Annotated in this window: 54 protein-coding genes and 1 tRNA gene (2 of these 55 cut by a window edge); 17 read left to right on the top strand and 38 right to left on the bottom strand. The window is 70.2% G+C overall.

The window, feature by feature from the left end; genetic code table 11:
* A protein-coding gene (locus ACY34M_RS29820) for an LLM class flavin-dependent oxidoreductase (RefSeq protein ID WP_462721427.1) crosses the window boundary here: on the top strand, positions 1 to 885 show its 3' portion. Its footprint begins 162 nt before the window's first position; 885 of the gene's 1,047 nt are visible here — the last part of the coding sequence; the start codon falls outside the window, past its left edge; its stop codon occupies positions 883 to 885.
* A 92-nt stretch (positions 886 to 977) separates the two neighbouring features.
* Here ACY34M_RS29820 and ACY34M_RS29815 read toward each other — a convergent pair whose 3' ends face one another.
* A complete protein-coding gene (locus ACY34M_RS29815) occupies positions 978 to 1,370 on the bottom strand; it encodes an SCO5389 family protein (RefSeq protein WP_462721426.1) in 393 nt (130 codons plus the stop codon).
* Between the two features lie 242 nt (positions 1,371 to 1,612).
* Between ACY34M_RS29815 and nucS the strand changes: the two genes are divergently transcribed.
* Entirely contained in the window at positions 1,613 to 2,284 is a 672-nt protein-coding gene (gene nucS, locus ACY34M_RS29810; protein ID WP_462721425.1) for an endonuclease NucS, read from the top strand.
* 95 nt (positions 2,285 to 2,379) lie between these two features.
* On the opposite strand, the gene ACY34M_RS29805 is transcribed toward nucS, so the two are convergent.
* From ACY34M_RS29805 to ACY34M_RS29790, 4 genes are all read right to left on the bottom strand, one after another.
* Positions 2,380 to 4,899, bottom strand: coding sequence for an ATP-binding protein (locus ACY34M_RS29805; protein WP_462721424.1), 2,520 nt, complete (start codon positions 4,897 to 4,899; stop codon positions 2,380 to 2,382).
* A 229-nt stretch (positions 4,900 to 5,128) separates the two neighbouring features.
* Complete coding sequence (locus ACY34M_RS29800) at positions 5,129 to 5,452, bottom strand: STAS domain-containing protein (RefSeq protein ID WP_266714147.1); 324 nt, start codon at positions 5,450 to 5,452, stop codon at positions 5,129 to 5,131.
* A gap of 206 nt (positions 5,453 to 5,658) precedes the next feature.
* Positions 5,659 to 6,510, bottom strand: coding sequence for a 3-hydroxyacyl-CoA dehydrogenase family protein (locus ACY34M_RS29795; RefSeq protein WP_462721423.1), 852 nt, complete (start codon positions 6,508 to 6,510; stop codon positions 5,659 to 5,661).
* 171 nt (positions 6,511 to 6,681) lie between these two features.
* Complete coding sequence (locus tag ACY34M_RS29790; RefSeq protein ID WP_462721422.1) at positions 6,682 to 7,320, bottom strand: TetR/AcrR family transcriptional regulator; 639 nt, start codon at positions 7,318 to 7,320, stop codon at positions 6,682 to 6,684.
* A gap of 82 nt (positions 7,321 to 7,402) precedes the next feature.
* On the opposite strand from ACY34M_RS29790, the gene ACY34M_RS29785 reads away from it, so the two are divergent.
* Genes ACY34M_RS29785 through ACY34M_RS29775 form a run of 3 tightly spaced genes read left to right on the top strand, consistent with a single transcriptional unit; the run spans position 7,403 to position 9,532 of the window.
* Positions 7,403 to 8,185, top strand: coding sequence for an ABC transporter ATP-binding protein (locus ACY34M_RS29785; RefSeq protein ID WP_462721421.1), 783 nt, complete (start codon positions 7,403 to 7,405; stop codon positions 8,183 to 8,185).
* 5 nt (positions 8,186 to 8,190) lie between these two features.
* A complete protein-coding gene (locus tag ACY34M_RS29780) occupies positions 8,191 to 8,946 on the top strand; it encodes an ABC transporter permease (RefSeq protein WP_462721475.1) in 756 nt (251 codons plus the stop codon).
* Positions 8,947 to 8,959: 13 nt separating this feature from the next.
* The gene (locus ACY34M_RS29775; protein ID WP_462721420.1) at positions 8,960 to 9,532 is read left to right on the top strand and encodes a cob(I)yrinic acid a,c-diamide adenosyltransferase; all 573 of its coding nucleotides are present in this window, start codon (positions 8,960 to 8,962) and stop codon (positions 9,530 to 9,532) included.
* Here ACY34M_RS29775 and ACY34M_RS29770 read toward each other — a convergent pair.
* Together ACY34M_RS29770 and ACY34M_RS29765 are read right to left on the bottom strand one after the other, a co-directional pair.
* Positions 9,529 to 11,013 carry a M4 family metallopeptidase gene (locus tag ACY34M_RS29770; RefSeq protein ID WP_462721419.1) on the bottom strand — a complete coding sequence of 495 codons (1,485 nt, stop codon included), beginning with the start codon at positions 11,011 to 11,013 and terminating at the stop codon, positions 9,529 to 9,531. The genes ACY34M_RS29775 and ACY34M_RS29770 overlap by 4 nt on opposite strands.
* Positions 11,014 to 11,066: 53 nt before the next feature.
* Positions 11,067 to 11,621: a hypothetical protein gene (locus ACY34M_RS29765; RefSeq protein WP_462721418.1), complete on the bottom strand. Its 555-nt coding sequence runs from the start codon at positions 11,619 to 11,621 to the stop codon at positions 11,067 to 11,069.
* 163 nt (positions 11,622 to 11,784) lie between these two features.
* Here ACY34M_RS29765 and ACY34M_RS29760 point away from each other — a divergent pair, with 163 nt between their 5' ends.
* The 3 genes from ACY34M_RS29760 (at position 11,785) to ACY34M_RS29750 (ending at position 15,620) form a co-directional block, all read left to right on the top strand.
* Entirely contained in the window at positions 11,785 to 12,960 is a 1,176-nt protein-coding gene (locus tag ACY34M_RS29760) for a sensor histidine kinase (RefSeq protein WP_462721417.1), read from the top strand.
* Positions 12,957 to 13,592 (top strand): response regulator, encoded by a 636-nt coding sequence (locus ACY34M_RS29755; RefSeq protein WP_462721416.1) that lies wholly within the window; start codon positions 12,957 to 12,959, stop codon positions 13,590 to 13,592. The genes ACY34M_RS29760 and ACY34M_RS29755 overlap by 4 nt, the downstream gene beginning before the upstream one ends.
* A gap of 168 nt (positions 13,593 to 13,760) precedes the next feature.
* The gene (locus tag ACY34M_RS29750) at positions 13,761 to 15,620 is read left to right on the top strand and encodes a glycosyl hydrolase family 18 protein (RefSeq protein ID WP_462721415.1); all 1,860 of its coding nucleotides are present in this window, start codon (positions 13,761 to 13,763) and stop codon (positions 15,618 to 15,620) included.
* A gap of 63 nt (positions 15,621 to 15,683) precedes the next feature.
* On the opposite strand, the gene ACY34M_RS29745 is transcribed toward ACY34M_RS29750, so the two are convergent.
* The 25 genes from ACY34M_RS29745 to ACY34M_RS29625 form a co-directional block, all read right to left on the bottom strand.
* Positions 15,684 to 16,139: a DUF2550 domain-containing protein gene (locus tag ACY34M_RS29745; RefSeq protein ID WP_462721414.1), complete on the bottom strand. Its 456-nt coding sequence runs from the start codon at positions 16,137 to 16,139 to the stop codon at positions 15,684 to 15,686.
* Positions 16,140 to 16,299: 160 nt separating this feature from the next.
* Positions 16,300 to 16,674, bottom strand: coding sequence for a F0F1 ATP synthase subunit epsilon (locus ACY34M_RS29740; RefSeq protein ID WP_462721413.1), 375 nt, complete (start codon positions 16,672 to 16,674; stop codon positions 16,300 to 16,302).
* A 116-nt stretch (positions 16,675 to 16,790) separates the two neighbouring features.
* Entirely contained in the window at positions 16,791 to 18,227 is a 1,437-nt protein-coding gene (gene atpD / locus ACY34M_RS29735) for a F0F1 ATP synthase subunit beta (protein WP_450815379.1), read from the bottom strand.
* Entirely contained in the window at positions 18,227 to 19,153 is a 927-nt protein-coding gene (locus ACY34M_RS29730; RefSeq protein WP_462721412.1) for a F0F1 ATP synthase subunit gamma, read from the bottom strand. Before ACY34M_RS29730 ends, atpD begins: the two co-directional genes overlap by 1 nt.
* A 20-nt stretch (positions 19,154 to 19,173) precedes the next feature.
* Complete coding sequence (gene atpA, locus ACY34M_RS29725) at positions 19,174 to 20,766, bottom strand: F0F1 ATP synthase subunit alpha (RefSeq protein WP_462721411.1); 1,593 nt, start codon at positions 20,764 to 20,766, stop codon at positions 19,174 to 19,176.
* 120 nt (positions 20,767 to 20,886) lie between these two features.
* Positions 20,887 to 21,708, bottom strand: a complete 822-nt coding sequence (locus tag ACY34M_RS29720) for a F0F1 ATP synthase subunit delta (protein ID WP_462721410.1) — start codon at positions 21,706 to 21,708, stop codon at positions 20,887 to 20,889.
* Positions 21,705 to 22,253, bottom strand: coding sequence for a F0F1 ATP synthase subunit B (locus ACY34M_RS29715; RefSeq protein ID WP_462721409.1), 549 nt, complete (start codon positions 22,251 to 22,253; stop codon positions 21,705 to 21,707). Before ACY34M_RS29715 ends, ACY34M_RS29720 begins: the two co-directional genes overlap by 4 nt.
* A gap of 41 nt (positions 22,254 to 22,294) precedes the next feature.
* Positions 22,295 to 22,534, bottom strand: coding sequence for an ATP synthase F0 subunit C (atpE, locus tag ACY34M_RS29710; RefSeq protein WP_385762526.1), 240 nt, complete (start codon positions 22,532 to 22,534; stop codon positions 22,295 to 22,297).
* A gap of 76 nt (positions 22,535 to 22,610) precedes the next feature.
* Positions 22,611 to 23,381: a F0F1 ATP synthase subunit A gene (gene atpB, locus ACY34M_RS29705; protein WP_462721408.1), complete on the bottom strand. Its 771-nt coding sequence runs from the start codon at positions 23,379 to 23,381 to the stop codon at positions 22,611 to 22,613.
* 273 nt (positions 23,382 to 23,654) lie between these two features.
* Positions 23,655 to 24,113 (bottom strand): hypothetical protein, encoded by a 459-nt coding sequence (locus ACY34M_RS29700; protein WP_462721407.1) that lies wholly within the window; start codon positions 24,111 to 24,113, stop codon positions 23,655 to 23,657.
* Positions 24,114 to 24,385: 272 nt separating this feature from the next.
* Positions 24,386 to 25,723 (bottom strand): MraY family glycosyltransferase, encoded by a 1,338-nt coding sequence (locus ACY34M_RS29695; RefSeq protein WP_462721406.1) that lies wholly within the window; start codon positions 25,721 to 25,723, stop codon positions 24,386 to 24,388.
* A 161-nt stretch (positions 25,724 to 25,884) separates the two neighbouring features.
* Positions 25,885 to 27,150 carry a serine hydroxymethyltransferase gene (locus ACY34M_RS29690; protein WP_462721405.1) on the bottom strand — a complete coding sequence of 422 codons (1,266 nt, stop codon included), beginning with the start codon at positions 27,148 to 27,150 and terminating at the stop codon, positions 25,885 to 25,887.
* A gap of 126 nt (positions 27,151 to 27,276) precedes the next feature.
* Entirely contained in the window at positions 27,277 to 27,939 is a 663-nt protein-coding gene (locus ACY34M_RS29685) for an arsenate reductase/protein-tyrosine-phosphatase family protein (RefSeq protein ID WP_462721404.1), read from the bottom strand.
* Positions 27,936 to 28,583, bottom strand: coding sequence for an L-threonylcarbamoyladenylate synthase (locus ACY34M_RS29680; RefSeq protein WP_462721403.1), 648 nt, complete (start codon positions 28,581 to 28,583; stop codon positions 27,936 to 27,938). Before ACY34M_RS29680 ends, ACY34M_RS29685 begins: the two co-directional genes overlap by 4 nt.
* 62 nt (positions 28,584 to 28,645) lie before the next feature.
* Positions 28,646 to 29,485 carry a peptide chain release factor N(5)-glutamine methyltransferase gene (gene prmC / locus ACY34M_RS29675; protein WP_462721402.1) on the bottom strand — a complete coding sequence of 280 codons (840 nt, stop codon included), beginning with the start codon at positions 29,483 to 29,485 and terminating at the stop codon, positions 28,646 to 28,648.
* Between the two features lie 86 nt (positions 29,486 to 29,571).
* Positions 29,572 to 30,648, bottom strand: coding sequence for a peptide chain release factor 1 (prfA, locus tag ACY34M_RS29670; protein ID WP_462721401.1), 1,077 nt, complete (start codon positions 30,646 to 30,648; stop codon positions 29,572 to 29,574).
* 106 nt (positions 30,649 to 30,754) lie between these two features.
* Positions 30,755 to 30,976 (bottom strand): 50S ribosomal protein L31, encoded by a 222-nt coding sequence (rpmE, locus tag ACY34M_RS29665; protein WP_010984345.1) that lies wholly within the window; start codon positions 30,974 to 30,976, stop codon positions 30,755 to 30,757.
* Between the two features lie 153 nt (positions 30,977 to 31,129).
* Positions 31,130 to 32,233, bottom strand: a complete 1,104-nt coding sequence (locus ACY34M_RS29660) for an LCP family protein (protein WP_462721400.1) — start codon at positions 32,231 to 32,233, stop codon at positions 31,130 to 31,132.
* 331 nt (positions 32,234 to 32,564) lie between these two features.
* Entirely contained in the window at positions 32,565 to 34,673 is a 2,109-nt protein-coding gene (rho, locus tag ACY34M_RS29655; protein WP_462721399.1) for a transcription termination factor Rho, read from the bottom strand.
* A gap of 400 nt (positions 34,674 to 35,073) precedes the next feature.
* A complete protein-coding gene (gene thrB / locus ACY34M_RS29650) occupies positions 35,074 to 35,991 on the bottom strand; it encodes a homoserine kinase (protein ID WP_462721398.1) in 918 nt (305 codons plus the stop codon).
* Between the two features lie 271 nt (positions 35,992 to 36,262).
* Positions 36,263 to 37,321, bottom strand: coding sequence for a threonine synthase (gene thrC, locus ACY34M_RS29645; RefSeq protein WP_462721474.1), 1,059 nt, complete (start codon positions 37,319 to 37,321; stop codon positions 36,263 to 36,265).
* A 14-nt stretch (positions 37,322 to 37,335) separates the two neighbouring features.
* Entirely contained in the window at positions 37,336 to 38,628 is a 1,293-nt protein-coding gene (locus ACY34M_RS29640; protein WP_462721397.1) for a homoserine dehydrogenase, read from the bottom strand.
* 131 nt (positions 38,629 to 38,759) lie between these two features.
* Positions 38,760 to 40,154 carry a diaminopimelate decarboxylase gene (lysA, locus tag ACY34M_RS29635; protein ID WP_462721396.1) on the bottom strand — a complete coding sequence of 465 codons (1,395 nt, stop codon included), beginning with the start codon at positions 40,152 to 40,154 and terminating at the stop codon, positions 38,760 to 38,762.
* Between the two features lie 32 nt (positions 40,155 to 40,186).
* Positions 40,187 to 41,275, bottom strand: coding sequence for an ArgS-related anticodon-binding protein NrtL (gene nrtL / locus ACY34M_RS29630; protein ID WP_462721395.1), 1,089 nt, complete (start codon positions 41,273 to 41,275; stop codon positions 40,187 to 40,189).
* A 140-nt stretch (positions 41,276 to 41,415) separates the two neighbouring features.
* Positions 41,416 to 41,949: a response regulator gene (locus tag ACY34M_RS29625; RefSeq protein WP_462721394.1), complete on the bottom strand. Its 534-nt coding sequence runs from the start codon at positions 41,947 to 41,949 to the stop codon at positions 41,416 to 41,418.
* A 114-nt stretch (positions 41,950 to 42,063) separates the two neighbouring features.
* Between ACY34M_RS29625 and ACY34M_RS29620 the strand changes: the two genes are divergently transcribed.
* Positions 42,064 to 42,135 (top strand) — tRNA-Arg (locus tag ACY34M_RS29620).
* A gap of 72 nt (positions 42,136 to 42,207) precedes the next feature.
* Here ACY34M_RS29620 and ACY34M_RS29615 read toward each other — a convergent pair.
* The 4 genes from ACY34M_RS29615 to ACY34M_RS29600 are packed head-to-tail and all read right to left on the bottom strand — an operon-like array spanning position 42,208 to position 46,010.
* On the bottom strand, positions 42,208 to 42,672 hold the full coding sequence (locus tag ACY34M_RS29615) for a MaoC family dehydratase (protein ID WP_462721393.1): 465 nt from the start codon (positions 42,670 to 42,672) through the stop codon (positions 42,208 to 42,210).
* A gap of 5 nt (positions 42,673 to 42,677) precedes the next feature.
* Complete coding sequence (locus tag ACY34M_RS29610; protein WP_462721392.1) at positions 42,678 to 44,180, bottom strand: acyl-CoA synthetase; 1,503 nt, start codon at positions 44,178 to 44,180, stop codon at positions 42,678 to 42,680.
* 11 nt (positions 44,181 to 44,191) lie between these two features.
* Positions 44,192 to 45,067 carry an amidohydrolase family protein gene (locus tag ACY34M_RS29605; protein ID WP_462721473.1) on the bottom strand — a complete coding sequence of 292 codons (876 nt, stop codon included), beginning with the start codon at positions 45,065 to 45,067 and terminating at the stop codon, positions 44,192 to 44,194.
* Between the two features lie 28 nt (positions 45,068 to 45,095).
* Positions 45,096 to 46,010 carry an SDR family NAD(P)-dependent oxidoreductase gene (locus tag ACY34M_RS29600; RefSeq protein WP_462721391.1) on the bottom strand — a complete coding sequence of 305 codons (915 nt, stop codon included), beginning with the start codon at positions 46,008 to 46,010 and terminating at the stop codon, positions 45,096 to 45,098.
* A gap of 159 nt (positions 46,011 to 46,169) precedes the next feature.
* On the opposite strand from ACY34M_RS29600, the gene ACY34M_RS29595 reads away from it, so the two are divergent.
* Together ACY34M_RS29595 and ACY34M_RS29590 are read left to right on the top strand one after the other, a co-directional pair.
* Positions 46,170 to 46,631: a MarR family winged helix-turn-helix transcriptional regulator gene (locus ACY34M_RS29595; protein ID WP_462721390.1), complete on the top strand. Its 462-nt coding sequence runs from the start codon at positions 46,170 to 46,172 to the stop codon at positions 46,629 to 46,631.
* Positions 46,632 to 46,859: 228 nt separating this feature from the next.
* On the top strand, positions 46,860 to 48,014 hold the full coding sequence (locus ACY34M_RS29590; protein ID WP_462721389.1) for an acyltransferase family protein: 1,155 nt from the start codon (positions 46,860 to 46,862) through the stop codon (positions 48,012 to 48,014).
* Positions 48,015 to 48,101: 87 nt separating this feature from the next.
* Here the strand turns inward: ACY34M_RS29590 and ku are convergent, their stop codons facing one another.
* Entirely contained in the window at positions 48,102 to 49,109 is a 1,008-nt protein-coding gene (ku, locus tag ACY34M_RS29585) for a non-homologous end joining protein Ku (protein ID WP_462721388.1), read from the bottom strand.
* Between the two features lie 72 nt (positions 49,110 to 49,181).
* Between ku and ligD the strand changes: the two genes are divergently transcribed.
* On the top strand, positions 49,182 to 50,063 hold the full coding sequence (ligD, locus tag ACY34M_RS29580) for a non-homologous end-joining DNA ligase (RefSeq protein ID WP_462721387.1): 882 nt from the start codon (positions 49,182 to 49,184) through the stop codon (positions 50,061 to 50,063).
* A gap of 252 nt (positions 50,064 to 50,315) precedes the next feature.
* Here ligD and ACY34M_RS29575 read toward each other — a convergent pair whose 3' ends face one another.
* Positions 50,316 to 51,119 (bottom strand): nuclease-related domain-containing protein, encoded by an 804-nt coding sequence (locus tag ACY34M_RS29575; RefSeq protein WP_462721386.1) that lies wholly within the window; start codon positions 51,117 to 51,119, stop codon positions 50,316 to 50,318.
* A 115-nt stretch (positions 51,120 to 51,234) separates the two neighbouring features.
* Between ACY34M_RS29575 and ACY34M_RS29570 the strand changes: the two genes are divergently transcribed.
* From ACY34M_RS29570 to ACY34M_RS29550, 5 genes are all read left to right on the top strand, one after another.
* The gene (locus tag ACY34M_RS29570; protein WP_462721385.1) at positions 51,235 to 51,915 is read left to right on the top strand and encodes a hypothetical protein; all 681 of its coding nucleotides are present in this window, start codon (positions 51,235 to 51,237) and stop codon (positions 51,913 to 51,915) included.
* Positions 51,912 to 53,195: an ATP-binding protein gene (locus ACY34M_RS29565; protein ID WP_462721384.1), complete on the top strand. Its 1,284-nt coding sequence runs from the start codon at positions 51,912 to 51,914 to the stop codon at positions 53,193 to 53,195. Before ACY34M_RS29570 ends, ACY34M_RS29565 begins: the two co-directional genes overlap by 4 nt.
* 101 nt (positions 53,196 to 53,296) lie before the next feature.
* Positions 53,297 to 53,647 (top strand): SH3 domain-containing protein, encoded by a 351-nt coding sequence (locus ACY34M_RS29560; RefSeq protein WP_462721383.1) that lies wholly within the window; start codon positions 53,297 to 53,299, stop codon positions 53,645 to 53,647.
* A 40-nt stretch (positions 53,648 to 53,687) separates the two neighbouring features.
* The gene (locus ACY34M_RS29555; protein WP_462721382.1) at positions 53,688 to 55,109 is read left to right on the top strand and encodes an FtsW/RodA/SpoVE family cell cycle protein; all 1,422 of its coding nucleotides are present in this window, start codon (positions 53,688 to 53,690) and stop codon (positions 55,107 to 55,109) included.
* Positions 55,106 to 56,012, top strand: the 5' portion of a protein-coding gene (locus ACY34M_RS29550) for a peptidoglycan D,D-transpeptidase FtsI family protein (protein ID WP_462721381.1). 566 nt of this gene lie beyond the right edge of the window; the window shows 907 of its 1,473 coding nt (coding positions 1-907); the start codon lies at positions 55,106 to 55,108; its stop codon lies beyond the right edge, outside the window. The genes ACY34M_RS29555 and ACY34M_RS29550 overlap by 4 nt, the downstream gene beginning before the upstream one ends.

The following is a 56,012-nucleotide window of genomic DNA, read 5'->3' as shown; positions in this document are numbered from 1 at the left end:
GCCGTCACGCTGGCCGCGCTGCTGCTCGGCCGCACGAACACGCTGCGGGTCGGCACGGCGGTCAGTGTGCTGCCGACCGCGCACCCGGTGGCCCTCGGCGAGCAGGCGGCGCTGCTGCACGTCACGTCGGGCGGCCGGTTCTCGCTCGGCGTCGGCAGGGGCGGCCCCTGGGTGGACCTGGAGGTCTTCGGGGCGGGCCTGGAGTCGTACGAGGAGGGGTTCCCGGAATCCCTCGACCTGCTGCTGCGATGGCTGCGGGACGAGCGTGTCGGGGGCACCGGCGAGCGGTTCGCCTTCCGGGAGGTACCGGTCGTACCGCGCCCGGCGGAGGCCCTCGGCGGGGCGGTCGGCGAAGCGGGCCGGGAAGGGCCGGAAGTGGTCGTCGCCTGTACGTCACCGAAGACCGTGCGGCTCGCCGCCGAGCGGGGCCTGCCGATGCTGCTCGGCATGCACATCGGGGACGAGGAGAAGGCGGAGATGGTCGGCCTGTGGCGGCGCTGCGCGCGCGAGGCGGGCCGCTCGGGCGAGGAGATCCTCTCGGCGGCGCACGTGTCCGCGGGTGTCGCCCAGATCGGTGACAGCGAGTCGGAGGCCGGGGAGACACTCCTGAAGGCGATGCCGGGCTGGCTGAAGCAGGGGCTTGACGCCCATGTGACGGTCGACGGCAGAGCGCGGGCGATGCGCGACCCGCATGCTTACACGGAGTTGCTGTGCTCCCTGCACCCGGTCGGCACCCCGCAGTTGTGCGCGGACCGGCTGGCGGCCACGTCGGAGCGGACGGGGATCACCCGCTTCGCCCTGCTCGTCGAGGGCTCGGGGGACCTCACGGCCACGGAAGAGAACGTGCGGCGCCTCGGCGCCGAGGTACTGCCTCAACTGGACTGACCTCGCCACGACTTCACCTCGGCGCCCACCGCCCCGTACAGATGCACCTCCCGCATACGGGGCGGCGGGCAAGGTTGTTACACCCTCAGCCCTCAGCAGTCACGAAGTTCCGGTGACTGGTTGAGCAGCTGATTGCGGGCCGAGGTGAAGCGGGCGAGCGTCTCGTCCACCGCCGGGTCCTGCGGGAACACCGCGATCCGGTGGCAGTTCTGGAACGCAAGCCGGACACCGAAGTGCCGCTGCAGCGCGCCACGTATCGCGTCACTCGCGAGCGCACGCAGAAGCTGTCCACGTGCCTGCTCGTCCGGGGGCGGCGTCTGGTTGTCGGCGAATGCTCCGCCGTCGACCTTCAGCTGAGCCACCAGGGAGCTGATCATCTCCCATGCGTAAGGCAGGGAGGTCCGGACGCAGTCGACGAAATCCTTTTCGTCAACCTCGCCTCGCTCGGCCTGTTCCAACAGTGCCGGTGAGACGTCGAGCGACATGGGTTCTCCTCTCGCACCCCCGGGGAGCGGGGGTTGACGGACAGGGCAGAAGTCCACGGCACGCACGGGCCCATGGACACGCAGCGTGCACGCGCCGCGACCTCCTGCATCTACGGTAGGCAACGTGTCCGACCGGCAACAGGGCGTAGGGGTATTCGTTCGCACACAACCGGCCAATGGCGAACGCACGCTTACTAGGGCGAAGTGCATGGACCATTGGTGGTCGAGTAGCGTTGCCGACCATGCGTCTCGTCATCGCCCGTTGCTCCGTGGACTACGCGGGCCGGCTCACCGCCCATCTCCCGTCGGCACCCCGCCTCATCCTCGTGAAGGCGGACGGCAGCGTCTCGATCCACGCGGACGACCGTGCCTACAAGCCCCTGAACTGGATGTCGCCGCCGTGCACCCTGAAGGAGGGCACCGGCGACGAAGAAGGCAAGTGGACGGTCGTCAACAAGGCGGGCGAGAAGCTCATCATCACGATGGAGGAAATCCTCCACGACTCCTCGCACGAGCTCGGCGTGGACCCCGGCCTCATCAAGGACGGCGTCGAGGCCCACCTCCAGGAGCTGCTCGCCGACCGCATCGACACGCTCGGCGAGGGCTACTCGCTCATTCGCCGCGAGTACATGACGGCGATCGGCCCCGTCGACATCCTGTGCCGGGACGCCGACGGGGGGACCGTCGCCGTCGAGATCAAGCGCCGCGGTGAGATCGACGGAGTCGAGCAACTCACGCGCTACCTGGAGCTGTTGAACCGCGATCCGCACCTCGCCCCGGTGAAGGGCATCTTCGCGGCGCAGGAGATCAAGCCGCAGGCGCGAGTGCTTGCGACCGACCGGGGTATCGGTTGCGCCGTGCTGGACTACAACGCGCTTCGGGGCATCGAGGACGACAAGTTGCGGCTCTTCTGAGGGCTGCGGTGGTCCGGGGTTGACGTCTCGGGGCGCCGCCCCGGACCCCGCGCCTCAATCGCCGGCGGGGCTTGCACAATCCCGCCCTTACCGACTCACATGACCCCGCTCGGCGAGCCCGGTGTCGTCGTGATCGGGCCGCTCGCCGTGTCGGACGTGTCCGGAGTCGTCGTCGGGGTCGTCGGTGGCGTGGTGGTCGGGTCCGGCGGAGGCGTGGTCGTCGGCGGCCTGGTCGTCGGCGGTGTCGTGGGCGGCCTCGACGGGGACGTGGTCGGCGGCTTGCTCGGCGACTTCGTGGGCGACTTGCCCGGCGACTTCGTCGGGCCGTCCGGTGTCTTCGATCCGCTCGGTCCGTCCGACGGAGTGCCGGTGGCGCCGCTCGACGGCGTCGGGTCGTCCGCCGTGCCCGGCACGCCGTCCGCGCCGGGGTCGCTCGGCGTCGCGCTCGATCCGCCACCGCCGCCGCCCGCCTTGTCGGCGCCGAGGTCCCCGCCGCTCTCCCCCGCCGTGGCCGACGGATTCGTGTCGACCTTGTTCGACGGCGGGTCGTCGTTGCCCGACGTGGCGCCGAGCGTGACGACCGTGCCGAGGACCGCCGCGAGCAGCGCGCCCGCGCCCGCCGCCACCATGTTGCGCCGGGCGCCGCCGGCCACCGACTTGCGCGAGGGCGCCCTGCCGCCGGCGAAGGTCGGAGTGGGCGGGGCCGACGGAGAGCCCTGACGGGTCACCAAGGTGTCGTCCTCGTCCGGCTCTTCGGGCGCCTGCGCGGGGACGCCGCCGGGCGGCGAGGCCGACTCCTCGTACATCGCGTCCGGGACCTCTTCTCCGGCCGCCGTGCGCCCACCGGGCAGCACGCCGCCCGAGCGGTCGGCGACCAGGGCGAGGGCCCGGCGTCCGGCGATCGTGCCGCGCTTGTCGGCGACGGCGCCGCGCAGCGCGATGGAGGCCTCCAGCTCCACACGGGCCCGGTCGAGCTGCCCGCCGAGGAGCGCGAGGATGCCCAACTCGTGGTGGAAGTAGGCCTCTTCGGCCACCTCCCCCGTGGAGCGCGTCGCTTCGAGTCCGACCCTGAGGGCGCGCTCCCACGCGCTCCAGGCGAGTCCGGCGGCGAGGGCGGGCGCGGCGGCGCGGGCCAGTTCCCCGGCCACGAGCCCGTCGGTCCCGGCCGTCGCCGCGAGCGCTGCGAGCAGCGCGTCGGACTCGGCGGTGACCCGCTCGGGCCCCACCGACGGGTGCGCGGCCCACCAGGCGTAGTGCTGGGCGGCGGTGCGCCCGCGTCCCGCGGCGTCGCTGTCGTAGCCGGCGGACCGCAACTGCCGGAGCACGCCCGCGGCGAGGCGGTAGCGGCCGCCGACCGGGGTGACGAGCGCGCAGGAGACGAGTTCGGAGAGGGCGGCGTCGGCGTGCGTGTCGCCGACGAGGGCCGGCAGATGCGCCTGGTGCGGGATCTCGCCGCCGAGCGCGACCGCGAACTCCAGCGTGGCGCGCGCGGACGCGCCGAGCCGGGACGCGAGCAGCGCGGCGGGCGCGGCGGCCTCGGCGAGCGAGGGCAGCGGCACGTCGTGCCCGTCGGCGCCGAAGGGCGCGTCGACGGGGGCCGCGTCGGGACCCTCGTAGTAGCCGAAGGCGTCGAAGGCCGCCGGGTCGGTGCGGAGTTGGTCGCGCTGCCGGAGCAGGGCCCCGGCCTGGACGAAGCGGAGCGGCAGGCCCTCGGACTCGAACCAGAGGTCGGCGGCCCACTGCGCCTCCTCGTCGGTGAGCACCCGGCCGACGGACCGCTCGAGGAGATCCTGGGCGCCGCCGCGGCCGAGCCCGGCGAGGAAGACCTCCTCGACGTGCGAGTCCGGGGACGGCGCGGGCACGTCGGGCGTCGCGGACAGCAGGAAGGCGCACTCGGGCGTCGCTTCGAGGAGTTCGTCGAGCGCGGCGCCGCCGAACTCCAGGTCGTCGAGGACGACGACGGCGCCGATCTCGTGGACGATCTCCAGCAGCAGCGCCCGGTCGGGGCGGTGCAGCGGCGCGTGGTGGACCGCGGCGAACAGGGCGTACAGCAGGTCCTCGACGGAGCGCCGGTGGCCGCTGAGGCGGACGACTCCGTCGGGCGCCAGGTCGGCGCAGTCCTCGGTGACCTGGTCGAGCAGCGCCGTGCGCCCGGCTCCCGCGGGCCCCGTGAGCCGTACGGAGCGGCCGCGCGCCAGGAGTCGTACCAGGCGCTCGCGCTCCTCCTGTCGCTCCAGGAGCGGCAGTTGGGGCTGGGCGGGGCCGGGTGGCAGCGGCGGCTTGGCGGCGCGGGCGAGCGCCGCCCGCTCCGTGGCGTCGTACTTCGCGGGCCGGTCCGGGCGCTCGCCGGGCGGGCAGGGTTCGATCTCGCTGCCGTCGACGGGATTGACGGTCAGCAGGTGTTCGCCACTGACGAGTTGCACGGCGCGGGCGGGTGCGGGCGGCAGCCGGCTGAAGTCGGCCGCATCGGGCTCTCCCCTGCTCGGTCGCGGCGGAGAGCCCGCGGGAGTACGGGGGGAAGGGTCACGGGGCGGCCCCTGTCGTGCCCCGCCGTCCACTCCCCCGTCGCGCTGGTCCTGGCTGGAATCTTCCGGTCCCCGGTTCATCGGGTCCATGATCAAAGCCCCCCATAAGCGTGGTGTGCCGCTTGCCCCTCCCGGCCTGGACATACCGCGCTGTCGCTCTGCTCAGTATCTACGAAGCCGGGAGGTGCGGCGCCGCCCGAGACGTCACAGTCTCATGAGGATTGTCAGCGAATCCGGCCGGAGGGACTGGTTCACCCCTTCCGGGGGCATACCTTCCGGTCGACCGCGCAACTCCGGTTCACGCGACCGGCGTTCGGCCTCAGACGCGCGGCAGGGACTCGACGCCGATGCCGCCCTCGATGGCGAGGATCCGGTGCAGTCTGGTGGCGACGAGCAGTCGCTGCATCTGGGGTGGCACGCGGCGCAGCACGAGGCGGCGGCCGCAGCGGCCCGCCCGGCGGTGGGCGCCCATGATGACGCCGAGGCCGGTCGCGTCCCAGGAGTCGAGTTCGGACAGGTCGAGCACCAGGTCGCCGATTCCGTCGTCGACGGCGGTGTGCAGGACCGAACGGGCGTCCGCCGCGCTGCGGACGTCGAGGCGGCCCCCGACGACCAGCTCGACGTGGTCGCCCCTGATGTACATATGCGCTCCCCGTGGGAATTCCAGAAGTGGTCGGCGTGGTCGGAGTACGCGACTGCTTCTTCTGAGCCGGTACTCAGCTGTTCATGTGATCCGGGTGATCTGGGTATGTCACTGCAACTGACGGGCCGCGGGGGCCGAAAGTTGCCGTCTGTAAGCGAACCGATACCGAATTCACCCCGAGGGGTGACATGGCATCAGCCGTGCGGTCAATCGTGCTTGTAGAAGCCCTGCCCGCTCTTGCGTCCGATGTCACCGGCGTCCACCATCCGGCGCATCAGCTCCGGCGGTGCGAACTTCTCGTCCTGTGACTCGGTGTAGATGTTCTCGGTCGCGTGCAGCAGGATGTCGACGCCCGTCAGGTCGGCGGTGGCGAGCGGTCCCATCGCGTGTCCGAAGCCCAGCTTGCAGGCGACGTCGATGTCCTCCGCGGTGGCGACCCCCGACTCGTACAGCTTCGCGGCCTCGACGACGAGGGCCGAGATGAGACGGGTCGTCACGAAGCCGGCGACGTCCCGGTTCACCACGATGCAGGTCTTGCCGACGGACTCGGCGAACTCCCGCGCGGTGGCGAGGGTTTCGTCGCTCGTCTTGTAGCCGCGCACCAGCTCGCACAGCTGCATCATCGGCACGGGCGAGAAGAAGTGCGCGCCGACGACGCGCTCGGGGCGAGCGGTCGCAGCCGCGATCTTGGTGATCGGGATGGCCGAGGTGTTCGAGGCGAGCACCGTGTCGTCCCGCACGATCTTGTCGAGCGCGCGGAAGATCTCGTGCTTGACCTCGAGCTTCTCGAAGACGGCCTCGACGACGACGTCCGCGTCGGCCGCCGCGTCCAGGTCGGTGGTCGCCGTGATGCGGCCGAGCGCGGCCTCGGCGTCGGCGGCGTCGAGCTTCCCCTTGCCCACGAACTTCTCGTACGAGGCCTTGATTCCGTCGGTGCCGCGCGTGAGCGCTTCGTCGGTGACGTCGCGCAACACGACGTCCCAGCCCGCCCGGGCGGAGACCTGCGCGATACCCGACCCCATGAGGCCGGCTCCGATGACGGCGAGCTTCCTTGCCACGTACGTGTCCCCTAACCGCGTGTCCCGCGCGACCGCTCAACCACTGTTTACGTTGCTCTTTTGCGGACACTAGCGCCCGCGGGCGGCCGTGTGACCGCTAAGAGATGCGCGTCACGTCTCGAATGACGGACATCACACTGACACGGGTCAGTGATCGATCATCCGTGCTCATCAGGCGTCACGGACGGCGTAGTTGAGCACCTTGCCGCTCAGAAGTTCCTCCATCTCGTCGAGCACGTCGAGCATCTCGCGGGACACCTCGGCGGGGCTGCCGCCCGCGACCATCCGGCGCCCGATGCCCGCCATGACGGTCTGGTAGACCCAGCCGATCTGACCCGCGATCAGGTCCGGCAGCGGATCGCCGACGGCGGCGCCGGTCTCCTCGCGCAGCGTCTCCACGAGGTTGTCGTGGACCTCCTGCTGGATCGCCCACAGCCGGGAGCGCAGCGCGGGCGCGGCGTGCACCACGCGCATGAAGTCGCTGTAGCCCGCCATGAGCCCGACGCGCGGCGAGACCGACTCGACCTCCTCGCGCAGTTCGCGCAGCACGGCCGTGGCCGCGGACTCCCCCGCGCCGCGACCGCGCACCCAGCGCGACATGCGGTCGACGACGCCCTTGGAGCGATCGAGGAACAGGTCCTCCTTGGCCGGGAAGTAGTTGTAGACGGTGTTCACGGAGACGTTCGCCGCGTCCGCGATCTCCGCGACGGTCACCGCGTCGAATCCGCGCTCCAGGAACAGACCGGTCGCCACGTCCGAGATGTACTGCCTGGTCTGCCGCTTCTTCCGCTCCCTGAGCCCTTCTGCCATGCGCCGATCCTACGGGTTCGCTGACCTCGCTGAAATTTTGGTGGCGTTGCAAAATTTCAGTGACTCTGTTTTTCTGGCTCGCATGGCAGTCATCAGCACGTCCGGGCTCGCCCGGACCTTCACCACCAGGAGCGGACCCGTCGAGGCGGTCCGCGGCATCGACCTGCGCGTCGAACCGGGCGAGATCCTCGGCTTCCTCGGGCCCAACGGCGCGGGCAAGACCACGACCCTGCGGATGCTCACGACGCTGCTCGCGCCCACCGGCGGCGCGGCCACCGTCGCGGGCCACGACCTCGCGGGCGACCCGGCCGGGGTGCGGCGCGCGGTCGGCTACGTCGCCCAGTCCGGCGGCGTCGACCCGAACGTCTCGGTGCACGAGGAGCTGGTCACGCAGGGCCGTCTGTACCGGCTGACGAAGACTCAGGCGACGGCGCGCGCCGAGGAGCTGGCGGCGGACCTCGGCCTCACGGACCTCTTGGGGCGCAGGACGGCGGCGCTCTCCGGCGGGCAGCGGCGCCGCCTCGACATCGCGATGGGGCTCACGCACCGCCCCGAGGTGCTCTTCCTCGACGAGCCGACGACCGGGCTCGACCCCGGCAGCCGCACCGACCTGTGGGACCTGGTGCGGCGGCTGCGCGCCGAGCACGGCACGACGGTCTTCCTGACCACGCACTACCTCGACGAGGCGGACGCGCTCGCGGACCGGATCGTCGTGGTGGACAAGGGCGTCGTGGCCGCCGACGGTACGCCGAGCGCGCTCAAGCTGGCGCACGGCGGGTCGATCGACGCGACGCTCCAGGACGCGTTCCTGGCGATCACCGGGCGCGGTCCCGCGCCCGTGGACACGACCCCGGTGGCGGTGTGAACACGATGCGGACGCTGCTCTCCGACACCGCCCTGATCTTCGGGCGCTACGCCCGCCAGACCCTCTCCTCCCGCTTCCAGATGCTCTTCGGCATCCTCATGCCGCTGCTGTACCTGCTCTTCTTCGGCCCGCTGCTCACCGAACTCCCGCTGGGCTCCAGCGGCAGCTCCTGGCAGATCCTCGTCCCCGGCCTGCTGCTGCAACTCGGTCTGTTCGGTGCCGCGTTCTGCGGTTTCGGGATCATCATCGAGAAGAACCACGGGGTGGTGGAGCGCATGCAGGTGACGCCGGTCAGCCGGCTCGCGCTGCTGCTCGGCCGCGTGCTGCGCGACACCGCGCTGTTCCTCTTCCAGGCCGTGCTCCTCGTGCTCGCCGCACTCGCGATGGGCCTGCGAGCACCGCTCGGCGGGGTCCTGATCGGCTTCGCCTTCGTGGCACTCCTGACAGTGTCCCTGGCCTCGCTGTCGTACGCGCTCGCCTTCAAGGCGCGCACGCCGCAGGAGTTCGGGCCCGTCATCAACGCGGTCACCATGCCGTCGATGCTGCTGTCCGGCCTGATGCTGCCGATGGCGCTCGCGCCCGGCTGGCTGGACGCGCTCTCGCACGTGATGCCGCTGCGCTATCTCGTGGACGCGATGCGGGACGCGTACGCCGGTCACTACGCGAGCGCGAACATGCTGTACGGGGTGCTGGTCGCGCTCGTCTTCGCGGTGCTCGCCGTGACGGTCGGCACACGTGGCTTTCGCCGGGCCGCCGCGTAACTAGGCTGGTCGCATGGTCAATCTGACGCGCATCTACACCCGTACCGGAGACAAGGGCAGCACCGCCCTCGGCGACATGAGCCGGACCGCCAAGACCGATCTGCGGATCTCGGCGTACGCGGACGCCAACGAGGCGAATGCCGTGATCGGCACGGCGATCGCCCTCGGCGGCCTGGCGGAGGAGGTCGTGAAGGTCCTCACGCGCGTCCAGAACGACCTCTTCGACGTCGGCGCCGACCTCTCCACGCCCGTCGTCGAGAACCCCGAGTTCCCGCCGCTGCGCGTCGAGCAGTTCTACATCGACAAGCTGGAGGCGGACTGCGACCACTTCAACGAGCAGTTGGAGAAGCTCCGCTCCTTCATCCTGCCGGGCGGCACGGCGGGCGCGGCCCTGCTGCACCAGGCCTGCACGGTCGTACGCCGGGCGGAGCGCTCGACGTGGGCGGCGATGGAGTCCCACGGCGACACGATGAACCCCCTGACGGCCACCTACCTGAACCGTCTCTCGGACCTCCTGTTCATCCTGGCCCGCATCGCCAACAAGGAGACCGGCGACGTGCTGTGGGTGCCGGGTGGTGAGCGCTAGGGCCGGATGCCGACGCCCTCCCAGGCCTCCCGCACGGCGTGCAGCTCCTCGCTGTCGTCGCCGAAGCGGGCCGCGGCCGCCGCGAGGGTCAGCCGGGCGAAGTCGGCGAAGCGGGTCTTGTCGTCCACCTCACCGCTCGTCAGGGCGTCCCACCAGATGAGTCCGGCACGCTCCCACGCCTTGCCGCCGAGCGCGGCGGCGAGACGGTAGAAGGCGTGTCCGACGATGCCCCCGTTGATGTGGACGCCACCGTTGTCCAGCTTGGTCTCCACATAGCCGGTCATGTGCGCGGGCTGCGGATCCTTGCCGAGTGTCGGGTCGTCGTACGCGGTCCCCGGCGCCTTCAGGGACCGCAGGCCGACACCTCTCACTCCGGGCGCGAGCAGTCCCGCGCCGAGGATCCAGTCGGCCGCTTCGACCGTCTGGCCGAGGGAGTACTGCTTGGTCAGCACGCCGAAGACATCGCAGAGAGACGTACTGAGCGCGCCGTTCTCTCCCCAGTAGGTGAAGACCGTCATCAGTTCCGGCAGGCCGCGCCACACCTCGGCGCCGATGATCTCGACGCATCGGGTGAACCGGCGGAAGAGCTTGTTGTCGCCCTCCCCCAGCACGATGAGGGACCCGTTCCAGAAGGCGTTGTTGAACTCCTTGTCGTAGTGGACGACCGCGGCGAGCGGTTGGCCTGCCCGGGGCACTGCGTCGCGGCCCAGGACCTCGCGCAGGAACCGGACGGCCTTCGCGAGGTTGTCGTACGCCTCGTCGACCGACACGTCCCCCGTCGGCGGCCGCCCGGTCCACCGCACCGCGGGCAGCTCCTCCAGCTCCCTCCCACCGCCCGCGTCGAAGACGACGATCCCGACGGTCTCCTCGCCCTGCCGCCAGGACGCCACCTCCACCTGACCGTTCCTGACCGTCAGGCCGGGGCCCTCGTACGTCAGCGGGGGCACGGAGCCGTCCACGATCCGCTCCAGGAGGGCGAGCGGGACCACCGCGGTGCCCCGGAGGACCTGGATCGCGGCGCCGCCCGACCGGCCGTCGCCCGCGAGGCCACCGGTCCACTTCGCCACGTCGTCCTCCGACACCTGGGCCAGGGCCCCGACCTCCCGGATCGCCGCGGTGAGGTGGTCCACCGCGCTCTGCAGCCACTGGTCGCGGGCGGCGGGCGAGAGCGTGTCGTCCACGAGGAACGGGGCCAGCTCCAGCGCCTCGTACCCGCGGTACACCGTCTCGAAGGACGCGCTGCTGCGGCGCCGCGCGATGAGTTCGCCGTGACTGTCCCAGGCGGCCCGCGAGAGGTTCGGCGCCAGCCAGTGACCGGTCTGCCGGAAGTACGCGACGGCGGTGCTGTCCCGGGTCAGCTCCGCGTAGATGAGCCGTGCGGCCGTCCGCACGTTGCTGCGCACCCTGAGCCACGCCGCGCCCGCCGTGGCGAGGCCGGTGCCCACCGTGGCGATCAGGGCGGCCAGCAACGTGCTGTCCATCCCCGTATCGTCGGCCCGCCCCCGGGCCCCGCCAAGGGCTCGCCGACCGTATTTCACCTGCGTCCGGACGACACCGCCGCCGGGGTCTTCTTCGGGAAGATCGTGTAGCTCAGGGCGATGGTCACGTTGATCGCGATCAGGAAGAGCATGCGCTGCTGCCACTGCGTGAGCGACTCGGTGGCGCCGGCCCGGCCCACGTACCAGATCGCGGCCTGCAGCAGGCCGATCGCGATGAGGGCCGCGAGGATCCAGCGGGCGGCCAGCTTCCACTCGTGGATCGCGCGCGGGACCCCGTACTTGGGGGTCGACGGCGGCGGGCCGCCCGCGAAGCGGTGGGCGACGCGGACGTCGACCCACTTGACCGTGTAGTGGCCGAGCGCGATCGAGTAGCCGATGTAGACGGCGGCGAGGCCGTGCTTCCAGTCGGGTTCGGCGCCGTTCCTCAGGTCGACGGCCGTGACCACCAGCAGGACGACCTCCAGGAGCGGTTCGCACAGCAGGACCGCTGCGCCCGCGCGCGACATCCTCGCCCAGTAGCGCAGGGCGAGACCGGCGGCGAGGAGCACCCAGAAGGCGACCTCGCAGATGACGATCAGCGTGACGATCACGGTGGGCTCCTCTCGTTCCCCGCTTCCAGGCTCCCTGCCGCGCGGCGCGCGATCGTCGTCGTACGTGACGAAGTGGGACTGCATCCTTCGATGTAGTGGCACGGGGGCGCGGCTCGTCCCGCCGCACCATGGCAGGACGCTTCCGGCCGTGTTGGATGGAGGCATGCAGGCCACCGCCCTCCCCCGTCCGCACCGCGACGACGTGCGCATCGCCGTCGGCGGGCTGCTCGGCGGGCTCGCGCTGTGGGGCATCGGACTGCCGATGAACGGGGGCCGGCCCCTCGGCGGGACATGGGCGCTCGTCCCGCTCGTCGTCATGGCGGCGCTCGAACTGCTGCGCCGCACCCGGCCCCGGTTCGCGGTGCTCGTCGGCACGGCGGCCGTGATCGCCGACCAGTTCACCGACGGCAATCTGGCCACGGTGCTGATGTTCACGGACCTGATGTACGCGGGTGCGCTGTACGGGACGCCGGCCGCCGCGCGCCGCCTCCCGGTCGTCACCGGCCTGCTCACGGTGGCCGTCACTCTCGGCTTCGTGGCCTGGTGGCGGCGGCCCGAAGCGGTCCTGATCGGCGTCCTGACCGGACTCGTGTCGTTCGCGCCCGCGGCCACCGGCATGCTGGTGCGCGGCCACCGCGAGGCCGCGCAGACGGAGCGGCTGCGCGCGGAGCAGACGGCCCTGCTCGCCGAGATGGACCGGACGCAGGCCGTCACGGCGGAGCGCGCGCGGATGGCGCGCGAGCTGCACGACATGGTGGCCAACCACCTCTCGGCGATCGCGATCCACTCCACGGCCGCGCTGTCCCTCGACGATCCGGCGACCACCCGCACGGCGCTGACGACGATCCGCGAGAACAGCGTCGAAGGACTCGCGGAGATGCGCCGCCTCATCGGCATCCTGCGGGACGCGGGCGAGGACGCGGAGCCGGTGGCCGCGCCCACCCTGGCGGGCCTCGACGCCCTCGTCGAGCAGTCCCGTACGAACGGCCTCGACGTCGAACCGGCCGTCTCCGGCACCCTCGCGGGACTGCCCGCGCCCGTCGACCTGGCCGCCTACCGCATCGTCCAGGAGTCCCTCACGAACGCGCTCAAGCACGCGGGGCCCGGCCGGGTCACGGTGGTCGTCGACCGTTCCGAGGAGCGGATCGAGGTGCGGGTCGACAGCCCGCACGGCGAGAGGGGCGGTCCGCGGGCGCCCGGTTCCGGCGCCGGGCTCGTCGGGATGCGGGAGCGGGCGGCGCTGCTGGGCGGCAGCTTCGAGGCCGGTCCACAGGAGAGCGGGGCATGGCGGGTGCACGCCGTCCTCCCGCTGCACACCGAAGGAGGGGATCCCACGTGATCCGCGTGCTCGTCGCCGAGGACCAGTCCGCCGTACGGGCCGGGCTCGTGCTCATCCTGAACAGCGCGCCCGACATCGAGGTCGTCGGCGAGGCCGAGGACGGCGAGCGGGCGGTGGAGCTGGCCCGCGAGCTGCGGCCCGACCTGGTCCTGATGGACGTACAGATGCCGCGGCTCGACGGCGTTTCGGCCACCCGCGCGGTGGTCGGCGAGGGACTCGCGGACGTGCTCGTGCTGACCACCTTCGACCTCGACGCGTACGTGTTCGGGGCGCTGCGGGCGGGAGCGTCCGGGTTCCTGCTGAAGAACACGGACGCGAAGGACCTGATCGAGGGCGTACGGACGGTGGCGCGCGGCGAGGGCACGATCGCGGCGGCGGTCACGCGGCGGCTCATCGCCGAGTTCGCGGCGGGGCCCGAACGCGCGACCGCTCCCCCGCAGTTGGCGAGCCTGACGCGGCGCGAGCGGGAGGTGCTGGGCTGCCTCGGCGAAGGGCTCTCCAACGCCGGGATCGCGGAGCGGCTGGACATGGCGGAGGCGACGGTGAAGACCCACGTCAGCCGACTTCTCGGCAAGCTGGAGCTGCGCAGCCGGGTGCAGGCGGCGGTGCTCGCACAGGAGTTGGGGCTCTGACCTGCTGACTGAAGTTGTCCGAAAGCCGTGATTGGTTTAGACCTTGACCGCTGGTCCAGACCTTTCTATTCTCGCCGCACTGCGGTGAGCACACCCCCCACTCCGGTGCTCATGGGCGTCGCAGGGTTCCACCCCCAATACGGACCCCGGACCTCCGAGGAGCACCCGATGCACCCGACTGACGTACCCAGACAGAGACTTCGGCACAGAACGACCGCGGCACTCGCGACTCTCGCGCTCCCCGCCGCCGCCCTCGTCGGCCTCGCCACCCCCTCCAGCGCCGCCGTCCAGGCATCCACCGTCACCGCCACGTACGCCAAGACCCAGGACTGGGGCAACGGCTTCGAGGGCAAGTGGACGATCAAGAACTCCGGCACCACGTCGGTCAGTTCATGGGCCGTCGAGTGGGACTTCCCCTCCGGCACCAAGGTGACCTCCGCCTGGGACGCCACCGTCACCAACTCCGCCGACCACTGGACCGGCAAGAACCTCTCCTGGAACGGGACGCTCGCCCCCGGCGCCTCGATCTCCTTCGGGTTCAACGGCACCGGCAGCGGCGCCCCCACCGGCTGCAAGATCAACGGCGCCTCCTGCGACGGCGGCGACGTGCCCGGCGACGCGGCGCCCTCCGCGCCCGGCACCCCGACCGCCTCCGGCATCACCGACACCTCGGCCAAGCTGTCCTGGACGGCCGCCACCGACGACAAGGGCGTCAAGAACTACGACGTGCTGCGCGACGGCGCCAAGGTCGCCACGGTGACCGGCACCACGTACACCGACACGGGGCTGACCGCCGGCACCGACTACTCGTACACGGTGCAGGCCCGCGACACCGCCGACCAGACCGGCCCGGTCTCCGGCGCCGTCAAGGTCCACACCACCGGCGGCGGCACCGACCCGGGCCCGGGCACCGGCGACAAGGTCAACCTGGGCTACTTCACCGACTGGGGCGTCTACGGCCGCCAGTACTACCCGAAGAACCTGGAGACCTCCGGCTCGGCCGCCAAGGTCACGCACATCAACTACGCCTTCGGCAACGTCCAGGGCGGCAAGTGCACCATGGGCGACTCCTACGCCGACACGGACATGGCGTACACGGCCGCCAACTCGGTCTCCGGCCAGGCCGACACCTGGGACCAGCCGCTGCGCGGCGCGTTCAACCAGCTGCGCCAGCTGAAGGCCAAGCACCCGAACCTGAAGATCCTCTGGTCCTTCGGCGGCTGGACCTGGTCCGGCGGCTTCGGTGACGCCGCGAAGAACCCGGCCGCGTTCGCCGAGTCCTGCTACAACCTGGTCGAGGACCCGCGCTGGGCCGATGTCTTCGACGGCATCGACATCGACTGGGAGTACCCGAACGCCTGCGGTCTGTCCTGCGACGCCAGCGGCCAGGACGCCCTGAAGAAGCTGTCGACGGCGCTGCGCGCCAAGTTCGGCTCCAAGAACCTGGTCACCGCCGCGATCACGGCCGACGCCTCCGCCGGCGGCAAGATCGAGAAGAACGACTACGCGGGCGCCGCCCAGTCCCTCGACTGGTACAACGTCATGACGTACGACTTCTTCGGTGCCTGGGACGCCAAGGGTCCGACGGCCCCGCACTCCCCGCTCACCTCGTACTCCGGCATCCCGCAGCAGGGCTTCACCTCGGCCGAGGCGATCGCCAAGCTGAAGGCGCAGGGCGTCCCCGCCTCGAAGCTCCTGCTCGGCATCGGCTTCTACGGCCGTGGCTGGACCGGTGTCACGCAGAAGGAACCGGGCGGCACGGCGACGGGTCCCGCCGCCGGCACCTATGAGCAGGGCATCGAGGACTACAAGGTCCTCAAGACCAAGTGCCCGTCGAACGGGACGGTGGCCGGGACGGCGTACGCCCACTGCGGCTCCGACTGGTGGTCCTACGACACCCCGGCGACGATCGGCTCGAAGATGAGCTGGGCCAAGTCGCAGGGTCTGGGCGGCGCGTTCTTCTGGGAGTTCTCCGGCGACACGAGCAACGGCGAACTGGTCACGGCCATCAACTCCGGCCTGAAGTAACCCCTCATACCGAAGCCGGGCCCACGGGAACGCCCCCCGTCGGCCCGGCTTCTTCCATGGGCGTCACGCCACGTTGACCCGCTGGCCGGGAGGCGCCGCCTCCAGCCACGCCAGGAAGCCGGTCAGCGCGTCCTCGCTCATGGCGAGCTCCAGACGCGTACCGCGGTGCGTACAGGCGAGGACGATCGCGTCAGACAGGAGCGCGAGCTCCTCCTCGCCCTCGGGCGCCCGGCGCCCGGTCACCTCGATGGCGGCCCGCTCCAGAATCCGCTTGGGACGCGGCGCGTACGAGAAGACGCGGAACCACTCGACCCGGTCACCGTTGTAGCGGGCGATCCCGTAGCCCCACCCTTTGCCGGAGGCGTCGACCGCATCGGGCGCCGGCGCGTCCCAGCGCAGCGAGCAGTCGAACGTTCCGCCGGAGCGCTGGATGAGCCGCCGCCGCACTCCGAAGGCGACAAGTCCCACCACGACGAGTACGACGACCGCGACTACGCACAGCACGAGAACGAGGACCATCTGCACCGACCTCCTCGCTTCTCGACCGATCAGGCACCGGATGCCTGATAACGGAACAGCAAAAACAGCACTTACCGATAGATCGCTTCAGCCGCGACCCGGTCCGGAGATTATCTCCGGCCCGTGCCGCGGCTGAGGTACATCATGTGGCTCGCTGGATTCAGCGCGCCGCCACCGTACGGAGTCGCACGTCGGCGCGACGCTCGGCGGACGCATCGGCGTCCGACTTCGCGCGCTCCAGCGCCCGCTCCGCCCGCTGGGCGTCGATCTCGTCCGAAAGCTCGGCGATCTCGGCCAGCAGGGACAGCTTGTTGTCGGCGAACGAGATGAAACCGCCGTGGACAGCAGCCACGACCGTTCCCCCGTCCGTCGTACGGATCGTCACGGGTCCCGACTCCAGCACACCGAGCAGCGGCTGGTGACCGGGCATGACGCCGATGTCGCCGGACGTGGTACGTGCGACGACCAGGGTGGCCTCGCCGGACCAGACACTACGGTCCGCGGCGACGAGCTCGACGTGCAGCTCAGCAACCAAGGTGGGCTCCTCGGGTCACCACCCGGCGGCACTCGCTGCCGGGTGTCGGTTCAAAGTCTAGTGGGCGTGACGGGAGGGCCGGGACATACCCCCGACCCTCCCTACGAGCACGGGGCTCAGGAGACGCCGAGCTCCTTGGCGTTGGCCTTGAGGTCCTCAATGCCACCGCACAGGAAGAACGCCTGCTCCGGGAAGTGGTCGTACTCGCCGTCGATGATCGCGTTGAAGGCCGTGATCGACTCGTCCAGCGGAACGTCCGAACCGTCGACGCCGGTGAACTGCTTGGCGACGTGCGTGTTCTGGGACAGGAAGCGCTCCACACGACGGGCGCGGTGGACAGTGAGCTTGTCCTCCTCGCCGAGCTCGTCGATACCGAGGATCGCGATGATGTCCTGGAGGTCCTTGTACTTCTGCAGCACCGTCTTGACACGCATGGCGGTGTTGTAGTGGTCCGCCGCGATGTAGCGGGGGTCCAGGATGCGGGACGTGGAGTCCAGCGGGTCCACGGCCGGGTAGATGCCCTTCTCGGAGATCGGACGGGAAAGCACCGTCGTCGCGTCGAGGTGGGCGAACGTGGTCGCCGGGGCCGGGTCGGTCAGGTCGTCCGCGGGCACGTAAATGGCCTGCATGGACGTGATCGAGTGACCACGCGTCGAGGTGATGCGCTCCTGGAGGAGGCCCATCTCGTCGGCGAGGTTCGGCTGGTAACCCACGGCCGAGGGCATGCGACCCAGCAGGGTCGAGACCTCGGAACCGGCCTGCGTGAAGCGGAAGATGTTGTCGATGAAGAACAGCACGTCCTGCTTCTGCACATCGCGGAAGTACTCCGCCATGGTCAGACCCGCGAGGGCCACGCGCAGACGGGTGCCCGGCGGCTCGTCCATCTGACCGAAGACCAGCGCGGTCTTGTCGATGACGCCGGACTCGGCCATCTCCTCGATGAGGTCGTTGCCCTCACGGGTGCGCTCACCGACACCGGCGAACACGGAGACACCGTCGTGGTTGTTGGCGACGCGGTAGATCATCTCCTGGATGAGCACCGTCTTGCCGACGCCGGCACCACCGAAGAGGCCGATCTTTCCACCCTTGACGTACGGGGTGAGAAGGTCGACGACCTTGATGCCGGTCTCGAACATCTCGGTCTTCGACTCGAGCTCGTCGAAGTTCGGGGCCTTGCGGTGGATGCCCCAGCGCTCGCCCGTGTACTCCTCGTCGACGTTCAGGACCTCGCCGAGGGTGTTGAACACCTTGCCCTTGGTGAAGTCGCCGACGGGCACCGTGATGGAGGCGCCGGTGTTCACGACCGGGGCCTGGCGGACCAGGCCGTCGGTGGGCTGCATGGAGATCGCGCGGACCAGGCCGTCACCGAGGTGCTGGGCGACCTCGAGCGTCAGAGTCTTCTTCGCGCCGTCCTGCGCCGGGTCGTTGACCTCGACGTGCAGGGCGTTGTAGATGTCCGGCATCGCGTCGACGGGGAACTCCACGTCGACGACCGGGCCGATGACCCGCGCGACGCGGCCCGTCGCCGTGGCCGTCTCAACAGTGGTGGTCATTACTTGTCACTCCCCGCGGTCGCGTCGGCCAGGGCACTCGCGCCACCGACGATCTCGCTGATTTCCTGGGTGATTTCGGCCTGGCGGGCCGCGTTGGCAAGTCGGGAGAGGTTGTTGATCAGCTCTCCCGCGTTGTCGGTCGCCGACTTCATCGCGCGGCGCGTGGCGGCGTGCTTGGAAGCAGCCGACTGGAGCATCGCGTTGTAGATCCGGCTCTCGACGTAGCGCGGCAGCAGGGCGTCGAGGACGTCCTCCGCCGACGGCTCGAAGTCGTACAGCGGAAGGATCTCGTCGCCCTTGCCGGACGCCTTCGACTCCTCCGCCACCTCTTCGAGGCTGAGCGGCAGCAGCCGGCCGTCGGTGGCCGTCTGCGTCATCATCGAGATGAACTCGGTGTAGACGATGTGGAGCTCATCCACGCCGCCCTCAGCCGTCTCCTTCTCGATGGCCTCGATCAGCGGGGCCGCTACCTTCTTGGCGTCCGCGTACGTGGGCTCGTCGGTGAAGCCCGCCCACGACTCCACGACCTTGCGCTCGCGGAAGTTGTAGTGGGCGAGACCGCGGCGGCCGACGATGTACGTGTCGACCTCCTTGCCCTCGGCCTGGAGCCGCTCGGTGAGCTGCTCCGCGGCCTTGATCGCGTTCGAGTTGAAGGCACCGGCAAGACCGCGGTCGCTCGTGAGCAGCAGCACCGCGGAGCGGGTCGCCGTCTCGGGCTCGGTCGTCAGCGGGTGCTTTGTGGTCGACCCCGTCCCCACCGCCGTGACCGCGCGCGTGAGCTCGGTCGCGTAGGGCGTGGAGGCCGCCACCTTGCGCTGTGCCTTGACGACACGCGAGGCGGCGATCATCTCCATCGCCTTGGTGATCTTCTTGGTCGCGGTGACGGATCGGATGCGACGCTTGTAGACCCGGAGCTGGGCTCCCATGAGTCAGGTCCCTTCCGTCGTCACTTACCGGCGGCGGCCGGAGCGTCCTCGCCGAGAAGCTTCCCGTCCGAGGTCTCGAACTGCTTCTTGAACTCGGCGACGGCGTCGTCGATGGCCTGGATGGTGTCGTTCGACATCTTCCCGCCCTCCTTGATGGAGGTCATGAGGCCCTGCTCCTTGCGGTGCAGGTGCTCAAGGAGCTCCTTCTCGAAGCGGCGGATGTCGGCGACCGGCACCTCGTCCATCTTGCCGTTGGTACCGGCCCAGACGGAGACGACCTGGTCCTCGGTGGCCATCGGCTGGTACTGAGCCTGCTTCAGCAGCTCGACCAGACGCTGACCGCGCTCCAGCTGCGACTTCGACGCGGCGTCCAGGTCGGAACCGAAGGCGGCGAACGCCTCCAGCTCGCGGTACTGGGCCAGGTCCAGACGGAGACGACCGGAGACCTGCTTCATGGCCTTGTGCTGGGCGGAACCACCCACACGCGAGACCGAGATACCGACGTTCAGGGCCGGACGCTGGCCGGCGTTGAACAGGTCGGACTCCAGGAAGCACTGGCCGTCGGTGATGGAGATGACGTTGGTCGGAATGAACGCCGACACGTCGTTCGCCTTCGTCTCGACGATCGGGAGACCCGTCATCGAACCGGCGCCCATGTCGTCCGAGAGCTTCGCGCAGCGCTCGAGCAGACGGGAGTGCACGTAGAAGACGTCACCCGGGTAGGCCTCGCGCCCCGGCGGGCGGCGGAGCAGCAGGGACACGGCGCGGTAGGCGTCGGCCTGCTTCGAGAGGTCGTCGAAGATGATGAGGACGTGCTTGCCCTCGTACATCCACTGCTGGCCGATGGCCGAGCCGGTGTACGGCGCCAGGTACTTGAAGCCGGCCGGGTCGGACGCCGGGGCGGCGACGATGGTCGTGTACTCCAGCGCGCCGGCCTCTTCGAGGGCACCGCGCACGGAGGCGATGGTGGAGCCCTTCTGACCGACGGCGACGTAGATGCAGCGGACCTGCTTCGACGGGTCGCCGGTGCGCCAGTTGTCACGCTGGTTGATGATCGTGTCGACGGCCAGGGCGGTCTTGCCGGTCTGGCGGTCACCAATGATCAGCTGACGCTGACCACGGCCGACGGGGGTCATCGCGTCGACGGCCTTGTAGCCGGTCTCCATCGGCTCGTGCACCGACTTGCGCTGCATGACCGTGGGGGCCTGCAGCTCAAGGGCGCGACGGCCGTTGGTCTCGATCTCGCCGAGACCGTCGACCGGGTTGCCGAGCGGGTCGACGACGCGGCCGAGGTAGCCCTCGCCGACACCGACGGACAGGACCTCACCGGTACGCGTGACCGGCTGGCCCTCCTCGACGCCGCTGAACTCACCGAGGACGATGGCGCCGATCTCGCGCTCTTCCAGGTTGAGCGCGAGGCCGAGCGTGCCGTCCTCGAACTTCAGCAGTTCGTTGGCCATGGCCGAGGGGAGACCCTCGACCTTCGCGATGCCGTCGCCGGCAAGGGTGACCGTACCGACCTCCTCGCGCGAGGCCGCGTCCGGCTTGTACGCCTGGACAAAGTTCTCCAGCGCGTCCCGGATCTCCTCCGGCCGGATCGTGAGCTCCGCCATCTGGGTTCCCTGCTCTCCTTGTTGGGCCCGAAGTGTTCTTGGGGGGTCTGGGGTCAGCCCCCAGGAATCCTCTGCACGGCCCAACTAGGGCCGTAGTCGTACGTGTTGAGCTTGCTGCGGTCAGCTCGCCATGCGGCGGCTGGCCTCCTCGATGCGGTCCGCGATGGAGCCGTTGATGACCTCGTCACCCACCTGCACCTTGATCCCGCCGAGGACCTCGGGGTCCACGTCCAGGTTCAGGTGCATCTCGCGGCCGTAGAGCTTCGCCAGGGAAGCACCCAGGCGCCGCTTCTGCGCGTCGCTCAGCGGGACCGCCGTGGTGACGACCGCCACCATGCGCTCGCGACGCTCGGCGGCGAGCTTGGAGAGGGACTCGAGTCCCGCTTCCAGGCTACGTCCACGCGGCGCGGTCACAAGACGCGCGACGATCCGCTCGGTGGTGGGCTTGGCCCGACCGTCGAGCAGCTGCTTGACGAGCTCGCCCTTGGCCGAGGCCGAGGCGGACTTGTCGGTGAGTGCGGCGCGCAGCTCGGTGTTGGAGGAGACGATCCGGCCGAACCGGAACAGCTCGTCCTCGACGTCGTCGAGGTCACCGCTCTTCTGCGCCGCGGTGAGGTCCGCGGTGTTGGCCAGCTCCTCGAGGGAGTCGACCAGGTCGCGGGAGGCCGACCACCGGGAGCGGACCAGGCCGGACACCAGGTCGACGGTCTCGCCGCCGACCTGGCCGCCGAGCAGGCGGCTCGCGAGCTCGGCCTTGGCCTCGCCGGCCTGCGCCGGGTCGGTCAGGACCCGCCGCAGGCTGACCTCGCGGTCGAGCAGCGCGGTCACCGAGGCCAGGTCACCGGCGAGCGCCTTGGCGTCGACCGACGTGTTGTCGGTCAGCGCGTCCAGACGCCCGCGTGCGGCGGCCAGCGCCTCGCGGCTCGCTCCGTGGGCGGTCATCGAGCAGCCTCTGCCTTCTCTTCGAGTTCGTCGAGGAAGCGGTCGATCGTGCGCGACTGCCGGGCGGAGTCCTCGAGGGACTCGCCGACCAGCTTGCCGGCCAGGTCGGTGGCCAGCTGGCCCACGTCCTGACGCAGCGCCTGAGCGGCGGCCTTGCGGTCGGCCTCGATCTGCGAGTGGCCGGCGGCGATGATCTCCTCACGCTGCCGCTGGCCTTCCGCACGCATCTCGGCGATGAGCGCGGCACCCTGCTCCTGCGCCTCCTGGCGCAGCCGCGCGGCCTCGTGCCGGGCCTCGGCGAGCTGAGCCTTGTACTGCTCGAGCACGCTCTGGGCCTCGGTCTGAAGCGCCTCGGCCTTCTCGATCCCGCCTTCGATCTGCGCGTGACGCTCTTCCAGCGTCGCGTTGATGCGCGGAAGGAGCTTCTTGACGAAGACGAAGAAGACGATGGCGAAGGCGATGGTGCCGATGAGCAGCTCGGGACCGGGCGGGACAAGCGGGTTCTGCTTCTCCTCGGCCGCGAGTGCAACCAGGTTGGCGATCACATCAGTGCCTTTCGTCGAAAGTGTCAGTCAGTAAGCGGTGATTACTGACCGAACACGAACGGCATAACGATGCCGATCAGGGCGAGCGCCTCACAGAAGGCGAAGCCGAGGATCTGGTTGGCGCGGATCAGGCCGGCGGCCTCGGGCTGGCGGGCCAGCGCCTGGGTGCCGTTGCCGAAGACGATGCCGACGCCGATGCCGGGGCCGATCGCGGCGAGACCGTAACCGATGGAACCGAGGGAGCCGGAGACGCCAGCGGCGAGTTCGATGGACGCGGACATGCCGTTACTTCCTTTTCTTTACGAACCGGTGGCTGTTGTCCACCGGACGACTTGGGGTGGTTGGGCGGGGTGGGGCTCAGTGGTGCTCGGCGAGAGCGCCCTGAATGTACGTGCAGGCCAGGAGGACGAAGACGTACGCCTGGACGGCCTGAACGAAAAGCTCGAAGAGGATCATCGCGATCGTCATCACGAAGGAGACGCCCGCGGCCGGGATCATCCAGCTGTTCAGCAGGTACCAGGAGGCGACGGTGAACATCACCAGCATCAGGTGACCGGCGAACATGTTGGCGAAGAGTCGCACCGCGTGCGTGAACGGGCGGACCAGCAGGTTCGAGAAGAACTCGATGAACGAGACCAGCCACTTGATCGGGCCGAGCGACGGGTCGTAGCCCGTGACGTTCTTCCAACCGCCCACGAAGCCATGGCGCTTGAAGGTCAGCGGCACCCAGATCAGGTACACGATCACCGCGAGGATGATCGGGTAGGCGATGACCGACGAGACCGGGAACTGGGCCAGCGGAATGACCGACCAGACGTTCATGATCCAGATGAAGAAGAACATCGAGACCATGAGGGGGACGTACTTCTCGCCCTCCTTCTTGCCCAGCGTCTCGTAGACGATGCTGCGGCGGACGAAGTCGTAGCCGGCCTCACCGATCATCTGGATCTTTCCGGGAACGACCTTCGAGCGGCCGAACGCGAAGAAGAAGAAAACGCAGATGACGAGCGTGGTGAGCAGGGCGAGCAGCATCACCTTGTTGATGTAGAACCAGCCGAAGTCGGCGATCGGTTCGAACAGGAAGGAGTGCAGGCCCGGTGCCGGGAAGCCGCATCCGTTGTCGGACATGATCCGACAGCTCCAGTCAAAGGCGAGCTGGGTCGTGTCAGCACTCACCGCGGGCTCCTTCGGCGTGACGCATAAGTACGGCAACCTCGTTGTGTCGGTGCGGCGCGCAGCCGCGGGTCGGCACCGGTCTGGTGTTTCGGGTGTGGGGGCGGCGGGCAGGCAGTGAGCCTCGCGATCGTGCAGGCGTCAGCTCTCGTGCCCGCGCCGGCGATGCCGCAGTTGGCACCGGACGATAGCAGCCCGACGAACGGGCGCTTATCCCGGCCCTACCTCTCACGACGACGACCCGGTCTTCTCGGCCTTCTCACTGGTCCCGGTCCCCTTGGAGCCGGGAGCCGCCTCGGGATCGATATAGAAAACCTTGGCCTTCATGTGGGCGCGGGCCTGGGCAGCCATCCACACAACGGTCGAGACGACCAGAGAGACGGCAAAGGACTTGGGATTGAAAAGAGTCGTGTCCTTGAAAATGGCCACGAAGATCATGAGCAGCAGCAGCTGGGCGACGTAGAGCATCAGCCCCATCGCCTGGAACAGCTGCGGAAGCGATTTTGCCGTGCGCAGCAGCACGACCTGCCCGAGACCCATGAAGACGATCACTACCAGAGCACCGACCAGCGCACCGATGGCCCCCTTGCCGCCCGCAACCACACCACTGATCACCGCGGCAATCACGCCCGCGGCAGCGGTGGGTACGACGATTTGAAGAAGGGTCCGTGCGTCATTGGACGGCATGGCGGCAACTCCGCTTACTGGTGTGGGGCAGGGTGTCGTCATGGACGAGCGTAGTCCGGGGTTCAGTGGTCCGATTCGGGCCAAATGGCCGTCGCACTACGGCCTTTCGGTCCTTCCCCCGGCTTCGTGAACGGTATCACAAACTATTTGATGCGGTCTTTACCTAGAAGGTGTGCCAACCGTCACACGTGAGGGGGATCCTGCGCGTCTGTGCACACGCGAGGCCAACATGTCTGGTATTGGGACCATTTCGGTCTGCGTGATCACCCGCGTCAACGGGACGTTCCCGCCTTACGCCGATCCGTGAAGCGCGAACGGGCGCCGATCGCGGTCGCTCCGTTGACTCCCGCGGGATACCGGCTGCGGTCCGGTTCGTCCTCGGCGGCGGCAGCGCCCTCGGACGGCTCGGCCGCCTCGTCCTCCCCCGCGACGTCCACCGGACGCCGGTAGCGCGGCGGCACCAAGTGCTGGGCCCAGCCGGGCACGTGCGGCGTGAAGCGCGGCAGCAGAAGCAGCACCAGACCGACGAAGCTCAGCGCCACGATCGTGAGCATCACCCACATCCCGGACGCCGAGTGCACCGAGTAGGCGACCGCGCCGAACGCGATGAGGCCCGACCAGAAGTACATGATCAGCACCGCGCGGGAGTGCGAGTGGCCGATCTCCAGGAGCCGGTGGTGCAGATGCCCGCGGTCCGCGGCGAACGGCGACTGACCGTTCCAGGTACGGCGCACGATCGCGAGCACCAGGTCCGCGAACGGGATCGCGATGATCGTCAGCGGCATCAGCAGCGGAATGAAGACGGGGAGCATCGCGTGCGTGGTGTCACGCGTGGAGCCACCGAGGTTGAGCTTGAGCGCGTCCGGGTCGACCTGTCCGGTGATGGAGATCGCGCCGGCCGCGAGGACGAGACCGATGAGCATCGAGCCCGAGTCGCCCATGAAGATCCTGGCCGGATGGATGTTGTGCGGCAGGAAGCCCAGACACATGCCCATGAGGATCGCCGCGAACAGCGTGGCCGGGGCCGCGGACTCGATGCCGTAGCCGTACCAGATCCGGTACGCGTACAGGAAGAACGCCGCGGCGGCGATGCAGACCATGCCCGCCGCGAGACCGTCGAGGCCGTCGACGAAGTTCACGGCGTTGATGGTGATGACGACGAGCGCGACGGTGAGCAGGGTCCCCTGCCACTGGGTCAGGGAGACCGTCCCCACGCCGGGGATCGGCAGCCACAGGATCGTCAGGCCCTGCATGACCATCACGCCCGCGGCGATCATCTGGCCGCCGAGCTTGATGAGGGCGTCGATCTCGAACTTGTCGTCCAGGACGCCGATCAGCCAGATCAGCGCGGCGCCGGAGAGCAGCGCCCGCGGTTCGTTGGACGACTCGAAGACCTTGTCCAGGTTCGTGAGGTGATCGGCGACGAGCAGGCCCGCGCACAGGCCGAAGAACATGGCGATACCGCCGAGCCGCGGCGTGGGTTCCCGGTGCACGTCACGCGCACGGATCTCCGGCATGGCGCCGGCCACGATCGCGAACTTCCGCACCGGGCCTGTGAGCAGATAGGTCACCGCGGCCGTGATGCAGAGCGTCAGCAGGTATTCACGCACGGGCTTCCCCACAGGTATCGCTGGCCATCTCAGCCCCACACCCTAGCTTCGCGTGCTTAGGGTTGAGGACTTCCGGGTAGCGACGATGGTTGCACGGGTGACGGTTCCCAGGACGCACCTGGTGTGACGCAGGGGGTGTCTCGGTGTGCGCCTACCCCGTTCTAGGCGGGGTACGGGGGGAATCTTCCAGCCAGTTCGCGGACCTCCTCGCGGACCGTCCGGGCGTCGAGAACATCACGTACGACACCCGACAGGAGCACCGCGATACGGGCCATCTCGCCGTCACCCATGCCCTGGGTCGTGACGGCCGCGGTCCCCAGGCGCAGGCCCCGGCCGTCTCCGGCCGCGAGTTCGGTTGCACCGCAGCGCGGCAGGGCGCATGTGTCGAGGATCATGCCCGCGGAGGCGAGCCGGCCGCGCGCCACCGGGCCCGCGACGCCGAGCGGCGCCGGGTCGAGGTTGATCAGATGCGTGTCGGTGCCGCCCGTGGTGACACCGAAGCCCTCCGCCTCCAGGGCGCCCGCGAGCAGCCGCGCGTTGGCGACGACTCTGTGGGCGTACGCGGTGAAGGCGGGGCGCGCCGCCTCCCCGAACGCGACGGCCTTCGCGGCGATCGTGTGCATCTGCGCGCCGCCCTGGGTGAAGGGGAAGACGGCCCGGTCGACGCGGTCCGCCAGCTCAGCGCCGCACAGCAGCATCCCGCCGCGCGGTCCGCGCAGCACCTTGTGCGTGGTGGCGCAGACGATGTCGGCGTACGGGACCGGGTTGGGGGCCGCTCCCCCGGCGACCAGTCCGATGGGGTGCGCGGCGTCGGCGATGAGGTGGGCGCCCACGTCGTCGGCGATCTCCCGGAAGGCGGCGTAGTCGATGTGCCGGGGGTACGAGATCGAGCCACACACGATCGCCTTCGGGCGATGGGCGCGGGCCGCCGCGTGCACCTGCTCGTAGTCGATGAGTCCGGACTCCGGGTCGACGCCGTAGGGGACGAAGTCGAACCAGCGGCCGGAGAAGTTGGCCGGGGAGCCGTGCGTGAGGTGGCCGCCGGACGGCAGGCCCATGGCCAGGACGGTGTCGCCGGGCTTGAGCAGCACCGCGTACGCGGCGAGCACGGCCGAAGAGCCGCTGTGCGCCTGTACGTTGACGTGTTCGGCGCCGAAGAGGGCCTTGGCGCGGTCCACCGCCAGGCGCTCCGCGACGTCCACGAGTTCGCAGCCGCCGTGGTGGCGGGCGCCGGGGTAGCCCTCCGCGTACTTGTTGGCCAGCGGGGAGCCGAGGGCCGCGAGGACCGCGGGGGACGTGAAGTTCTCCGCGGCGATGAGCTGGAGGGAGTCCGCCTGGCGGGCAGTCTCGCCCAGGAGGATCTCGGCCAGTTCGGGGTCTTGCCGCTGTAGCTCCGCTATGGCTGCGGGTTCTGTCATCACCGGCATGGTCGGCTCCGGGGCCTCGCGTTGGGGAGGTGGGTGCCTTCCAATGTAGATCCGTGTGGTTGCGGGCGCCCGGCATCACGTCACGGGGCTCCGCCCCGGGCCCCGCTGCTCAATCGCCGCAGGGGCTTATTTACGAACCCCTGTCAGCGCTGTAACCACCGGGTTCAGCGCCTCGTTGATCTCGCCGCCCACCGACTGGAAGAACGGGAGGGGTGCGCCGTACGGGTCGTAGACCTCGTCCGCTTCCACCGACGGGGCCAGGAGCCAGCCGCGCAGGGCGGCCGCCGCGCGGACCAGGGAGCGGGCGCGCTCGACCACGCCGGACTCCACGGGGTCCGGGAGCGTGGCGGGGTCTATGGCCTGCACGAGCCGCGTGAACTCCTTCAGCGTGAACGTGCGCAGGCCCGCGCTGTGGCCCATGGAGATGACCTGCGCGCGGTGGTCGCGGGTCGCGGTGAGGACCAGGTCGGCTCTTATGACGTGGTCGTCGAGGAGCTCGCGGCCCACGAAGCCGGAGGCGTCCGCGCCGAAGTCGGCCAGGACCGCCTCCGCGTTGGCCTCCATGGGCGCGCCCTCGTGGCCCCAGGTGCCCGCGCTCTCCACGACGAGCCCGCCGGCGAGCGGCGCGCCGAGCCGGTCCGCGAGGGCATGCCGGGTCAGCCGCTCGGTGATCGGCGAGCGGCACACGTTGCCGGTGCTGACGTGGAGGATGCGGAAGGTGTCGCCGGGGAGGGCCGGCGTGCGTACGTACCCGTTGCCTATGCCACGCCCCGTCTCAGGGGCTGTCAATTCGCCACCTCGAGGTCGGGTACGACCTTGCGCAGCTCGTCCGCGGTCAGCGCGCCCGCGCGCAGCAGGACCGGGACCTTGCCGGTGACGTCGACGATGGAGGACGGGATGTTGCCGGGCGTCGGCCCGCCGTCGAGGTACACGGAGACGGAGTCGCCGAGCATCTCCTGCGCGGAGTCGCAGTCCTCGGGGGACGGGTGGCCGGTCAGGTTCGCCGAGGAGAGGGCCATCGGGCCGACCTCGGTGAGCAGCTCGATGGCCACCGGGTGCAGCGGCATACGGATCGCGACGGTGCCGCGGGTGTCGCCGAGGTCCCACTGCAGCGACGGCTGCTGCTTGGCGACGATCGTGAGGCCGCCCGGCCAGAACGCGTCGACGAGCTCCCAGGCCATCTCGGAGAAGTCCGTGACGAGGCCGTGCAGCGTGTTCGGCGACGGGATGACGACGGGCGTCGGCATGTTGCGGCCGCGGCCCTTGGCCTCCAGGAGGTCACCGACCGCCTCGGGCGTGAACGCGTCGGCGCCGATGCCGTACACGGTGTCGGTGGGCAGGACGACCAGCTCGCCACGGCGCACTGCGGAGGCGGCTTCACGCAGACCGGTAGCGCGGTCGGTCGCGTCATTGGTGTCGTAACGCCGTGCCATCTAGCGGGCCTCCTGCTCTGCGTACTGCTCGAATTCGTAAGGCTGGGGAAGAACTGAGGTGCTCACGGCAGCGCCTTGCGGGCGGTCGCGAACCGCGGTCGGTTGTTGAGGTCGGGGTGGTCGGCGGCGTCCGCCCAGCCCCGCTCCTCGGTGAAGATCCACGGCACCTGGCCGCCCTGGGTGTCCGCGTGCTCGATGACGACGATGCCGCCGGGGCGCAGCAGGCGGTGGGCGGTGCGCTCGATGCCGCGGATCAGGTCGAGCCCGTCCTCGCCGGAGAACAGGGCCAGGTCCGGGTCGTAGTCGCGGGCCTCGGGGGCGACGTACTCCCACTCGGTGAGCGGGATGTACGGCGGGTTGGAGATCACCAGGTCGACCTGGCCGTCGAGGTCGGGGAAGGCCGTCAGGGCGTCGCCCTGGCGCAGGTCGACCCTGGACCCCTCGACGTTCTTGCGCGTCCACTGGAGGGCGTCCTCGGACAGCTCCACGGCGTGCACGCGCGAGCGCGGGACCTCCTGGGCGAGCGCGAGCGCGATGGCGCCGGAGCCGGAGCACAGATCGACGATCAGCGGCTCGACGACGTCCATCGCGCGGACGGCGTCTATGGCCCAGCCGACGACCGACTCGGTCTCCGGTCGGGGCACGAAGACGCCGGGGCCCACCTGGAGCTCCAGGTAGCGGAAGTAGGCGCGCCCGGTGATGTGCTGGAGCGGCTCGCGGGCCTCGCGGCGCGCGGTCGCCTCCCAGTACCGGGCGTCGAAGTCCGCGTCCTTGACCGTGTGCAGCTCGCCCCGCTTGACGCCGTGCACGAAGGCGGCGAGCTCCTCCGCGTCATTGCGCGGCGAGGGCACGCCGGCGTCGGCGAGGCGCTGGGTGGCCTGGGCCACTTCCGCGAGCAGCACGCTGCGGGGGTTTGGGGGTCGCCCCCCAAAATGTTGCTGCACGCTGGTCCTCCGGGCTGAGCTGTCGTACGGGCGGCTGTGCGGTGTTACGCGGCGGCGAGCTTCGCGGCCGAGTCCGCGTCGACGCACGCCTGGATCACGGAGTCGAGGTCGCCGTCGAGCACCTGGTCCAAGTTGTAGGCCTTGAAGCCGACGCGGTGGTCCGAGATGCGGTTCTCCGGGAAGTTGTACGTGCGGATCTTCTCGGAGCGGTCGACGGTGCGGACCTGGCTGCGGCGGGCGTCGGCGGCCTCCTTCTCCGCTTCCTCCTGCGCCGCTGCGAGGAGCCTGGAGCGCAGGATACGCATCGCCTGCTCCTTGTTCTGCAGCTGGCTCTTCTCGTTCTGGCAGGAAGCCACGACGCCGGTGGGGATGTGCGTGATGCGGACGGCGGAGTCCGTCGTGTTGACGGACTGCCCGCCGGGGCCGGAGGAGCGGTACACGTCGATGCGCAGATCGTTGGCGTGGATCTCGACGTCGACCTCCTCGGCCTCGGGCGTGACCAGCACGCCTGCGGCGGAGGTGTGGATGCGGCCCTGCGACTCGGTCGACGGGACGCGCTGCACGCGGTGCACGCCACCCTCGTACTTGAGGCGGGCCCAGACACCCTGGCCGGGCTCGGTCGCGCCGTTCCCGCCCTTGGTCTTCACGGCGACCTGGACGTCCTTGTAGCCGCCCAGCTCGGACTCGGTGGAGTCGATGATCTCGGTCTTCCAGCCGATGCGCTCCGCGTAGCGCAGGTACATGCGCAGCAGGTCGCCCGCGAACAGCGCGGACTCGTCGCCGCCGGCGCCGGCCTTGATCTCGAGGATCACGTCCTTGTCGTCGGACGGGTCGCGCGGGACGAGGAGGAGCCGCAGCTTCTCGGTGATCTCCTCGCGCTGCTGCTCCAGGTCCTTGACCTCGGCCGCGAAGTCGGGGTCGTCGGCGGCGAGTTCCTTCGCCGCCTCGATGTCGTCCCCGGTCTGCTTCCAGGAGCGGTACGTGGCGACGATCGGGGTCAGCTCGGCGTAGCGCTTGTTGAGCTTGCGCGCGTTGGCCTGGTCGGCGTGGACCGAGGGGTCCGCGAGCTTCTGCTCCAGATCGGCGTGCTCACCGATCAGTTCCTCGACGGCCTCGAACATCTCCGGCTCCTGCAGTTACGGGGGGTCAAAAGGGGCTGCACCGCAAAGCGCCGGTCCCGGTGCCCCCGCGAGTACAGGGGCACCGTGGACCGGCGCTGGAGCTTCGCTACTTCTTGGCAGCTGCAGCCTTGCCGAAGCGGGCCTCGAAGCGGGCCACACGGCCACCGGTGTCGAGGATCTTCTGCTTGCCCGTGTAGAACGGGTGGCACTCGGAGCAGACCTCGGCACGGACGGTGCCGGACGAGATCGTGCTGCGGGTGGTGAACGACGCGCCGCAGGTGCAAGAGACCTGCGTCTCGACGTACTCGGGGTGGATGTCGCGCTTCAAGGTGTCTCCTAGGTTCGGGAGGGCGCCGGGTCGCTGACGCGGGATGCGGGAGCGTGAACCGGGGCCGACGTACCAGTCTGCCAGGACTGGCCGTATCCCCCAAAACCGGGGAGGGCCCGGAAGTATTCCCGGACCCTCCCCGAGGGGGTCCGGCTACTTCACGACGCTGTCGGCGGTGCCCTTGGCGGAGTCCTTGGTGGCCGACTTCGGGATGGTCTTGTCGCCCTTGAGCGCCTTCCAGACCTTCGCCGAGTTGGTCTCGTCCAGGAGGACGCGGTTGGCGTCGTTCGGGTCGTACTGCACCGGCAGCGTCACCATGTTCATGTCGCCGGAGCCGATGCCCTTGAGGCCGCTCGCGAACGAGGTCAGATCCTTGACCGAGGCCAGCTGCGAGTCCGTCGTCACCGTCTTCGTGGCGGTGTTGGCGAGGGCGTACAGCTTGTTCGGGCTGGTGAAGACGCCGACGCTCTTGATCTGGTCCATCAGGGCCTTCATGAACGCCTGCTGGAGCTGGATGCGGCCCAGGTCGCTGCCGTCGCCGACGCCGTGCCGGGTGCGGACGAGACCGAGCGACTGCTCGCCGGTGAGCGTATGCGTGCCCGCGTCGAGGTTCAGATGACTGTCGGGGTCGTTGATCGCCTTCGTGGTGGTGACCTTGACGCCCCCGAGGTCGTCGATCAGCTTCTGGAAGCCGCTGAAGTCGACCTCGACGTAGTGGTCCATGCGGATCCCGCTCATGGACTCGACGGTCTTCACCGCGCAGGCCGCGCCGCCCGTGGAGTACGCGGAGTTGAACATGGCCTCGTCCTGCGCCGGGTACTCGTTGCCCTTCTTGTCGGTGCACGAGGGCCGGTGGACCAGCGTGTCCCGGGGTATGGAGACGATGCTGGCCTTCTTGTGGCCCTTGTAGACGTGCACGACCATCGCGGTGTCCGAGCGCGCGGAGCCCTCGTCGGCGCCGCCGCCGACCTTCTCGTTGTCGCCGGCCCGGGTGTCGGAGCCGAGGACGAGGATGTCCTGGGAGCCGTTGTCCACGTTCTGCGGGCGGTCGGTGCCGAGCTGCGCGTTGATGTCGACGCTCTTGATGTTCCCGTTGAGCTGGAAGTAGACGTACCCCAGGCCGGTGCCACCGAGGACGACGACGCCCGCGGCGCTCCACGCCGCGATACGCAGCGCCTTGCTGCGCCCGCTGCGCGGTTTGCGGCGGCTGCCCTTGGCACCGCGGTGGCGCCCGGGCTTGCTGTCACGGTCCGGCATAACTCCTCGCAGGTTCGTCTGCTTCTGAACGTTGGATCCGCTGCGTCGTTCACTCTTTGTGACGGCGGACCGCCATGAAGGGTTGCACAGACACATGTGCGCGCTCCGGGGCGAAACCGCGACCGTACGTAGTGGGACCAAGGGCCCGCAACCCTCTCACCTGCACTTTCACGCCCATGTGGCGCATGCTTCACAGAAGGCACAGACCCTTATACGTGTGGTGAAGGTCTCCGGACTCCGAGTACCCCGGATCGCTCTGAACAGGCCAAAAAAGGGGCTGGGCCCCGCCGCACGAGGCGGCGGGGCCCAGCCCTTCGATCGCTGTGAAGCGTCAGTCGTTGCCGTTGCCCGGCGTCGGCGTCGTCTTCTGGATCTGCAGCAGGAACTCCGCGTTGGACTTCGTCTGCTTCATCTTGTCGAGCAGCAGCTCGATCGCCTGCTGCTGGTCGAGCGCGTGCAGCACGCGACGCAGCTTCCAGGTGATCGCCAGCTCGTCGCTGCCGAGCAGGATCTCTTCCTTACGGGTACCGGACGCGTCCACGTCCACCGCCGGGAAGATGCGCTTGTCGGCGAGCTTGCGGTCGAGCTTGAGCTCGGCGTTGCCGGTGCCCTTGAACTCCTCGAAGATGACCTCGTCCATGCGGGACCCGGTGTCCACCAGCGCGGTGGCGAGGATGGTCAGCGAGCCGCCGTCCTCGATGTTGCGGGCCGCGCCGAAGAAGCGCTTCGGGGGGTACAGGGCCGTCGAGTCGACACCACCGGACAGGATGCGGCCGGAGGCCGGCGCCGCCAGGTTGTAGGCGCGGCCCAGACGGGTGATCGAGTCGAGCAGCACGACGACGTCGTGGCCCAGCTCCACGAGGCGCTTGGCGCGCTCGATGGCGAGCTCGGCGACCGTGGTGTGGTCCTCGGCCGGGCGGTCGAAGGTCGAGGAGATGACCTCGCCCTTCACCGACCGCTGCATGTCGGTGACCTCTTCCGGACGCTCGTCGACGAGGACGACCATCAGGTGGCACTCGGGGTTGTTGTGCGTGATCGCGTTGGCGATCGCCTGCATGATCATGGTCTTGCCGGTCTTCGGCGGGGCCACGATCAGACCGCGCTGGCCCTTGCCGATCGGCGACACGAGGTCGATGATGCGGGTCGTCAGCACGCCCGGGTCCGTCTCCAGACGGAGGCGGTCCTGCGGGTACAGGGGCGTCAGCTTGTTGAACTCCGGTCGCCCACGGCCGGATTCGGGCGCCATGCCGTTGACGGAGTCGAGGCGGACGAGCGCGTTGAACTTCTCACGACGCTCCCCCTCCTTCGGCTGGCGTACGGCGCCGGTGACGTGGTCACCCTTGCGCAGGCCGTTCTTACGGACCTGGGCCAGCGAGACGTAGACGTCGTTGGGACCCGGCAGGTAGCCCGACGTACGGATGAAGGCGTAGTTGTCGAGGATGTCGAGGATGCCCGCGACGGGGATCAGGACGTCGTCCTCGGAGATCTGCGGCTCGTTGCCGAAGTCCTCACGCCCGCGACGGCCACGGCGGTCGCGGTAACGGCCCCGGCGCCCGCGGCGGCCGCCGCCGTCGTCGTCGAAGCCGTCGTCCTGCTGGTTGCCCCGGCCGCCACCCTGCTGGTTGTTCCGGCCGCCGCCCTGGTTGTTGCCCTGGTCGTCGCCCTTGCCGCCACCGCGGCCGCCCTGGCGGTCACGGTCGCGGTCACGGCCACCACGGCCGCCCTGGCGGTCCTGGCGGTCCTGGCGGTCCTGACGGTCCCGGCGGTCGCGACGACCCTCGTGGTTGTTGCCGTCCTGGCCGCCGTCGCCCTTGTTGCCGTCGCCGCCGTCCTGACGCTCCTGCTTGTCCTGACGGTCCTGCTGGCGGTCCTGCTTGTCCTGCCGGTTGTCGGCCTTGGCCTCCGCGGCGACCGTCTCCGGGCTGCCCGCGTCGGCGGTGGCGCGGCGGCGGCGACGCTCGCCGGCCGGCTGCTCGTCACCGGCGCCCTGGCCGGGGATCTCGATCTGCTGCTGGGCGGTGGCCTTCTTCGCCTTGGCGTCACCCGCCTCGGCCTTGTCCGCCTTGGCACCCGACTTCGCGGGCGCGGCGTCGGCCGCGGACTCCTCGCCGGTACGGGCCTTCGAGGTGGCCCGCCGCTTCGGCTTCGTCTCGGCGGCGTCGGCGCTCTTCGCGGGGGCGGAGTTGCCTCCCCCGGACTGCGCCTCCTTGATGACCTCGATCAGCTGGCTCTTGCGCATCCGCGCGGTGCCCTTGATTCCGAGGCCCGATGCGACCTGCTGCAGCTCGGCCAGCACCATGCCATCAAGGCCGGTACCGCGGCGCCGCCGGGAGCCCGAAGCACCGGCGGCGGGCGCGGCAGAGGCGTCCGCAGAGGACGCGGCGGGCGCGGCAGCAGAGCTGTCGGCAGTCACGCCCATCAGATCGGTGGTGTCGCTCACGAAGGGTCCTTCCCTGGAGCGGACGTCGGCCTGTCTGGCTCGGCGACCGGTTGTGCTGTCCGGCGGTGTGGTCCTGCCTGTACGGACCGTGCCGGGGCGGTTGTCCGCCGAAGAGGCGGAAGAATTCGGTGGTGACGGCGTTGCCCGATTCCGCGGGTGCACTGGAGTTTCTGTGTCACGCGGCTCGGTCAAGCCCGTTCCGGAGCGTGCTCGCCACTCTTCAGCGCCGCGTCTCGACACGCGAGAACGATGCACGGAATCGCTGGGGAGGCTCCCGGAAGAATGGTTGTCCCTGACGGGGACACACAGCACCTCGCCATGGTAGGGCCGGGTGCAGACTTGAGGTTAACACTACCGGATCCAACAAACATTCCCCCTCTCTTAATCCGGCAACCGGGTGTCAGGAGCCAAGCGGCAGCACGCTCGCTCCGTCGACATCGAGGGCGAGCCGGTTCGCGGCCCAGCCCTCCCCGGCCAGCCGGGCGACCTTGTCGGCCGTTTCTTCCTCCACCAGGGCGAGGACCGTCGGCCCTGCCCCGGAGATCATCGCGGGCACCCCGTCGGCCCGCAGCCGCTCCACCAGGGCGGCGCTCTCCGGCATCGCGGGCGCCCGGTACTCCTGGTGAATGCGGTCCTCCGTGGCCGGAAGCAGCAGCTCGGGGCGCCTGGTGAGGGCCTCTACGAGCAGGGCCGCCCGGCCCGCGTTGGCCGCGGCGTCCACGTGCGGGACGGAGCGCGGCAGCAGTCCTCGCGCCATTTCGGTGAGGACCGGCTTTCCCGGAACGAAAACCACCGGAACGACGGAACGGGCCGCGTCGAGCCGGATGGCCCGTCCGGCTCCGGTCTCGGTCCACGCGATGGTGAAACCACCGAGCAGGCAGGGGGCCACGTTGTCGGGGTGGCCCTCGATCTCGGTGGCGAGTTCGAGCAGCGCCGCGTCGTCGAGCAGGGCGCCGCCGCCTATGGTCACGGCGCGGGCGGCGACCACGGCGGAGACGATCGCGGCGGACGAGGAGCCCAGGCCACGGCCGTGCGGGATGCGGTTGGCGCAGACGATCTCGAGGCCGCGCGGCTGTCCGCCGAGGGCGTCGAAGGCCGTGCGCAGGGACCGTACGAGAAGGTGCGACTCGTCGCGGGGCAGGGTTTCGGAGCCCTCGCCGGCGATGTCGATGTGCAGCCCGGAGTCGGCGACCCTGACGACCACGTCGTCGTAGAGCCCCAGCGACAGGCCGAGGCTGTCGAAGCCCGGGCCGAGGTTGGCGCTGGTGGCGGGGACGCGCACCCTGACGGCGGCGGCGCGGAATGCGGGACCGGCCATCGCTCGATGACTCTCCTTGAGCTGCGGGATGTTTCGAGAACTTCCGATGTCTTGTGATGCATAGGTCGACACCCGGGCCGCGATCAACGGATCAGCGGCAGCACCACGGCATATGCGGTGGGCGGGTTCGATACAGCCTATCGAAGGAAGGTTCAGTGGCGACATAGGGCGCACAGGAGGCGCACGATGCGTGTCGTAAGCCCCCTGTGCACCCCCTGCACGGAAAGGTGCAGTTGACGAGGTGTCAGCGTCGCATAAGGAGCGGCACGGCTCAGGCGAGACCGAGGCGCTCGGCGGCCGCGGCGGAGTCCACCGGGACCGTGACCGGCTGCGGGGCACCGGCGACGGCCCAGTCCGGGTCCTTCAGGCCGTTGCCCGTGACGGTGCAGACGATCTTCTGGCCCTTGTCGACCTTGCCCTCCTCGGCCGCCTTGAGCAGACCGGCGACGGACGCGGCGGACGCGGGCTCGACGAAGACACCCTCCTGGGACGCCAACAGCTTGTAGGCGCGCAGGATCTCACGGTCCGTCACCTCGTCGATGAAGCCGCCCGAGTCGTCGCGCGCGGCGAGCGCGTGCTGCCACGAGGCCGGGTTGCCGATGCGAATCGCGGTGGCGATCGTCGACGGGTCCTTGACGACCTCGCCGCGCACGATCGGCGCGGAGCCGGAGGCCTGGAAGCCCCACATGCGCGGCGTGCGCGAGGAGACGCCGTCGGCGGCGTACTCCTGGTAGCCCTTCCAGTAGGCCGTGATGTTGCCGGCGTTGCCGACCGGGAGGACGTGGATGTCGGGCGCGTCGCCGAGGGCGTCCACGATCTCGAACGAGCCGGTCTTCTGGCCCTCGATGCGGTACGGGTTCACCGAGTTGACCAGCGCCACCGGGTAGTTCTCGGAGAGGGCGCGGGCCAGGTTCAGGCAGTCGTCGAAGTTGCCGTCGACCTGGAGGATCTTCGAGCCGTAGACGAGCGCCTGGCCCATCTTGCCGAGCGCGATCTTGCCCTGCGGGACGAGGACGGCGCAGACCATTCCGGCGCGCACGGCGTACGCGGCGGCGGACGCCGACGTGTTGCCGGTGGAGGCGCAGATGACGGCCTTCGCGCCCTCCTCCTTGGCCTTCGTGATGGCCATGGTCATCCCGCGGTCCTTGAAGGAACCCGTCGGGTTGGCGCCCTCGACCTTCAGGTGCACCTCACAGCCGGTGCGCTCGGAGAGCATCTGCGCGGGCACGAGCGGCGTACCGCCCTCGCGCAGTGTCACGACCGGCGTGGTGTCGGTCACCGGGAGCCGGTCCCGGTACTCCTCGATGATGCCGCGCCACTGGTGGGTCATTCCGGTCATCCCTGCTACTCCCCTTCAACACGCATGATGCTGGCGACACCGCGCACGGTGTCGAGCTGACGCAGCGCGTCCACGACCCCGGTGAGGGCCGCGTCCGCCGCGCGATGGGTGACGACGACGAGGGAGGCCTCGCCGTCCTTCCCCGACTGGCGCACGGTGTCGATGGAGACACCGTGCTCGGCGAAGACCGTCGCCACCTGCGCGAGAACGCCGGGCTTGTCGGCCACGTCGAGGCTGATGTGGTACCGCGTCACGACCTCGCCCATCGGCGAGACGGGCAGCTGCGTGTACGCGGAGTCGCCGGGTCCCGTCGCACCATTGAGGCGGTTGCGGCATACGGCGACGAGGTCGCCGAGTACGGCGGACGCGGTCGGCGAGCCGCCGGCGCCGGGTCCGTAGAACATCAACTGGCCCGCGGCCTCGGCCTCGACGAACACGGCGTTGTACGCGCCGCGCACGGAGGCCAGCGGGTGGGTGAGCGGGATCATCGCCGGGTGCACGCGGGCGGTGACGGACTGGCCGTCGGCGGCCCGCTCGCAGATGGCGAGCAGTTTGATGGTGCAGCCCATCTGCTTCGCGGAAGCGAAGTCGGCGGCGGTCACCTCGGTCATGCCCTCGCGGTGCACGTCGTCGAGGCGCACCCGGGTGTGGAAGGCGATCCCGGCGAGGATGGCGGCCTTGGCGGCGGCGTCGAAGCCCTCGACGTCGGCGGTCGGGTCGGCCTCGGCGTACCCGAGTGCGGTGGCCTCGTCGAGCGCTTCCTGGTAGCCGGCGCCGGTGGTGTCCATGGCGTCGAGGATGAAGTTCGTCGTGCCGTTCACGATGCCGAGCACCCGGTTGACCTTGTCCCCGGCCAGGGACTCCCGGAGCGGCCTGACCAGCGGGATCGCTCCGGCGACCGCGGCCTCGTAGTAGAGGTCCTCGCCGTGCTCGACGGCCGCGGCGTGCAGCGCCTCGCCGTCCTGGGCGACGAGCGCCTTGTTGGCGGAGACGACGGACGCGCCGTGCTCGAAGGCGGTCGTGATGAGCGTGCGGGCGGGCTCGATGCCGCCGATCACCTCGACGACCACGTCGATGTCGCCGCGCTTGACGAGCGCGGTGGCGTCGGTGGTGACCAGTGCCGGATCGATTCCCTCGCGCACACGGGACGGCCGCCGCACGGCCACACCCGCGAGCTCGACGGGGGCACCGATCCGGGCGGCGAGGTCGTCGGCGTGCGTCGTCATGATGCGCGCCACCTCTGAGCCGACAACCCCACAGCCCAGCAGCGCCACCTTCAGCGGACGCGTACGCATCATGCGACCTCGTTTCCCTCTGCTACTTCTGATACGTCGACGTATCTCTACGCCGTATTTCTACGGTGGGACCAGTCTCACCCACCGGACCGGGGATTCAGCCCCCGGTCCGGATCGTGAGACGTAGATTTCATTTATCCGACGTCGAGACGCAGGAGATCTTCCTCCGTCTCGCGGCGGACGATCACCCGCGCCTCACCGTCCCGGACGGCGACGACGGGCGGGCGAAGCGCGTGGTTGTAGTTGCTGGCCATGGAGCGGCAGTACGCGCCGGTGGCCGGCACGGCGATCAGATCACCGGCCGCGACATCGGCGGGCAGGAACGCGTCCTTCACGACGATGTCGCCACTCTCACAGTGCTTGCCGACGACACGGACGAGCATCGGCTCGGCGTCGGAGCGGCGCGAGACGAGGGCGACGGTGTACTCGGCGTCGTAGAGGGCGGTGCGAATGTTGTCGGACATGCCGCCGTCGACGGAGACGTAGGTACGCAGTCCGTCGAGCGGCTTGACGGTGCCGACCGTGTAGAGCGTGAAGGCGGTCGGGCCGACGATGGCGCGGCCCGGCTCGACGGAGATGCGCGGGGTGCGCAGCGACGCGGCCTCGCACTCGCGGCTGACGATCTCATTGAGCGCCTTGGCGATCTCGTGCGGCTCGCGCGGGTCGTCGTCGCTCGTGTACGCGATGCCGAGGCCGCCGCCGAGGTCGATCTCGGGGAGCTCGACGCCGTGCTCGTCGCGCACCTCGGCGAGGAGCCCGACGACGCGGCGGGCGGCGACCTCGAAGCCGGCCATGTCGAAGATCTGCGAGCCGATGTGCGAGTGGATCCCGATCAGCTCGATCCCGTCGAGCTTCAGCGCACGCCGCACGGCCTCCGCCGCCTGGCCGTCCGCGAGCGCGATGCCGAACTTCTGGTCCTCGTGCGCGGTGGCGATGAACTCGTGGGTGTGGGCCTCGACGCCCACGGTGACGCGGATCTGCACGCGCTGCCGCTTGCCGAGGCTGTCGGCGATGTGGGCGACGCGCACGATCTCCTGGAAGGAGTCGAGCACGATCCGGCCGACGCCCACCTGGACCGCGCGGGTGATCTCTTCCTCGGTCTTGTTGTTGCCGTGGAAGGCGATGCGCTCGGCGGGCATGCCGGCGGAGAGCGCCGTGGCGAGCTCACCCCCGGAGCACACATCCAGATTCAGCCCCTCCTCGTCCAGCCACCGCACGACGGCGCGGGAGAGGAAGGCCTTGCCGGCGTAGAACACATCGGCATCGGGCCCGAAGGCATCGCGCCAGGCAGCGCACCTGGCCCTGAAGTCGGCCTCGTCGAGGAAGTACGCCGGGGTGCCGAACTCCTCGGCGAGCCGGGCGACTTCGATGCCGCCGACGCTGACGGCGCCGTCGTCGGTACGGGCCACGGTCCGCGCCCACACCTTCGGGTCGAGGACGTTGAGGTCGGTGGGCGGGCCGCTGTTGTAGTGGCCCTCGGGCAGGACGTCGGCGTGGCGGGGGCCGGCGGGGTGTGCGGAACGGCTCATGGCTGCGGTGGCTCTCTTCGTCTACTTCTGTGTCACAGATGTTCAGGGGCGTCGATGCCGAGCAGGGTCAGGCCGCCTGCGAGCACCGTCCCGGCGGCTTCGGCGAGCGCGAGCCGGGCGCGGTGGGCGGCCGAGGGTTTCTCCTCGCCTTGGGGCAGTACGGCCGGGTGGAGCGAGGCCATGAAGGTGTCGGCGACGCCGACGAGGTGCCGGGCGAGCCGGTCGGGGGCGTGCTGCTCGGCGGCGGCACGGAGGATGCGGGGGTGGTCGTCGAGTGCAGCGACGAGGTCTTCCTGTCCCGGTACGTGGCCGGGGTCACCGGGCTCGGCGGTGAAGCCGAGGGCCGCGGCGCCGCGGCCGAGGGCGCGGGTGCGGGCGTGGGCGTACCGGACGCGGAAGAGCGGGTTGGCCTCGCGCTGGGCGAGGTGCTCGTCGCCGATCCGGGGGCGGTCGTGACCGGCGGGGTGCAGCAGGGCCCAGCGGGCGGCGTCGCGGCCGAGGGGGGCGGGGTCGGCGGGCGCGGGCACGGGCCGAATGTCGACAGTCTCGGTGGCGGAGGCGGTGGCGGTGGCGGTGGCGGTGGCGGTGGCGTCACTGTCGTCGATCCGGACGCCGAGGACATCGACCCATTCGGGGCGGGGCCGATCGGCGCAGCCGGTCCGTACGCGGGCACCTTGGGCGCGCAGGAGGCGGGCGACGGCGTCCATGACGACGACGGCGCGGACCTCGTGGGGAGCATGCAGCTGGACGACCTGCCCGGTGGGCTCCTCGGCGAACCCGTACGAGGCCCCGTCCCGCAGAATCCGCGCGACGCGCTCGCCGGCAGCGGATTCGGACACCCTGAAGTTCAGAAACCCGGGCCCGGTGACGACGACGTCCGCGATACCGGGGCTGTCGCCGAGCCGACGGGACAGGATTTCGGCGACCTGACGCGGCGGCCGGCCCGCGGGGCGGGCGAGCTGCAGCGCGACGTTGGTGGCGTAGTCCCCCTGCCCACCGGCCCGCGGCCGCTCGACGACGACCCGCTGCTGGGCCGCGCACACAGCAGCGTCGAGCTCACCGTCGTCGACCGCGCGACGTACGGCGCGCAGGACGGTGCGGGAGAGCTCGGCGGGGGTCACGGGACAAGCGTATGGGAGAAGGGGGGCACCCAGGCGACCCGGTTTCCCGGAAGGTCCGGGATGCGGACGGGGTGGGTGAGGTGGAGGGAGTAGCGAGAGACGGAATGAAGGGAGTGTGCCGACGCGTATCGGCACGGAGCTCAGGCGTCGGCGGTACGGGGAGCCTGCTCGCTGCCGTCGGCGGCGCCCGCGGATTCGGCGGTACGCACGGCGCCCGCGCGCGAGGCACCACCGGACCCCGCCCCGGCACGCCCCCGCTCGCTCAACTGCCGTACGACCCGAACCAGTTCGCCGGGTTCGAAGGGCTTGGCGAGGAACGCGTCCACCCCCACGTCGAGCCCGCTCTCGACCTCGTACTGGGTGCAGGCGCTAATGACGACGATGGGCAGCGCGCTCGTTCGCGCGTCACCCCGCAGCCGGGCGGCGGTGCGCAGCCCGTCGAGCCGGGGCATGACCACATCGAGCGTGACGACATCGGGACGCACCTGGTCGATCACGTCCAAACACTCGACACCATCGGCCGCGGTCACGACCTCGAAGCCCTCCAGCTCGAGGTTGACCCTGATCAGCTGCCGAATGACCTTGTTGTCGTCCACGACAAGGACTCGGCCGGACGCGCCTGGCACAACTCGAGAGTAGGTCGGCACCGGCCACCGCGTCCGGGTTTTCCCCACTTCCGCCCCGTACAGGCGGCCCGAACCCCACCGTCCCCCGCGCCATAACCCGTTCCTGAGGACCCCAAAGGAGCTGGTAGTGTTCTACCCGTCGCCACGCACAGCGCGGCGCACGCCCCCGTAGCTCAGGGGATAGAGCAACGGCCTCCGGAGCCGTGTGCGCAGGTTCGAATCCTGCCGGGGGCACCTTGAATTGGGTGCCCGAAGACCCCGTCACCAGCGGAGACGCTGAGGCCGGGGTCTTTTTGTTGTCGCGGGTCAGGCGTAGAAGCGGGACACGCTCTGGAGGACTGCGGCCGGCTTTGGGGTGCCCTCGATTTCTATGGTGCCGTCGATTGTGATCTGGGCTCCGTTGCCCGGTACCTCTTCCACCGACGCCACCTTCGCCGCCAGGCGGATGCGGGCGCCCGCCTTGACCGGGGACGGGAAGCGGACCTTGTTCAGGCCGTAGTTGACCTTTGTGGTGACGCCCTGGACGTCCAGGAGGTCGGTGAAGAGGGGGATGAAGAGGGAGAGGGTCAGGTAGCCGTGGGCTATGGGGGCGCCGAAGGGGCCGGCGGCGGCGCGTTCGGGGTCCACGTGGATCCACTGGTGGTCGCCCGTCGCGTCGGCGAACGTGTTGATGCGGTCCTGGGTGATCTCCAGCCAGTCGCTGGTGCCGAGGTCCGTGCCGCTGAGCTTCTGGAGTTCGGCGAGGCCGTTCACCGTGAGGGTCGTCGTCATTGCTGTCAGCCGTCCTGTTCGTCGGTGCCGTGCGTCGCGCGCAGGCGGGACTTGATGAGCTTTCCGGATGCCGTGCGCGGGAGTTCGTGGGTGAGGATCAGGGATTTGGGGATTTTGTATTTCGCCAGGCGGTCGGAGAGGGAGGCGAGGAGGGAGTCGGGGTGTGGGGTCGTGTCCGGGTGCGGGACGACGACGGCGCGGGGGACCTCGCCCCATTTCTCGTCGGGGACGCCGATCACCGCGCACTCCGCCACGTCGGGGTGGGCCAGGAGGGCGGCCTCGATCTCGGCGGGGTAGATGTTCTCGCCGCCCGAGATGATCATGTCCTTGAAGCGGTCGACGATCGTGACGTAGCCGTCGGCGTCCACGCGTGCCGCGTCCCCGGTACGGAACCAGCCGTCGGAGAACGCGGCCCCGGTCTCCGTCGGCAGGCCCCAGTAGCCCGGCATCACGTGCGGGCCGCGGACCACCACCTCGCCCGTCTCCCCCACGTCCACCGGCGCCAGGTCCGGGCCCACCACCTGTACGTCGCTGAAGAAGTGCGGCACACCCGCCGACCCCGCCTTGCTCACCGCGTGTTCCGCGTCGAGGAAGAGGGTGCCGGGGGCCGCCTCCGTCATGCCGTAGCCCTGGAGGAAGGTGAGGCCGCGTTCCTGGTACGCCGCGATGAGCGGGGGTGGGACCGGGGCGCCGCCGCAGGTAAGCAGACGTAGGGAGGAGAGGTCGGCGGTCGGCCAGGCGGGCTGCCTGGTCAGCAGGTCGAACATCGTCGGGACGCCGAACATGAACGTCACACCGTGCCGCCGCACCAGCTCGAACGTGGCCGCCGGGTCGAAGGCGCCGACCAGGACGCACGTACCGCCCTTCAGCAGCACCGGCAGCGTGAGCATGTTCAGGCCCGCCGTGTGGAACAGGGGCGCCGAGACGAGGGCGACCTCGTCCGCGATCAGGTCGTGGTCGACCAGGACGTTGATCGCGTTCCAGGTCAGGTTGGCGTGGGTGAGCATGGCGCCCTTGGGGCGGCCCGTCGTGCCCGAGGTGTACATGATGAGGCAGAGGTCGTCGCCTGCGACCGTCTCGTCGATCGGGTCCGTCGGCGCGGCCGCGAGCAGCTCCTCGTAACCGCTTCCCTCGGCCGCGACCGTCAAGGGGACCGACAGCGCTTCCGCCGGTTCCCCGCCACCGGTGTACAGGAGGGCCTGCGCCCCCGAGTCCCGTATCTGGTAGGCGAGTTCGGCCGTCGACAGGCGTGTGTTGAGCGGGACGAAGACCGCCCCCAGGGTGCCCGCCGCGAACAGTGTCTCCAGGTACGAGGGGTGGTTCGGGCCGAGGTAGGCGACGCGGTCGCCGCGGCGCACGCCCTGTGCGCGCAGGGCGTGCGCGAGGCGGGTCGTGCGGTCGTGCAGCTCGGCGTACGAGTACGCCGTGCCGTCGTGGATCAGGGCGGTGCGGTGCGGGGTCTTGCGGGCCCGGCGGGCGGGCCATGATCCGAGTCCCTCGTTGCGCATCCGGCGCCTCCCTACGGCTTCGTCAGCCCGAGCAGGCGGGCCGCGTTCTCCTTGAGGATCTTGGGGCGGACCTCGTCCTTGATCTGCAGCTTCGCGAAGTCGGAGAGCCAGCGGTCCGGGGTGAGGACCGGGTAGTCCGAGCCGAAGAGGACCTTGTCCTTGAGGAGCGTGTTCGCGTACTGGATCAGCTGGGGCGGGAAGTACTTCGGGGACCAGCCGGAGAGGTCGATGTGCACGCCCGGCTTGTGCGTCGCCACCGCCAGCGCCTCGTCCTGCCAGGGGAACGAGGGGTGCGCCAGGATGATCTTCAGGTGCGGGAAGTCCGCCGCCACGTCGTCCACGTGCAGCGGGTTCGAGTACTTCAGGCGGATGCCGCCGCCGCCCGGCACGCCCGCGCCGATGCCCGTCTGGCCGGTGTGGAAGAGGGCGATGGTGCCGGTTTCCTCGATCAGTTCGTAGAGGTCGTAGGCGACCGCGCGGTCGTTCGGGAAGAAGGCCTGGATGGAGGGGTGGAACTTGAAGCCCTTCACCCCGTACTCCTCCACCAGGCGGCGGGCCTGCTTCACGCCTGCCTTGCCCCGGAACGGGTCGATCGAGGCGAAGGGGATCAGGACGTCCGGGTGGGCGGCCGCCGCCTCCGCCACCTCCTCGTTCGGCACCGGTTCCGTGCCCGTCGCGGACTCCGCGTCGACCGTGAAGATCACGGCGGCCATGTTCCGCTCGCGGTAGTACGCGGCCGTCTCCTCCAGGGTCGGCTTCCGCTTGCCCTCGATCTTGAAGTACGCGGACGAGGCCGCGTGGAGGTCTTCGTCCAGGGAGGCATGGCCGCGTGACGACACCTCCGCGTGGGTGTGCACGTCGATCGCCGCGAGCTCGTCGATGTTCATGGGGCCGCCCGTGCTCTCCGTACTCATCTCACGCCTCCGGGAGCTTCGGTGCCGGGATGCCGACCGTCTCGGGCTCGGCGCCGATCGACGTGGGCCACGCCTCCGCGAGCGTGTCCGGGGTCCAGCCCCCGTCCGCGTAGGCCGCCTTGATCTCCTGCGGGTGGGACCAGAGGGTGAGCCGGTCGCCGCCGATGCCGATCGCCTGGCCCGTGACGGAGCGGGCCGCGCCGGAGGCGAGGAAGGGGACGAGGGCCGCGCAGTCCTCCGGGGTGCCGAAGCCCTCGCCCTTGCGGAGGAAGGACGGGAGCGGTTCGCCGCCGCGCAGGGCCTCGATGTACGGGGCGAAGGCCGGGATCGTCTCCGTCATGGCCGTCGCGGCGACCGGGACGATCGCGTTGACCGTGATGTTCGACCGGGACAGCTCCATCGACCACGTACGGGCCATGGCGGCGATGCCGGCCTTCGCGGCGGCGTAGTTCGTCTGGCCGAAATTGCCCCGTTGGCCGGCGGGCGAGCCGACGAGCACCAGGGATCCCCCCTCGCCCTGCTCGCGCATGCGGACGGCGGCGGCGCGGGCGCAGGTGAAGGTGCCCTTGAGGTGGGTGGTGAGCACCGCGTCGAAGTCGTCGTCGGTCATCTTCCACAGCACCTTGTCGCGCAGGATGCCGGCGTTGGTGACCAGGACGTCGAGGCGGCCGAACTCGCTCACCGCCCGCGCCACGAGGCGGTCCGCCGCCTCCGCCGTGCCGACTGGGACCACCTCGGCGACGGCCGTGCCGCCCGCCTCCCGGATGGACTTCACGGCTGCTTCGGCGACGGCCTCGTCGACGTCGTTGACGACGACGCGGGCTCCGTGGGCGGCGAGGGCATGGGCGTAGGCGAGGCCGAGGCCGCGGCCGCTGCCGGTGACGACGGCGGCCTTGCCGGTCAGATCGATGGACACGTGCGGGTCCCTTCTTGCCAGCGATACGTGGGGCGAGAAAGAAGCTAAGAGCAATCATTGTTGACGTCAATAGTTGTTGCCGACCGGGGCATGCGGCAGACTGTCCGCGCACGCATCACCACCGCGAACCGAAGACGGACCGAAGACCCGGGAGACCCCATGACCCCCGCCCCCATCGACGCGCACGAGCCATGGATGCGCGGGCTGCACGCGGACACGGGCTATCTGCTGTACCGGCTCGGCCTGCGCTCGGGGCAGCTGTTCAACGCCTCGCTCCAGGAGTCGGGCCTGCGGCTGCGGCACTACGCGGTGCTGCGCTTTCTGGCCACGGGCGAGGGCGCGCCGCAGCGGGAGTTGAGCGCGCGGCTCGGCTACGACCCGAGCGCGATCGTGGGCCTGGTCGACGACCTGGAGAAGGCGTCGTTCGTCGAGCGGCGACCGGCCCCCGGCGACCGGCGCACCCGGATCGTCGTGCTCACGGACGCGGGGCGGGACTTCCTGCGCGGCACGGACGAGGCGGGACTGCGCGTGACGAGCGAACTGCTGGCGCCGCTGGACGCGGACGAGTGCGAGACGCTGCACGGACTGCTGCTGCGGGTCGCGGAGACCGAGCTCGGGTGACGAGCACTTTCGGCCGTTGTCGACTTCTCGCTACGGAGACCGGCACAGAACCGGTTTGAGTGATTGTCATTCCTGATCAGGACTGTGAGAGCCGCCACGCGGACCCGATCCAGGTTTACTCGTGCCCCACGGCATGACTACGGTTCGGTCGATGTCTCGCAGCCACTTGAACCTCACAAATCCAGGAAGATGCGTATCCGGTAGCCGGGGTTCCCAACGGGAGGGATCGTGAGCGAACCGGTACAGCTCGCGGCTCATCGCGCCCCGCTGCCCGATCAGCAGGACGCCGTCGCACAGCCAGCGAGTGCTCCACCCCGGAGACATGCGTCCTCCCCCGCGGCCGCCCCGACGAAGAAGTCGGGCAAGGCACGGGACGCGTTCTACGACAACGCCAAGTATTTGGCGATCGTCCTGGTCGCGATGGGCCATTCCTGGGAGCCGCTGCGTGACGGCAGTCGTGCGGCTTCTGCCCTTTACATCACGGTCTATACGTTCCACATGCCGGCGTTCATCGTGATCTCCGGCTACTTCTCGCGGTCGTTCGACGCGAGCCCCGGTCGGCTGAAGCGGCTGATCACGGGTGTGGCCGTGCCGTACGTGGTGTTCGAAGTCGTGTACACGCTCTTCAAGCGGTACGCGGGTGACGATCCGGGGTACGACTTCAGCCTCCTGGACCCCTGGTACCTCACCTGGTTCCTGGTGTCGCTCTTCGTGTGGCGGCTGAGCACCCCGATCTGGAAGACGATCCGCTGGCCGCTGCCGGTGGCGCTCGCCATCGCGGCGCTGGCCGCCGTCTCGCCCAGCATCGGCGACGACCTGGACATGCAGCGCCTGCTGCAGTTCCTGCCGTTCTTCGTGCTCGGCCTGTGCCTGAAGCCGGAGCACTTCCAGCTGGTGCGCCGCAAGGAGGCGCGGATCATCGCGGTGCCGGTGTTCGCGGGCGCCCTGCTGTTCGCGTACTGGGCGGCGCCGCGGATGACGGCCGCGTGGACGTACCACCGGGACAGCGCGCAGGAGTTGGGCGCACCGGGCTGGACCGGCATCGTCATGACGCTGGCCATGTTCGGCTGCTCGGTGATCCTCACCGCGTGCTTCTTCGCGTGGGTGCCGGGCCGCAAGATGTGGTTCACGGCGCTCGGCGCGGGCACCCTGTACGGCTACCTGCTGCACGGCTTCGTCGCCAAGGGCTCCCGCTTCTGGGACTGGTACGAGGTCAGCTGGGTGCACACCCCGTGGGGCGAGGTCGTGGTGACCGTGCTCGCGGCGAGCCTGATCACCGTGCTGTGCACGCCACCGGTCCAGCGGATGTTCCGGTTCGTGATGGAGCCGAAGATGGAGTGGGCGTTCAAGCGGGACGCCGCGAAGGTCGCGCGGGGGCGGTAGCCGCTTCTGTGTTCACCCGGCGACGGGTTGCGGTCCCGGGGCTCTGCCCCGGGCCCCGCTGCTCAACCGCCGCAGGGGCTTGAATGCTCAGGCCGACGTCTTCTTGCGAGGCGTCGGCTTCTTCTTTGCCGCGGTCGACTTCTTGGCCGCGGTGGTCTTCTTCGCCGATGTCGTCTTCTTGGCGGATGCGGTCTTCTTCGCGGGGGCCGACTTCTTGGCGGTGGACTTCTTCGCGGGCGTCTTCTTGGCGGTGGTCTTCTTCCTGTGGGACCGGGACGCGAGCTCCGTCACCTCGGCGACGTCGTCGCCCTCGTCCCGCGCCTTCTTGGCCGCTCGTACGCTGCTCTCCAGCGCCGACATGAGGTCGATGACCTTGCCGCCCCCGTCGTCCGACTTCTTGGGGGTTCCGGCCGGTTCGGTGCCGGAGGTCTTCGCCTCGATCATCTCCTCCACGGCGTCCCGGTAGTCGTCGTGCAGGGAGTCCAGGTCGACCTCGCCGAGCGTGTCCATGAGGGCGTCCGCCAGATCGAGTTCGGCGTCGCGCACCGTGACGTGGGAGTCGGGGGCGGCGTCCTCGGGGGCCCGGATCTCGTCCGGCCAGAGCAGCCCGTGCATCGCGATGACGTCGTCGACGACGCGCAGCATCCCGAGCCGCTCACGGCCGCGCAGCGCGAACTTGGCGATGGCCACCTTGTTGCTGCGCTTGAGCGCCTCGCGCAGGAGCGTGTACGGCTTGGCGGCCGGTACGCCGTTCACCTGGAGGTAGTACGCCGTGCCCATCTGGAGCGGGTCGATCCGTTCGGCCGGCACGAAGGCGACGATCTCGATGGTCTTGGCGGTGGGGATCGGGAGCTGGGCGAGGTCGTCCTCGGTGATCGGGACGATGGAGCCGTCGGCGTCCTCGTACCCCTTGCCGATCTCGTCGTTCGGGACTTCCTCGTCCTCCAGCTCGCACACCTTGCGGTAGCGGATGCGGCCGCCGTCCTCCAGGTGGATCTGGCGGAACGAGATCGAGTGGTTCTCGGTGGCGTTGACCAGCTTGATCGGGATGCTGACCAGGCCGAAGGAGATGGCGCCGTTCCATATGGAGCGCACGGTGGGCCTCCCGGTTCGCGCCAATGCACGACATAGCGGACAAAACGGGCTGGGATGCCAGAGTATTACCGTATGGCGCCCATCACAGAAGTGGAGGGGCGGCGGCTCACGCTCAGCAATCTGGAGAAGGTCCTGTATCCGGCCTCCGGGTTCACCAAGGGCGAGCTGCTGCACTACTACGCGACCGCCGCGCAGGCGCTGCTCGGCCATCTCCGCGACCGGCCCGTCTCCTTCCTGCGCTTTCCCGACGGGCCCGGGGGCCAGCGGTTCTTCGCCAAGAACGTGCCGCCGGGGACCCCCTCATGGGTGAGGACGGCGCGGGTGCCGCGCTCGGACGGGGCCTCCCGGCAGATCCTCGTGCAGGACCTTCCTACGTTGATGTGGGCGGCGAACCTGGTGACCGAGTTCCACGTCCCGCAGTGGCGGGCGGACGCGCCGGGGCTGGCCGACCGGCTCGTGTTCGACCTGGATCCCGGTGCGCCGGCCGATGTCGTGCAGTGCTGCGAGGTGGCGGTGTGGCTGCGGGAGCGGTTGGGGCGGGACGGGCTGGAGGCGTACGCGAAGACCTCCGGGTCCAAGGGGCTGCATCTGCTCGTGCCGCTGGTGCCGGTGGCGGCCGAGCGGGTGAGTGCGTACGCGAAGGGGCTGGCGCGGGAGGCGGAGGCGGCGCTGCCGGGGCTCGTGGTGCATCGGATGGCGCGGAGTCTGCGGCCCGGCAAGGTGTTCGTGGACCACAGCCAGAACTCCGCCGCGAAGACGACGGCGGTGGCCTACACGGTGCGGGCGCGGGAGGTGCCGATGGTGTCGGCGCCGGTGACGTGGGAGGAGGTGGAGGGGTGTACGGCCGCGGGTGACCTGGTGTTTCTTACGGAAGACGTCGTCCTGCGGCTGGAGCGGCACGGGGATCTGGCCGGGCCGCTTCTGACGCCCGGGCGGGCGGGGGCTTTGCCGTGAGCGGTTGCCGTCGCCGGTGGCGGGCTCGGCCGCGCCGGGGCCGGGGCCGGGGCCGTCCGTAGCGGTGCGCGGCACCGGGGTGCCGCCTTGCCCACCCTGCCGCCCAAGGCGGCAGATTGCCCAAGGCGAGGTGGCGACAGACTGCCCGAGGCGACGGCGGCACCGGGCTGCCCGAGGCGAGGTGCGGCAGCCCCGTGAGGCCGACGCCCCCCGGAGGGGGGTGGTGGGAGGTGGGCTCGGGGGTTGGACGGGTTACACCCTCGACCACGTGCCGCGGTCGCGGGCCATCATGTGGAGGGCCTCCACGTCCGCCGGTTTCAGTTGGCCGCCCGTTCGGGCGAGGGGTGGGAGTTGCTGGTCCGTGAACAGGTGGACGTCCCGCGGGGCCGCCGTCACCTCCACCGTCGACGGTTCCACCAGGACCAGGGCCGCCCGTACCTCCGCGGTGAGGGCGAAGGAGGCGCGGGAGGCGTCGGCGCGTACGCGGCGGAGCAGGGGCTCCGGTTCGGCGCGGCCCGTCGTCACCCAGGGGTCGTCGACCCGGACCCGTTGCTTGCGCGCGGGCAGCGTGTGCAGCGCGAAGAGGCCGCCGGGGCCGATCAGCAGGTGGTGGATGCGGGCCCCGCCGGGCAGCGGCACCGAGTGCAGCACCCGCCAGCCCACCCCCTCCAGGGCGTCGAGGACCTCGCCCACCCGTTCCTGCGCGGCGAGCGCCTTGCGCCGCGGGTCGGTGCGCAGCCTCCGCTGCGGTGCCGGGTCCCGGTCGAGGGAGACGACGAGCGCCTCGCCCGGCCGGTTCGGCGCGAGGTCGTCGTCGGGGTGGAGGGTGAGCCCGGCCATTTCGGCGGGGGTCGGCACCGGCGGCGGGCCGACCGTGACGCTGCCGACGATGAACGGGCGGAGCACGTCGAGCACGTCCCCGCCGCGCGTCTCGTTGAGCAGGTTCACCCGGCCCGCGTCCCGGTCGTACCAGGCGACATGGGTGCCGTCGTCCCCGCACACGTAGAGCCACTCCTGGCCGTGCCGCCAGGTCGGTATGACGCGCAGTCCGCTCATGCCCCATCACCCCACGACCATGGGAGCAGCAAGCCGTGCCGCAGGGCAAGAAGCCCGCAGGCCCGGCATGATGACCATCGCGACCCGTTCATCCCGGCAGGCAGGCAGGAGTGCAGTGACGTCAAGGCGCCTCGGCCGATCGGCCCTCGCGGTGCCCCTCGCCGCGCTGCTGTGCGCGTGCGCAGGCTGCGGGGACCAGGGCGGCCCGAAGAGCGCGGGCCCGACCCCGACGGCCGTGGGTCCCGAGCGGCTGTGGCCGGCGCTGCCGTCGGCGACCAAGGCCACCGACGACTACGGCGCCGGGGACACGGCCGTGGTCAAGGGCGTCGAGGTGCCCGGCGGGAAGCTGCGCGCGGTCGACCCGGTGACGATCGTCAAGGCCCGCGTCGCGTCCGCGCGGGACGAGTACAAGGACGTCGCGTCGGACGTCGCCGACTGCGGCAGGGGCGGCGGCGACGGCTGTCCCGTGCTCGACGCCTACTACCGGGACCTGACCGGCGACGGGCACGACGATCTGCTCGTCGCCGTCCGCGCCCCGCACCGTCAGGCGTACGTGCAGGCGTACACGTACCGCGACGGGAAACTGGTCCTGATCATGGACGACCGGGACGCGGTCATCAATGTGCACCTGGCAGGCCGGAACATCGTGGTGCGCGCCGCCGCCGACCTGTCCGGATACGAGTACCGCACGTCCTGGTCGTACGACAGCCACCAGAAGGCGATGCTGCCGACCCGCGACGAGATCCTGCGCACCGGGTCCTCGCGCTCCCCCGTGCCGTCGCCGGAGCGCTCATGAGTCCGCGCGCGCTCCGACTGCCCGCCTGGACCGCGTCGTTGACGTGGAAGGCGACCGTGTTCATCACCGTGATGTGCTGTGCGCTCGCCGCGCTGCTCGGCGTCCTCGTGCACGTCTCGGTCACCGATCAGACGACGGGCCAGGCCCGCGAACGCGCCCTCACCCTCCTGAAGTCCACCACCAAGCGGTACGAGGCCGGGGCCAGGCTCGCGCCAGGCGCGGGCCTCGATCCGCCGGGCCTGCCCGCCGAGTTGCGCGCCCTGGCCGCGCGCGGGCAGCGCGGCACCATGCTCACCGCGCACCGGGGACACCCGACGATGTGGGCGGCGGGACCGGCGGAGGCCGACCGCTCCGGCGGGCGGGCCCTCGCGGTGCGGGTCGACTTCACGCAGGGCAGGCGCACCATCGACGGGCTCGACGGGGCGATCTTCACCTCGTCCGTGCTCGCGATCGGGGCGACGCTGCTGGTCGGCGCGTTCGCGGTGACCCGTGTGACGCGGCGCCTGCACACGACGGCGCGGGTGGCGCGCAGGATCAGCGCGGGCGACATGGACGTACGCGTGGACGATCCCCGGACGAAGGATCCGGGGCGGCGCCAGGACGAGGTGGCCGACGTGGCGGGCGCCCTCGACAGCATGGCCGCTTCGCTGCGGGCCCGGATCCTCACCGAGCAGCGGTTCACGGCCGATGTCGCGCACGAGCTGCGCACTCCGCTGACCGGGTTGCACGCCGCCGCCGAGCTGCTGCCGCCGGGGCGGCCCACGGAGCTGGTCAGGGACCGGGTCGCCGCGCTGCGCACGCTCACCGAGGACCTGCTGGAGATCTCCCGGCTCGACGCGCGCAGCGAGCGCCTCGACCTGGACGAGACCTGGCTCGGCCCGGTGGCCGAGCGGGTGGTGCGCGCGTCCGGCACGGCCACGGAGGTCGATCTCGTGCGGGACGTCCGTGTGCTGACGGACCGTCGGCGGCTGGAGCGGGTCCTCGGCAATCTCGTGGCGAACGCGCACCGGCACGGCGCCCCGCCGGTCGTCCTGACGGTGGCGGGCCCGGTGATCACCGTGCGCGACCACGGCGCGGGCTATCCCGGCTATCTCGTGGAGCACGGACCGCAGCGGTTCCGCACCGACGGGGGCGCCCGCGGGCACGGGCTCGGGCTGACGATCGCGTTCGGGCAGGCCGAAGTCCTGGGCGCGCACCTGGAGTTCGGGAACGCGCCGGACGGCGGCGCGGTGGCGACGCTGACGCTGCCGTACGAGGGGGCCGACTCCGAGGAGTCGTAGCCGAGAGTGACCTTTTGCGTGCTCTCCGTGTCGCTTTTAGTGTGAAACCGGGCATTCAAGGCGCCCTGCATTCCTCACTCCCCCACCTCAGGAGGATTCGCATGTCCCTCTCCACGCGCCTCGGCATAGGCGTCGCCGCCGTCGCCACCCTCGTCGGCACCGCCGCCGTCCCCGCCGTCGCGAGCGGCGGCGCGCCCGGTTCCGGAGACAAGCCGCCGGTCTACAAGGGCCGCGTCATCGCCAAGTCCGGACTGCTGCTGCGCGACGCACCGACGCGCGGCGCGAAGGTCGTGCGCTCCGAGCCGTACCGTGCGATCGTCCCGATCTTCTGCAAGACCTCCGGCGACAGCGTCGACGGGAACTCGTACTGGTACCTGCTCACGGACGGCACGTGGGCGTGGGGTTCGGCGAAGTACATCGCGAACGTGGGTGCCGCGCCCCGCTGGTGCTGACATAACCCGTTATCCCCTATTTGCTTGCTACGTTCCCGGTATGACCGGATCAACGGGATCATCGGGAGCAGCGAGTTCATCGGGGAGAGCGGGAACGGCCGCCCCCTCCTCGGTGCCCGCCGTGCGCGTCCCCCGGCGCAGGGGCACCGAACTGGTCCTGCTCGTCCTGGCGGTACTGCTCAGCGTCTACGGATACATCGACGTCGGGCTCGCCAAGGACGGCAAGGTGCCGGGCGGGGCGGCCGCCTACGGCGCCGGGCTCGGGGCCCTCGCGCTCGTCGCGCACCTCGTCGTCCGGTTCCGCGCCCCGTACGCGGATCCGCTGGTGCTGCCGATCGCCGTGCTGCTCAACGGCCTCGGCCTGGTGCTGATCTGGCGGCTCGACCAGGAGACGCCGAGCGACCAGGCGGCACCCACGCAGCTGATCTGGTCGACGCTCGGCGTGGCCCTGTTCATCGTCACCGTGCTGTTCCTGCGCGACCACCGGGTGCTACAGAGATACGCGTACCTCAGCGTGGTCGCGGCCCTGGTCCTGATGATCCTGCCGATCTTCTTCCCCGCCGTGAACGGTGCCCGGATCTGGATCCGGATCGGCAGCTTCTCCATCCAGCCCGGCGAGTTCGCCAAGATCCTGCTCGCGATCTTCTTCGCCAGCTATCTCGCGGCCAACCGGCACGCCCTCGCGTACACCGGCAAGCGGATCTGGCGGTTCCAGCTGCCGACGATGCGGGTGTTCGCGCCGATCCTGGTGATCTGGCTGATGACCGTCGGCGTGCTGGTCCTGGAGACCGACCTCGGCACCTCCCTGCTCTTCTTCGGCCTGTTCGTGATCATGCTGTACGTGGCCTCGGGGCGCGGCAGCTGGATCGCCATCGGGCTCGTGCTCGCGGCCGCGGGCGCGGTCGTCGTGGCCTCGTTCGAACCGCATGTGCACAGCCGCGTCGAGGACTGGCTGCACCCCTTCGCCTCCATCGACGCGGGTCAGGGCGCAGGCCAGCTCGCGCAGTCGCTGTTCGCGTTCGCGGCGGGCGGCATGCTCGGCACGGGCCTCGGGCTCGGCCACTCCATCCTGATCGGCTTCGCCGCCAAATCGGACTTCATCCTGGCGACGGCCGGCGAGGAGCTGGGCCTCAGCGGGCTCACCGCGATCTTCCTGCTGTACGCGCTCCTCGTCGAGCGCGGCTACCGGGCGGGGCTCGCGCTGCGCGATCCGTTCGGCCGGCTGCTCTCCATCGGGCTCGCCTCGATCGTCGCGCTGCAGGTCTTCGTCATCGCGGGCGGCGTGATGGGCCTGATCCCGCTCACCGGCATGGCGATGCCGTTCCTCGCGCAGGGCGGTTCGTCGCTCGTCACCAACTGGATCATCGTCGCGATCGTCATCCGGGTCAGCGACCGGGCCCGGAGCCAGCTGCTGCCCGAGTCCGCCGGGACCGCCCCGGACCCCGTGGAGGGCGTCAAGTGACCAAGTACATCCGCCGGGCCTCGGTCTTCTGCCTGATCCTGCTGGTGGCGCTGCTCATCAACGCGGCCCGCATCCAGTTCTTCCAGGCCGACAAGCTCGACGGCAACTCGGCCAACCGCCGCTCCACGATCGAGCGGTACGGGCAGCCGCGCGGCGACATCCTCGTCCAGGGAGAGTCCGTCACCGGCTCCAAGGACACCGGGGAGTCGCTGCGCTACGAGCGGACGTACAAGAACGGGCCGCTCTACGCCCCCGTCACCGGCTACGCCTCGCAGACGTACGGGACGACGTTCGTGGAGAGCGCCGAGGACGACATCCTCTCCGGCACCGACCCCATGCTGTCCCCCGTCCCGTTCTGGAACGAGATCTCGCGCGCCCAGGAGCCCGGCGGCAACGTCAGGACCACCATCAACGCCCGCGCGCAGCAGGCCGCGTACTCCGGGCTCGGCGGCAAGAAGGGCGCGGTCGCGGCGATCGACCCGTCGACCGGCAAGATCCTGGCGCTGGTCTCCACCCCCTCGTACGACCCCGGAACGATCGCGGGCACCGGAACCTCGGCGACCGACGCCTGGTCCAGGCTGAACGCGGCCGACGACCAGCCGATGCTCAACCGGGCGCTGCGCCAGACGTATCCGCCGGGCTCCACGTTCAAGGTGGTCACGGCCGCCGCGATCCTGGAGAACAGCGTGGTGAACGGCATCGACTCCGCGACCGACACCCCGTCGCCCTACACCCTGCCCGGCACGACGACGCAGCTGACGAACGAGTCCTCGTCGGCCGCCTGCAAGGACGCGACGCTGGAGTATGCGCTGCGGGTCTCCTGCAACACCGTGTTCGCCAACCTCGGGGTGAAGACCGGGCTCTCGGACATGGTGAAGATGTCGGAGAACTTCGGCTTCAACG

It is taken from the genome of Streptomyces sp. EDA2-14, from assembly GCF_054963755.1.
This window is presented reverse-complemented; position numbering and strand designations above follow the sequence as displayed.

What these genes read in the sequence shown, in the direction of transcription:
- ACY34M_RS29815 (WP_462721426.1), bottom strand. Translation starts at nt 1,370, where the DNA reads ATGTCGCTCGACGTCTCACCGGCACTGTTGGAACAGGCCGAGCGAGGC.
- nucS (WP_462721425.1), top strand. Translation starts at nt 1,613, where the DNA reads ATGCGTCTCGTCATCGCCCGTTGCTCCGTGGACTACGCGGGCCGGCTC.
- ACY34M_RS29805 (WP_462721424.1), bottom strand. Translation starts at nt 4,899, where the DNA reads ATGGACCCGATGAACCGGGGACCGGAAGATTCCAGCCAGGACCAGCGC.
- ACY34M_RS29800 (WP_266714147.1), bottom strand. Translation starts at nt 5,452, where the DNA reads ATGTACATCAGGGGCGACCACGTCGAGCTGGTCGTCGGGGGCCGCCTC.
- ACY34M_RS29790 (WP_462721422.1), bottom strand. Translation starts at nt 7,320, where the DNA reads ATGGCAGAAGGGCTCAGGGAGCGGAAGAAGCGGCAGACCAGGCAGTAC.
- ACY34M_RS29785 (WP_462721421.1), top strand. Translation starts at nt 7,403, where the DNA reads ATGGCAGTCATCAGCACGTCCGGGCTCGCCCGGACCTTCACCACCAGG.
- ACY34M_RS29780 (WP_462721475.1), top strand. Translation starts at nt 8,191, where the DNA reads ATGCGGACGCTGCTCTCCGACACCGCCCTGATCTTCGGGCGCTACGCC.
- ACY34M_RS29775 (WP_462721420.1), top strand. Translation starts at nt 8,960, where the DNA reads ATGGTCAATCTGACGCGCATCTACACCCGTACCGGAGACAAGGGCAGC.
- ACY34M_RS29770 (WP_462721419.1), bottom strand. Translation starts at nt 11,013, where the DNA reads ATGGACAGCACGTTGCTGGCCGCCCTGATCGCCACGGTGGGCACCGGC.
- ACY34M_RS29760 (WP_462721417.1), top strand. Translation starts at nt 11,785, where the DNA reads ATGCAGGCCACCGCCCTCCCCCGTCCGCACCGCGACGACGTGCGCATC.
- ACY34M_RS29750 (WP_462721415.1), top strand. Translation starts at nt 13,761, where the DNA reads ATGCACCCGACTGACGTACCCAGACAGAGACTTCGGCACAGAACGACC.
- ACY34M_RS29745 (WP_462721414.1), bottom strand. Translation starts at nt 16,139, where the DNA reads ATGGTCCTCGTTCTCGTGCTGTGCGTAGTCGCGGTCGTCGTACTCGTC.
- atpD (WP_450815379.1), bottom strand. Translation starts at nt 18,227, where the DNA reads ATGACCACCACTGTTGAGACGGCCACGGCGACGGGCCGCGTCGCGCGG.
- ACY34M_RS29730 (WP_462721412.1), bottom strand. Translation starts at nt 19,153, where the DNA reads ATGGGAGCCCAGCTCCGGGTCTACAAGCGTCGCATCCGATCCGTCACC.
- atpA (WP_462721411.1), bottom strand. Translation starts at nt 20,766, where the DNA reads ATGGCGGAGCTCACGATCCGGCCGGAGGAGATCCGGGACGCGCTGGAG.
- ACY34M_RS29720 (WP_462721410.1), bottom strand. Translation starts at nt 21,708, where the DNA reads ATGACCGCCCACGGAGCGAGCCGCGAGGCGCTGGCCGCCGCACGCGGG.
- atpE (WP_385762526.1), bottom strand. Translation starts at nt 22,534, where the DNA reads ATGTCCGCGTCCATCGAACTCGCCGCTGGCGTCTCCGGCTCCCTCGGT.
- atpB (WP_462721408.1), bottom strand. Translation starts at nt 23,381, where the DNA reads ATGTCCGACAACGGATGCGGCTTCCCGGCACCGGGCCTGCACTCCTTC.
- ACY34M_RS29700 (WP_462721407.1), bottom strand. Translation starts at nt 24,113, where the DNA reads ATGCCGTCCAATGACGCACGGACCCTTCTTCAAATCGTCGTACCCACC.
- ACY34M_RS29690 (WP_462721405.1), bottom strand. Translation starts at nt 27,150, where the DNA reads ATGCCGGTGATGACAGAACCCGCAGCCATAGCGGAGCTACAGCGGCAA.
- ACY34M_RS29680 (WP_462721403.1), bottom strand. Translation starts at nt 28,583, where the DNA reads ATGGCACGGCGTTACGACACCAATGACGCGACCGACCGCGCTACCGGT.
- prfA (WP_462721401.1), bottom strand. Translation starts at nt 30,648, where the DNA reads ATGTTCGAGGCCGTCGAGGAACTGATCGGTGAGCACGCCGATCTGGAG.
- ACY34M_RS29660 (WP_462721400.1), bottom strand. Translation starts at nt 32,233, where the DNA reads ATGCCGGACCGTGACAGCAAGCCCGGGCGCCACCGCGGTGCCAAGGGC.
- thrB (WP_462721398.1), bottom strand. Translation starts at nt 35,991, where the DNA reads ATGGCCGGTCCCGCATTCCGCGCCGCCGCCGTCAGGGTGCGCGTCCCC.
- thrC (WP_462721474.1), bottom strand. Translation starts at nt 37,321, where the DNA reads ATGACCCACCAGTGGCGCGGCATCATCGAGGAGTACCGGGACCGGCTC.
- ACY34M_RS29640 (WP_462721397.1), bottom strand. Translation starts at nt 38,628, where the DNA reads ATGATGCGTACGCGTCCGCTGAAGGTGGCGCTGCTGGGCTGTGGGGTT.
- lysA (WP_462721396.1), bottom strand. Translation starts at nt 40,154, where the DNA reads ATGAGCCGTTCCGCACACCCCGCCGGCCCCCGCCACGCCGACGTCCTG.
- ACY34M_RS29615 (WP_462721393.1), bottom strand. Translation starts at nt 42,672, where the DNA reads ATGACGACGACCCTCACGGTGAACGGCCTCGCCGAACTCCAGAAGCTC.
- ACY34M_RS29610 (WP_462721392.1), bottom strand. Translation starts at nt 44,180, where the DNA reads ATGCGCAACGAGGGACTCGGATCATGGCCCGCCCGCCGGGCCCGCAAG.
- ACY34M_RS29605 (WP_462721473.1), bottom strand. Translation starts at nt 45,067, where the DNA reads ATGAACATCGACGAGCTCGCGGCGATCGACGTGCACACCCACGCGGAG.
- ACY34M_RS29595 (WP_462721390.1), top strand. Translation starts at nt 46,170, where the DNA reads ATGACCCCCGCCCCCATCGACGCGCACGAGCCATGGATGCGCGGGCTG.
- ligD (WP_462721387.1), top strand. Translation starts at nt 49,182, where the DNA reads ATGGCGCCCATCACAGAAGTGGAGGGGCGGCGGCTCACGCTCAGCAAT.
- ACY34M_RS29575 (WP_462721386.1), bottom strand. Translation starts at nt 51,119, where the DNA reads ATGAGCGGACTGCGCGTCATACCGACCTGGCGGCACGGCCAGGAGTGG.
- ACY34M_RS29565 (WP_462721384.1), top strand. Translation starts at nt 51,912, where the DNA reads ATGAGTCCGCGCGCGCTCCGACTGCCCGCCTGGACCGCGTCGTTGACG.
- ACY34M_RS29560 (WP_462721383.1), top strand. Translation starts at nt 53,297, where the DNA reads ATGTCCCTCTCCACGCGCCTCGGCATAGGCGTCGCCGCCGTCGCCACC.
- ACY34M_RS29555 (WP_462721382.1), top strand. Translation starts at nt 53,688, where the DNA reads ATGACCGGATCAACGGGATCATCGGGAGCAGCGAGTTCATCGGGGAGA.